This window comes from Treponema bryantii (assembly GCF_900111035.1).
Taxonomy (GTDB): Bacteria; Spirochaetota; Spirochaetia; order Treponematales; family Treponemataceae; genus Treponema_D; species Treponema_D bryantii_C.
The window spans coordinates 594,278-651,948 of record NZ_FOFU01000001.1; the positions used below are offsets into that span (position 1 = coordinate 594,278).

Consider the following 57,671-nt stretch of genomic DNA (forward strand, 5'->3'; position numbering starts at 1 on the left):
GCTTCAGCAATGATTCTTTTTCCATTATCTAATCGATAATCAATCTTAAACCCCTGAGAAGTTACATTCTTTAACAAAACATCAGGTACAGGGTGTTTGAATTCTTTTTCCAAGAAAATCTTTGCTTTTTGAAGAATCAAAAAGTTTACCCCTGCATTAAGATTACCTAATAAATCTTTTATTGTTACGTAATCCTTCAACAAGTCTTCAATATCAGAAGATTGATAAGAAGTATTACACTCGTTTAGATATTGTTTAACATTGTTAATTCGAAGAGTAATTTGATTAAAGTCTTCAATTTCTCTCTGGTTCATACAGCACCTTCTACTTAGTCAAATTATTTTGCTTTAAGAATTCAATAAATGAATCGATAATTGTTTCTTGTCTTGAATCAATATCTGCTTCGGTATAATCAGATTTATTATTTGCAATACCTTGTAATTCAATGATTTTGGTTCCTTCTTTGTACTGACCTTTATCATTTGTAAAACCTTTATAGTATTTAATCTTGTCAGTAAATCGATAATCAGAAGCACGGATGTTTATTTTCTTTTCAAGAAGAACTTTATTTCCAAGAGATTCAAGTTTGCCGGAATTAGAAAGAGAGCTTTCATTTTCCTGTCTTTTTCTTGCAAAAATATGTTCAATCTCATATACAGATTCCAAAGAAAGTAATGGTTGATTTTCATCATGGAAAGCCCACCAGGTTAACATAGATTTTGTAATTGGTCGGCTATTACTAAAGTAGTAATTATTTAACATTGATTTTACTGTAGCTGGTTCAAACTTAAAGTCTGTAAACTCAACGCTCTTTCCTTCAATCAGATTAACCATTTCGGCATAAACTGGCGTACGCAGAGCATTTACACCAGGATTTACAATGGCGTAAGTCCAAATAAAAGCAGTAATCTTTGTTAAGAAAGCACAGAATTTTGCATCATCAAGTTTTCCATTAGCATCTTTGTTCTGCATAAAATAAACAGATGTAAAATAATTCCACATACCGTTTGGTGCGTAATTCAATACATAAAGTCTTCTAAGTACAGCTTCATTAAATCGTTCTTTATCCTGATTTGAAATGTCATTCCAGAAATCACAAAGAGATTCCAAGTCATCAAGCGTTTTATCTTTTTTAAGAAGTGCATAACTGTCTTTTTCATAGAACTTACGTAAAGCTTCTGTTGTAGAAGATTTTATTTTCTGACATGCACGTTCATAGTACATATAGCGAGTAAATAACTCATCCATAGGTGTACCAGTAATTGGATGGAAGATCTTTGAAGTCTGTTCTTCAAGAGCTTTCCAGCGTTTTATGAAATTATCTTTTCCACCTTTCTTTGTATAATACTTATAGAACTGAGCCTTAAAAATATCAGCATCAGAGAGTGGTAAACCACGGTCATTCAATGTAGAGAAGATTCTTAGAGCAGTATCCTGGCTTTCTGCTTCAATAGGAAGTAAAATACAATTGTTTAAGATACGTGTTGGTAAATAAGAAAAGTAACTTGGAAACTTCTGTAAGAAATCATTAATCTGTTTCTGGAAGAATCTATAGTTATTTGCATAATTGCTCTTCATATCATCAGATGCAATTCCAGATTTTAAAATATTTACGAATTGCTCTTTATCGTTATCTGTAGCAACTTCAGAATCAATCTTTAATCGTGTTTTATCAGGTGTACCAAACTCATCAGTTTTCCAAATACACTTTTCAAGATTTTCTCTGGTCTTCTTAGAATTATCATCCTGCATCATTCCAAATTTTTCATAGAATGCACGAAGTAAAAGCATAAGAGTTGTAAGACGCTGCTGACCGTCAATGACTTCCATTTTTTTATCATCGTTTACAAATGTAACGATTGGTCCAAGGAAGTATTCATCACTGTCACTATCAAAGCGAGAATAGTCATTATCAGGGAATGCAAAGTTAAAAATATCTTCCCATAATGTCTGACATTCTGCATATTCCCATGCATATGGTCGCTGATAGTCTGGAATAAGAAAATCTGCTTTTTTATCTGAACATCGATCAAAAATTGTTTTTTGATCGATGTTTAGTTTTGACATTATTAGTTATTCTCCTTTAATTTATTTTTGGTCCAGTAATTAACATAAAATATGAACATATAAGTAAAATTACAAAAATAAATCTCTCAATTATTTTTATTCCTTTACTATCCTTTGGTATGCCTAAATAAGAATATCCATACAAAATTGAATCAAATACCAAAATAATTATTTCAGTTATTATCATAATGATTTTTACAGTTGTATTCGGTAGATTTGTTGGTATATATGTTAATCCCCAAACAATATTACTAAAAAAAACTGCAGGTACAGAGTTCAAAAAAGAAAATTCTTCATATTCTCTAATTGTTTTTACAATTACCTCTTCTCCTGAAATAATTTTATCATCTACATAAAAATTTACATCATTTTTCTTATTTATTGAAAAAGCCATCGTTTTTCCTAAATATTCTATGACAAGAACAATTATAGGCAAAAATATAGCTGAAAAAACTTGAAGCCAAAATGAAAAATTCATAATCTGAGATGATTGAGGTAATAAAAGTTCTATAATTGTTTTCATTTATTTATCCCCTCATATTTTTCTTCTCTCTGTTTCATAATAAGCTTAATTGTATTGCCACAAATTAAAGATAACATTTTTGGTATATGTTTTGGCTTAAATGGAATAAAATAAAAAGTATCTGTTATTATATCTGATTCTATTTCTAGCTTTCCTAAAAATCCAACTGAATATAATTTACCAAGATCTTCGTTTTTATCTTTAATAATATTCCTTGAAATATAATATATCGAAGGTTGTGTACCAAGAAATCCAGTCCAATCAACATAAAAATGATTATCAAATACATGAAATTGTTCATCCTGTATTCTTTTACATATAGTGTTTTCAATATTTTCATATTCGTAAAAATGTAATAAAAAGAAACTACATGCAAATATTCTTACATATTCTATAAATATTGGATCTTTGATAGTTGTACAAATTTTTTTTAATAACTTTCTATCTTCATATTTTACATTCGATGCATAACTATTTTTCTTATAATCATTTAACAGTTCAAAAAAATCATTTGTATTAATCGTAGAAATTGTTTTTGAATCAAAGTTAAGTTTTGTTTCATTATTATTTAATTCAATACATAAAAAATGTTCTTTATCATCAAATTTTGAAAATTGAAATTTCATTTATGTCTTTACTCCTAAAATTCTATATCTTCTTCAGCTTTTACAAAAACTTTTTCATCATAATTAAATTCATCATATTGATCAAAATAATTCGAATCTAAAGAAAAACGTTCAAAAACGGCTCTAACAATTTTGGTATTGTCAGATTTACTTCTACCTCTTCTATAAATTTGATCATTTTCATTTATAGCATTCATTAATTTATCTAATTGGGGTTTTGTGATTTTATCTAATATAGGTTCTATATATTTCGAAAAACGAGAGTCTGCAGAATTAAAATCAAAACTTTTAGAAAAATGAAGTATAGAATAATCTTGCCATTCAATAACCATTCCATTGTCAGAAAAGAATTTTTTTAATGCTTCAAAAGTATTGTAATCAAATCCTTTATCTGCATTAACTTCTTCATCATTTATTAACCATGTATAATATTCATAACTATCATTATGGACAAACCAAGAAAGTATTCCTTTTCTATGAGGTAAATTAAATAAAGTCGTTTCAAAAGTTTGCTTCCAGAAAGGTTTTATAAATTTATATAAATCTTTTTCTTGTGAAAAAATATTGATTAATAATATACATTTTTCATTATCTAATGAAAAATCATAATAAGTTTCGTCTTGTGATAATTCTTTAATTACCAATTCCTTTTTTAGAGAAATTATTGCTGAAATACATTTTGCATTTATTTCTCTATTCTCAACACAGCGTTCATCATCATCTTTCATAAATACAAATTTCCAAAGTTTTTTGAAAATATTGATTATCATTTGAGATGGCATTCTTGCAAAATATCTTTTATCTAAATAATGCTCTAAAGCTGATTGATCGTTTGAGAGAATAGTTTTTTGATTTTCTAAGTCTTCTGTTAATCTATCAAAAACACTTGAAATATAATAAGGAGGTTTTATAAGAACTCCTTCAAAAATAGCTTTTATGTATGCTATTGTTGTTTCTTTTGATGGATAATATAATTCAAAATCTGAATTTAATGCAGGATGTGCGCAAAGATTTCTTACATCATGAAGATGATCAATTTCCATTTTTATATCAGTATCAAGTAAGTTCGTTTCTTTTGCAATTTTATTAACAATATCTCTTTCCCAACTTGGATCAAATTGTGTTCCATTTTCTGATTTAGCAATCCTTTTGCTTTCAATTTGTGACAGTATCGTTGTAGCTTTTTTATCTTCACTTGTATCTCTTAAATCTTGTAATTTTAAAAATAAGTCTGAAACGACAGTAGAGTACAACATTACTATTGCTGAACGGTAGTTTCCATTATGATATGAACTCAATACTTCATTGAAGTATTGTTTTGTTTTAGGGGAATAAATATCATTTTCATTTATTAAAAAATCATTCATTTTTTTTACTTCCTATTTTCCACTCGTCAATCTAGATAAAATAAAAATCTTATTTCTTAGTAAGATTAAAATTTGCCTCATTCAATATCTTTTATAAATTCATCTAATAAGACCATAAAATGTTTCTCATCAATTTTAAGATTAAACAATTTTGAGATTTTATTTTTTAGTTCAATCATATTTGCTTTACAATGTTCATCGTTTCTTAAAACGGCTCCCATTTTACGTGTATCAACAGCACACTGGTGATACTTTGGATTTCCAAACGTAAAATTCGGATTATAAATATTTGTATAGTCTGATTGAGTAACCCAAGCAGCTCCCATCTCATTTAAGCAAGCAGGGCTTTCGAGATATGTATCTGACCAAAGAATTATCATGAAAACTTTATTATTAAAGTTTTCTCGTAAATATTCGTAAATATTTTTATCTAAAGGTATTTTATTAAGTGGATGTGAAGTATAAATTAATTGTTCGTCTTTTACTCCCAAACCAATTATAAATTTTCGAAGAGCATCTCCATATTTTTTATCAGCTGAACTATGACTTATGAAAATTATTGATTTGTTAGATGTTTTAGCTTTTAGGGTATCTTCATTTTGTATAATACAATTATCAGGAATTAATGAGACTTTATCTAAAAACTGTTTTATTTTAGCAGCATTATTTTTGTGTTCATTTTTGTGTGAACAATATCTTGCATTAATTATTCTTTCCAATGTTTGGTTATACCAGTCATCAATAAGTTGTAAGCAAACTTTGATTGCTTTTATATTGTTATCATTTAAAGATTGTTCCAGTTGTTCAAAATAATTACAAATATTTCCATGTTTTTCCCATGTTAAAGCAGTATCTTTAAAACTAGCAGTTTCTATCCTTAATTGATTTAAAATATCTATGTTTTCTGAATAATCAGTATTTGTTTGTTCTGGTATAGAATTTTCTATTAGTTCTTTGTTTAATAAACCAAGAACAATTCTAGCATCACGCATAGCAGTTCCATTATTAAATGATAAATCCTTTTGTAAATCAGGAAAATCTTTAGAAAATACACCGACTATTTCAGTAATAAGATCAAACAAAGTTGCTTCATCCGAAGAACCTTTGTTAAATAAATATATTTCTCGTTTTAATTGCTTTATGTATTCTTGTATAAAATTCTTTTTTTCTATATTCATTCTTATTTTACTTCCAGTTTTCCACTCATCAATCTAGGCAAAAGTAAATCTCGCTGCTTAGCAAGATTTTCATTTGCTTTTGCAAGATTTTCTATTTGTTTATGAATTGTTCTGACTTTTGAATCAAACTCCCACATCAGTTCTGACGGAGGTAATAATACATCACCTTTACGTAAGAAATATTCAAATTTAAAGTTAATTATTCCTGTAGACTGTAATTGATAGCGATCAATAATCCTTGTGTCATATACAAACTGCATCCAATAATAATAGAAGAATGGGGCTATAATTTGCTTGTTTAATCTAATTAGCTTACAGAAACTTGCACAAATAAGCTTGTTATCAAAGCGTTCTAGTCTTTCTTTTGTAACAATTACTGTGCGACCTACAGGTTGCTCTTGAGTTCCACCAGAAACTTCCAAAACAATATCGTCTTCTGAAATAATTCTAGATTCATAATTTGATTTTTTGTGAAATCTAACAGGGCAAGTAGAAACATTACCTTTTGTAAACTCTGGAAAATCTGCACCTCTTACAACAGCAGCTTGAATTGGATAATTAGCCGATTCATCGTCGTTTCCCCAGCCACCACCAATATAATCAGAAATGACCTCACTCTGTTTTAAAACACTAAATGTCTTTGGGATTTTTCCAATGCAAGAATCTTTATATTGTTCATTTTTCCAACCAGGAAAACGGAAACGCACAAACCATTCTTTATAAAGATTTTGTGCCATCTCTTCCAAAAGCTTTATGCGTTTATTATTATTTTCTATTGCTTCATCGTAACGTGAAAGAATAGTTGAAACTTTATCCTGAAAATCTTTTTCGGGCATTTCCATTAATAATCTTGAAAGACGCTGTACAGATAAACCTGGTTGAGCAGCTTGCCCAGAAAATCTTCCAAGCTGTAATATTCCGAGTTTATAAGCCAAATATTTTGAATTATTATATTTGTTTGCTTGCGCAACAACAGCATGCTCACTCATGTATACTTGACCTGAAACATATTTTACATTTCCACAATATGCACCTTGACGACCAATTACGGCACATGAACCATCAAAGTTATATGAATCAGTATAACCTCTAAGACCATTTGCACCGTAAACAGGATATTTGCCTTCTTCTTTAATGTTTTCTGCAGTAATCGATTTGCCACTACTTAGTCGTTGGCAAAGCTCACCTAATCTATAAGATTTAAATTCCATTCTTAAAACAATCCCTTCAAATTACTTTCAATCTCACTTTCCAACTTCTTGGCTTCTTCATTCAATTTAGAAAGTTCATCATTCATTCCAAGCATTGTTTCTTTGAACTCAGATTCTGTCATTCCATCATCTTCAATTACAACACCAACATAGCGTCCAGGGTTTAGAGAATAATCCTGATCTATAATTCCGTCTTCGCCTTCAAGCTTTGTAACTTTACAAAGTCCAATTACATCTTGGTATTTACCTTCTGGGAATCTTTCTTTAAGCCAGTTAATTTGAGCTGTAAAATATTCCGTAGTGTCTTTATATTCTGCTTCAATTAAATCTAAAATTTGCTTATGCTGTTCTTTACTTGCTGCTAAATCTTTTTCAGCATTCTTCTTATTCTTTAACTGTTTTTCATAATCAGGATAGAATGCATTAAAACTCTTGTTTTCATCTTCAACAGCTGCATCATGTTTTACTTTAGCATTATCAATATTTTTTTGATACTCTGCTAATAAGTCATTAAATGCTTGTGTGTCCCCTTCATAAAGTCTTGTAATTATTCCAAGGTTTTTAATCTGCTCATCACTAAACTTTCGGTGTGCGCGGTCTACTTGAGTAAACACATTGCGGGCATCAATAAATAAGATTTCATCTTTTTTAGGGCTATTGCATTTTGGCTTATCAAAGAACCAAAGCGTTGCAGGCAAGGTAACTGTACTGAACATATTACTTGGCAGCGTTACCATCTGCTTTATTATTCCTTTTTCAATCATTGCTTTTCGAATTTCATATTCGCTGTTTCCGGCATCGCTGGCAGAGTTTGCCATAACTAAAGCTGCACGTCCTTTTTCATTTAAGGCTGTTGCAAAATAACTAATCCAGAGATAGTTTGCATTTGGAACAGTTTCTTTTTTATCATCTTTCTTTCCAGCTTTAGATTTATTCTTTGGAAGTCCGTATTCATTAAAACGTTTGTCATCCTTAATTCTTTCATAAACTACTTCATTAACATTGAACGGCGGATTAGCCATTACATAATCATAATTACCATAGGCGTTGTATGGGTCAGAATAGAAAGAGTTTGCTTCTTTTATTTCTCCACGAACATTGTTCAAAAGAAGATTCATTTTAGCAAGCTTTACAGTATCAGGTTCTTTTTCTACACCGTTGCAGACAAACTGCATAATGTCATCGGTTGCAGCATTCTGATTATGGTTATGCATGTAGCGGGCTGCCTGAACAAACATACCACCAGAACCACAGGCCGGGTCTAAGAATTTTTTATTTCCATATTCAGGTTTTAATACTTCAACCATATAACGAACTACAGTTGCAGGCGTATAGAATGCACCTCCACCTTTTCCTTCTTCAAGAGCAAAGTTTCCAAGGAAGTATTCGTAAATCTGTCCAAACAAATCAATGCTTATGTCTTCCGGAATATCCATAAAAATACGCATAATTCGGCTTAATAAATCTGGCTCTTCTTCCGGAACAAGCTGTCCAAATACTTCTTTCGGCAAAACGCCATTCATCTGCTTATTGTATTTTTCAATGGCTTCCATTGCTTTTTTTACAAGCGTTGCTTTTTCAGCAGTATCAGGAGCATCATTAATTATTGTATAACTTGCTTCTTCAGGAAGATAAAAACCACATTTTTCTATAGCAATATCCTGGAAATTCTTTTCTCGTCGAGTTCCTTTTAATGAATTAAATTCATTTTCAATTTCTTCTTTATGCTGTTTATAACGAATGTCTGCGTATCGTAAAAAGATTAAACCTAAAATTGGTTGTCCAAATTTATTTGCTGCAAGATGAGCTCCGCTGCGTAAAATATCAGCTGCTCCCCAAAGTTTGTCCTGTAATTCTTTTAATTCTTTGTCTGTCATTTGTAATTCCTATGCTGCAATCCAGCCGTAACCTTGTACGGCCATATCTACAAAGTGGTTTAATATTAATTGTGTTTTTGCTTCAAAAGAAGGTTTGTCATAAGATTCTGGTAAATCTTTATCCAGAGATTCTTCTATAACATCCTGTACCTTCTTAATAGGCTGTTCGTTTTTATACCAGTCTACAATCAAAAGTTTTTCTTTGTTTTCTTTTAATGTAGTAAATAGATGTTTTGCAGCAAGCTTAACTTTCTGCTCTTCATCTTTTGTGAGCTTTTTACCTTTGTCTAATAAATCATAAAGTTCAAGCTCTTCTTCTGTAAGTCCTTCTGTTTCAGCTCGTGTAGATTCTTTTTTAAGCTGCTCCATAAGTTCCAGAAGCTGTTCATAGTAATCTTCGTTTTCACTTCCACCAGCATTGTAACGATCGATTATTGCCTTAAATCTCTCGCTGAACTTAATGCGTTCCTTGTTCTGGTCAAGAAGCTTTTTAAGAGCCATTTCTATAAACATTTTAATGTCGTCAATTTCAATTGCTTTATACTGGGCTGTCTGTAATTCTTTTCTAAGTTCTTCTACGTCAATTTTAGAAAGATCAATTACCTTATATTCATGAATTAAATACTCAGCTTTATTCTTTGAATTAGGATCATTTGGATTCTGACTTGAAATACTCTTATCAAGAATACTGCTTAATCTTTCTTTTGCTTTATCAAGCTTTTCCTGGTCTATATCATTTGTATATAAATCATGCAGATATTTTAATGGAGCAAATTTTTTGTTTCCCCATTTTGGAGTTCGTTCAAAGATTTCTGGTTTACTTGCTTCATAAATATTAAGCATTGTATTAGTAAGAACTCTAAACTTATTCTTTTTGTCATCTGTATCTACAATCTTGTCATAGGCATCAAGTATCAGCTGAGATTTTGAGAAAGTTTCTTTCTCTGCAATAATCTGCTCTAGGTCAACATTTATAGAAGACATGAATTTATCAGCTTCGTTTATACAAGCATCAAGAGTAATAATGAGAGCTTCTATATCTTTTGCTGGGAAGTCTTCTCCGTCATCACCTGTTGCATATTCAGCTAAGGCATCATTCATGTATTTAAATACATTTACATAATCAACAATAATTCCGGCAGTCTTGTCTGGATAAACTCTGTTTGCTCTGGCAATAGCCTGCATAAGAGTATGACTCTTCATTGGTTTATCAAGATACAATGTAGAAAGACTTGGAACATCAAAACCTGTGAGCCACATTGCGCAAACAAAAACTAAACGAAGAGGATCATGTGCATTCTTAAATCTGTCTTCAATATCATTTCCATCTTTGTCGATAGCGTTCATTAAGTCACGATGTGGTTTTATATTTAGTCCTTTCTTTTTGAACTTTTCTTCTTCATCAGCTTCTTCTGAAATGATGACTACCATTTCAGTTTTTTCCATGTAGTCAATCATTGCATTAATCTGATTCAGTTTTTCTTTATCATTTGGATCAATTGAGTTTCGTTCGTTATAAAGATTCTGTATTTCATTTTTCCAGTATTTCTGAACTTTGTCATACATTTTTACAGCAGTGTATTTTGTTACAGAAACAACCATTGCTTTACCAAGAAAACCTCGGCGAGGAAAATGATGAGCAATATCTTGAGCAACTTTTTCCAGTCGTTCATCACGGTCAAGTACTTCAATAATCTTTGATTTAGAATTTTCAAGTGCTTCTTCTTCTCTGTCATTAAGCTTTTCTTCTTCGACAATTTTTACAACATCATCGTCAAGGAAGTTATTCTGTAATCCAACTTCAGGAACACGTCTGCTATAAAAAAGAGGAACAGTAGAGCCATCTTCAATAGCTTGTGCAAAGTTATATTCAGAAACATAATCACCAAACCACTGATTTGTAAGTTTCTGACTTCCAAGTAATGGGGTTCCTGTAAATGCAACAAAGTTAGCATTTGGTAAACCTCGTCTCATATTTTCTGCTAAGTCTGCATACTGAGTTCTATGAGCTTCATCTACCATTACAATAATGTCATTGCGAGTTGAAAGAAGAGGATATTCTTTCTTTTTGTCATAACGGAATTTATGAATAAGAGTAAATACAAATTGCTGGTTAGTACCCAGGTAATCACGAAGCTTTTCGCTGTTTGCTGGCTGCACAACTTCGCTTGCCTTTATAACTTCTGTTCTTACAAATGTCTTATGAATCTGTGTATCCAAATCATCTCGGTCAGTAACTACCAGGAAAGAAAAATTACCAGGAATCTTTCGCATAACTTTACGAGCAAACATGACCATTGAATATGATTTTCCAGAACCTTGAGTATGCCAGAAAACACCAAGTTTTCCTTTTAATACTTCTCGCTTGTACATCTGGCGGAAAAGATTATTTACACCAAGGAACTGATGGTTTTTAGCAATAATCTTTGTTTTTTGATTATCGAAGAGAATAAAGTTTTCTACGTAATCAAGCAGAGTTTCTTTCTTTAATAAACCGTCAGCAAAGATTTCAATAGAAATACCGTCTTCAAAAATCTGCTTTCGGTTAATCTTTTCTTTCTCGTCTGTAGCTTTAAGCCACTGGAAAAAGAATTCATAATCAGCATTAAATGCACCAATTCGAGTTTCACGTCCATTCGAAAGAACACAAATCTGGTTAAATGCAAAGATATTCGGTATTTTATCTTTATAGTCTGTAAGATTCTTATTATATGCTTCCTGAACTTTTACAGTTTCATTTTTCAGTTCTATAAAAACAAGAGGAAGTCCATTCACAAAAATAAGAACATCAGGTCTACGATAACCAAAAGTTCCTTTTATCCAGAGTTGAGAAACAGCAGTAAAAGTATTGTTTTCAGGATTTTCAAAATCAATAAGCTTTATAAAATCAAACTCATCTATACCGTTTCGTTTTTCTGTAACTTGAATGCTCTCTCTAATTTTCTGATAAAGCTTATAGTTAGTTTCAATTATATCTTTATCTGCAAAATTCTTAGAAAGAGCTTTTACAGTTTCATTTATATTAGTTTCACTGATATGAGGATTAATTCTAGTTAGAGATTCTTTAAGAATAACAGGAAGAATACATTGTTCAACCGAATCACGATGAGGGCCATTATCCGGATTATCTTTAGCATCTAAGCTTGAATCACAGATAATAAGATCATAATTAAATGGAGCTGCACTAAGTTTTTTTAATAAAGCCTGTTCAATGTCATCTTCGGAAATAAAACTCTTCATATCCAATTACTCTTCAATTATTTATTACTGGCTGTAGCATTTTCTACACAAACATCACCAATATCACAATCTAAAGCCATACAAATCTTTGAAAGACTTTCCATAGAGACATATTCACCTTTATTCAGTTTTGCCACTATATTAGTTGAGATACCTGCGAGTTCTATGAGATCCGTTTTATTTTTATATCCTTTTTCTTTATAACGTTCCCAAAGTTTTGTGTAATCAACTTGCATAGTTTAATATTATAACACAGTATATAGAAAAGAGGTTATAAAAATCACGTTTTCTCAAGAAAAGTTAGTTTATCAAAAATATAAATATATAAATTATAAAACATACCATGTAGCAAGAAAGGCTTAATAATTTGTAAAAATTATAATGCATCATGAGTTTAATAAAAATCATTGACATTTCCGATGTTATAATTATAATTATTATTGGGCTGGTTGAAAGACCTCGGTCCACCGAAACGGCGTGGGGATCCCGCGCCTTTCTTTTTTAACCTTTAATTATCGGAGTATACCCCATATTGGCAGAAAAGATTTTAAGTTGCTTCATTGATGAAGCTGGAGATTTTGGTGATTTTGAATCTCATTCTCCATTTTATATCGTTTCCGTCATAGCTCACGAACAGTCCGATTCCATACAAGCTGACATCGACGGTCTAGAAAAATACCTTACATCATTAGGTTATCCGCATCATGCAATTCATACAGCACCTCTTATTCGTCGAGAAGGTGCTTATGAACTTGTGCAGGTGGAAGAGCGTCAAAAGCTTTTCAACTTGCTTTTCCGTTTTGCAAGAAAGATTCCTATTCGATTCTTTACAGCCCTGGTAAGAAAATCAGAATGCGCAGATTCAGATGTTCTTGAAGCAAAAATTACAAAGGAAATTAAAAACAAGCTCGAAGCCTGCATGGATTACTGGCATACATTTGATAAAATCATAATCTACTATGACAATGGGCAAAAGCCACTTAAGAGAATCTTAAATGTACTTTTTAATACAATGTTTGCCAATGTTGAAGTTAGAAAAGTAAGTCCTGTAGATTATAAATTATTCCAGGTAGCTGATTTAATATGTACACTTGACCATATCAATGCAAAAATCGAAATTGGTCAGTTCTCAAATTCAGAAGCAGAATTCTTTTCTAACCGACAGAACTTCAAGAAGAACTTCTGGCGTAAACTTAATTCACAGCGTATTCAATAATAAACTGTACATTCGTTTTACACTTTTTGTCTTTCCCACTCGTTTATACTTTTGCTATTGACCTTTCCATTATTTGTGCTATATTTATTCATAGAATCGTCCAATAAAACTGCGTTATTTCCTTAATTGGTTGGCGCACTAGAGTTGAGGACGGTTTGATTTTTTAACTCACTTAAGTAGTGATGATAGAAATTCCTTCTGTTCCCAACATTTTCAATAATAACCTTAAAATACTTTCTACAGCATTAAATATTTAAAAAAAATCTTGACACCTATATCACACCACGATATATTATATCTAGCTTCGTTATAACGAGGTGCGATATATCGAAATACAATACTCGGAGAGGTGGCCATGGATGCAAGAATTAAACGTGTTTATGTTCCGATGACTGAAACCGGCTTTTATATTTTGTTTTGCCTTCAGGAAGAAATGCATGGATACAATATAACTCAAAAGGTAAAACAGATGACTGATGGCCAGGTAGACATTGGACCGGGCACGATGTACGGATCATTAGGAAAAATGGAAAAAGATGGATTGATTGAATTTGTTCGTGAAGAAGAAAAACGAAAGCTGTACAAAATCACTTCAGTTGGCCAGGAAGTTCTGCAGCTGGAAATAGAACGAATCAAAAGACTTTATAGAAATATTGGAGGAAAATAAAATGAAAAACACAAAGACACTTTTTAGATTTTATACACTTTTTGAATATGAAGAAGAACAGGCTTTTCTTGAAAAACAGCACAAGAACGGCTGGAAGGTTGTAAGCTTTAAGCTCCCTGGTTTATACAAGTTTGAAAAATGTGAACCGGAAGATATGACATACAGAATTGATTTTACAAATGAGAACGGCTCAAAGAATCCTGAGTATCGTCAGATGTTTGCTGATAACGGCTGGGAATTCTTGTGGTCGGTAAACGGCTTTTCAATTTTTAGAAAACCACTTGCTGCAAATAATACTGATAATAGCAACGAGATTTTTTCTGATAATTCTTCAAAGTTACAGATGCTTCAGAAGATCCAGCAGCGCAGACTCCTGCCCTTCATTACAATTTTCCTTTGTGCTGTAATTCCAAACTTTATAAAAGGAATTCATGGAGACTTTGGTTCATCAATTTTTGATAATATAATAACAATTATCTTTGGTGTAATGTTTGTTCTTTATACCTATGTTTTCATAAAGAGCTTAGTCAAAATAAGAAAGCTTAAGGAAAGACTTGAATAAACATATTTATTAAGCTTCAAAGCACCTTACTCTGTGTCCCTCAGAAATCTTCGTAAACTCAGGAAGTTCTTTTTTACAGCGCTCAGTTGCTTTTGGACAGCGGTATGCAAACGGACAGCAGTTTTCCTGCTGCAATGTTGTCTTTACTTCCTGATTTGAATTGTTGAGAACTCCCTGTGCACCTTCGAAAAGAAGCTGTGTATAAGGATGTAAGGCTGTTTTATAAAGGTCAGCAGCCGGGGCTTCTTCTACCATGTAGCCGCGATACATTACTCCGATAGTGTCGCAGAAGTAGCAGGCTACTTTGAGGTCGTGGGTAATGAAAAGATAGCTGAGATTTCTGGTCTGGCGGAGATCCTGCAGTAAGTTTAAAACCTGGCCCTGAATTGAAACGTCCAGAGCAGAAACAACTTCATCGCATACAAGAAGTGTCGGATTCATAATAAGGCCGCGGGCAATTGAAATGCGCTGTCTCTGGCCGCCGCTGAACTCTGCGGGACGGCGTTCGAGATCTTCTGGTGAGAGGCCTACCTCTGTGATTATTTTTTCTGCAAGCTCACGGGCGGCGGCTTTTCCCTGCCAGAGCGAAGAATACTTGAGGCCTGTTGTAAGTACATTGTAAATGCTGAGTCTTGGATTAAGTGAGCGGGCCGGGTCCTGGAAAATGTATTTTACTTTTTCGCGGTAAAGGCGGAGCTGATTTTTTTTGTAGGCTTTAACTTCCTGTGGGAGTTTTTCTTCGGCGTCAAAATATTTTATTGAGCCGCTTGTCTGTTTATAAAGCTGGATTAAAAGTCTTGCGGTTGTGGTTTTTCCGCAGCCTGACTCACCGGCGAGGCCGTAAGTTGTTCCGCGTTTAATTGCAAAGCTGACGTCGTTTACGGCGTAAACATTCTGTTTGTTTTTTGCAAAAAAGCCTGCTTCCAGATTGAAGGTTTTTGAAAGGTTATTTACTTCGATGATATTTTCGTTTGCCATTAGTTCTGCCCTCCTTTCTTGTCTGTGTAATGAGTTCCAAATTCAATGAGTGATGAAACAATCTTTTGTGTGTATTCGTGCTGAGGATTTTTTATAACCTCATCTGGACTTCCTGTCTCAATAATCTGGCCCTGATACATTACGGCAATTCTGTCTGAAATCTGGGCAACAAGATTGATGTTGTGGCTGATGAAGATGATTGATAGATTTCGTTCTTTCTGCAGCTTCAAAAGGAGCGAAATAATTTGTGCCTGAATTGTTACGTCGAGTGCGGTTGTAGGCTCATCGGCAATTAAGAGTTCACAGTTCTGGGCAAGAGCAAGTGCAATTCCGATACGTTGAAGCTGGCCGCCAGAAAACTGATGAGGATATGATTTGAGTCGCTTATCCGGTTCTGGGATTCCAACCTGTGTGAGAAGTTCGATTGTCTTTTTGTCTGCAGCCTCGCGGGTAATCTCTGGTTCGAGGATTCTGAATGTTTCAAAGAAGATGCTTCCTACATTCTGAAGAGGATCATAAGAACGGCCCGGCTCCTGGAAAATAAGGGCTATCTTTTTGCCGCGGTATTCACGGAGTTCTTTTTGTGAGAGCGAAAGAAGGTCAACTCCATTGTAATAAATGTGGCCGGTGCATTCTGCATTCTGTGGAAGGAGTCCCGGTATGGCTGTTGTTGAAACAGACTTACCGCTTCCTGATTCGCCGACGAGTCCGAGGATTTCGCCTTTTTTTACATCAAAGGAAACGCCGCGGGCAGCTTCGAATGGTGTCCACTCTGTTCCGCGGAGTACGTGGAAGGTAACGTGAAGGTCCTGGACAGAGAGGATGTTGTCTGACGGTGATGCCGGGTTCTTAAGGGCGGAGCCCTTAGGAGAAGGGGTACATCCGGGCATAGCCCGGATGTGCGCAATTTGGTGGAAAATCCTAAACCGACCCGCTGCCGCAGCTCGGTTTTTAACGGATTCTCGATTAGAGCGGGGGAAGCCATTCCCTTTCACTTTCTTAAATCTCTTAAATACTGCACTGTACGGATCGTAGAAATCACGGAGCGCATCACCGACAAAATTGAAGGCAAGAGTCACAAGCAGCAGCATGAGAACCGGATACAAAAGCCATGGGAAGTTTCTGAGATTTGAGAGAGTTGAAATATCACGGTTGATAAGAGAACCCCAGCTCACGGCAGGATCACTGATACCAAGGCCAAGATATGAAAGTGTTGTTTCGCTCATGATAAAGCCCGGAACACTCAGCGTTATGCTTACAATCAAAAGACTTGTAATCTGCGGAATGATGTGGCCGAAAATTACGACGAGGGATGGAAGGCCTTCGAGTTTGGTGTTGAGAATAAACTCTTCGCGTTTTACGGAGTGTACAATTCCGCGGATGGTTCTTGCACTACCCGGCCAGCCGACCAGCGAAAGAATCAGCGTGATTATCATGTATGAGGTTCCTGAATCCATGCGGCTGTTTAAGAGCGAGCGCAGGAAAAGGATAAAGTATAGGCTTGGGATGAGCATAAAGAACTCGGCGAAGCGCATTATGAACCAGTCGGTTTTTCCGCCGAAGTAACCGGAGATGCCGCCGAAGATTATTGCAAGCACCATGGCGATTGCGGTGGCGACAAAACCGATTGTAAGGGAGATGCGGCTTCCGTAAATTATGCGGCTGAAAAGGTCGCGGCCAAGGTGGTCGGCGCCAAGAAGATATGCCGGGTAAGCCAGGTCCTTTGTTCCAAAGAGATGGCGGTCGCATGGGATAAAGCCGAGAAGTTTATATTCGTAGCCCTTAGCAAAAAGTTTGAAGTCGTGGGTGTAGCCTTCGTCTTTTACGCGGGCGTACTTCCAGTTGATTTTACTGATGGTGCGGCACTCGCGAACTTTGATGCCGTGACTTGTCAGCTGAAGATTTGCCGGATGGTATGTGTTAATTTCAAAGGTCTGTGTCGGCTGGTAAGGTGCAAAGAACTCTGCAAAAATCATTACAAGATAAACGAGGGCGAGGAAAATAAGAGAGGTCAATGCGAGAGGTCTTGTCTTGATATACTGTGCTAACTTTTTCATTTCCGCCCCCTACTCGTTTCCATATCTGATTCTAGGATCTACAATGGCAAGCAGAATATCACTGATTACCATACCAACAAGAACGAGCGCCGAAATAAACATGCTGTTTGCAAGAACAAGATTTATGTCTTCCTGAAGAACTGCGTCGTACATAAGGCGGCCGATTCCAGGATAAGCAAAGATAATTTCAAGAACGAGCGAGCCTGAGAAAAGTCCTGCAAGAAGGTTTGCACTTCCTGTGATGTACGGGTTCAGGGTATTACGGAAGGCGTGATTAAGGTAAACTCTTTTTTCGCTGATGCCGCGGGAACGCAGAGCAAAGATATAAGGCATTCCCATCTGATCCAGCATTGTTGCGCGGATCATTCGCATTGTGCCTCCAAGTCCGCCGAGGAAAGACGCAAGCAGAGGTAGGAAAACATGATGAGCGTAACTGAATGTAAATTTCATTGGCGCATCTTTAAAAGGAAAATCAGGATATGCGGTCACCGGGAAAAGATTTGTAATAGAAGCAAAAAGCTGAAGTAAAATCAAAAGCAGGATTCCCGGGAAGGCATGGAAGAAAAGCGCAAAGAAGGTTGCGCCTACATCCAGCCGTGTTCCGGCCTTGCTGGAGAAAAAGACTCCGAGCAGGAACGAGAACGTTGTTATAAAAACAAGGGAAATAAGATTCAGTAATACCGAGTTCCACAAGCGGCTCCGTATTAAAAAGCTGACCGGAGCCTTAGATATGAGGCTTGTTCCCAGGTCGTGGTTCACAATAACTCGTTTGAGCCACTTGAAGTACTGAACGTAAAAAGGTTTATCGAGTCCGAGCTCGGCACGCAAAGCGTCCATTTGTTCGGTGGTAAAGTTTTTATCTTGTGAGCCACCAAGTGAGTTCACTGCATTTTTTCCACCCTGACTTTCTGTGCTCGTAAGAAGCTGCTGCGTCATCATCTGGTCAACAATATCTCCAGGAGCAAGTTCCATTAAACCAAAGAGCGCAAAGCCTAATAGAAAAAGAAGAAAAATCATTGTAATAATTCTTCCGGTTATAAAGGAAGCAAGAGGTGCTTTTGCCTTAAAAGCTTTTTGCGGTGCAGTAACTGTCGCTTTTAATTTTAAATAAAAGAGTTTTATTTTATTCATTATCTTCCTTCCTTCAGATAAACGTTGTCTATAAGAGCACTGTTTCTATTATCATAATAGACATTTGTCAGATCCCATTTATTACGGATTGCAAAGAAAGATTTTGAGCGCATAAGATAGATTACAGGACATTGTTCAAGAAGGATTTCCTGATACTCATCCCAGATTGCTTTTGCCTTGTCATGGTCAATTGTAAAACTGCCTTCGTTATAAAGGTAATCAACACGGGCTTCCCAATCTGTTGCCGGTGTTTCCTGCAGGGGATACCATAAGTGTAAGTTTCCATAACTCGGCCATACATTAGCTCCCTGCGAAGGAAAGAGATTTTTGCCAAGGCCGATAAAAATAGACTGCCAGTCATAAGTTGAAGTAAGCATTTCAACCTGCTTCTGAAAATCTACCTGGCGGACATTGATAGTTATTCCAACCTTACTGCATTCATCTGTAATAATCTGAGCCATATCATTTGCGGTAGTTCCACCGCTTGAAATTAAAAGGTCAAACTCAATCTTATTTCCTTTGTCGTCATAATAGTGGCCATCTTTTTTCACAAAGCCGATTGATTGAAGTAGTTCTTCTGCCTGCTTTGGATTGTACTTATATTTTAATGTGATATCAGGATTAAAGTATGGATTTACTTCCGGGAAAAAATCATACTTGGCTTCTGCAAGACCACGGTAAGTCTGCAGGGCAACCCTATCGCGATTGAAAAGACAGCTCATTGCCTGTCGGAATTCCTTTTTGGTAAACCAGTTATAATATGGCTTGTCTTTGTTCTGAGGATTCTGATTAAAGCTCCACATTGAAGACCCCATAGAACCATCTGCATTGAAAACCGTATAGTCCTCTTTCTGATTTGCAACAAGGTCTTCTACCTGTTCTGGTGTCGGACTGTAAACTTCTGTTTGTCCTTGTTTGAAAAGAAGATAATCTGTATTTGTATCCCCTACAATCTGATAAATTCTCTGTTCAGGATATGGGATTGAATTCCCATTAGAATCTTTATCCCAGTAATTTGGATTTCGGGTAAATACAAGTCTCTGGGCTGGAATGTATTCTGTGATATACCACATTCCGCAGGAAGGTATTTCTTTTGGATCCTTATCAATACTGAACAAAGCCTTTATTCCCTCAGCCCCATTTTTCTCTTTTGCAGGCTTAAATATAAATGAAGGACAAAGTTTCATATTAGTTGAGAGCATAGGATCTGCAACTATTCTAGGATAGATAAATTCAAAAGTCTTGTCATCGATTTTTTTACAGTCGATATGGGCTTCTGTACCATCTTCCATCAAAATCCATTGTGAGCCGTAGCCATTAGACCCCATATCTGGATCTCCATCGATTTCGTTATACCAGAAAACAAAATCATCTGAAGTTACAGGGATCTTTTTATCTGAGCCATACCAGGTCCAATAAAAATCATCTCGGATTGTAAAACGAACTGTAAGGGTATTTGCTTCTTCGTCGGTTATTATTTGATAATAAGCAGCTCTAGGCTTCCATTCGCGGGTTGTCATGTCGTAATCGCTAAGATATTCCAGTGTCATACTTACAATAGAAGCACTTGTACCGTCGCGTTCAGCAATTACCTGATTAAAAGTTTTTGGATCAGATAAGATTGTGTCATACCAGATGCCACCGACATTTCCGGCTTTAAATTCCTGTCCAGTCCAGGGTTTGCTAAGTGTTTTTTGTATTAGTTCAGCATTTAGATTCTGGGAATGTAATTCTATTTCTTCCAGTGTCATTTCTGGAATTTTAGAGCAGGATGCCATCAAAAAGCATAATATGCCCATTGATATACATATAGTTTTTTTATTCATAAAAATCCACCCATATATAGTTTACAATACACAGGTAGATTTTTAAAGTTGAAATTTAAATATAAGAAAAATTTATTAGCCTAACCTTTAAGACCACCGCTGCTTACGCCGTTTACAATATACTTTCTTGTAAGAATGAAAAGTATAATCATTGGGAGAACAACGATTGTTGAGGCAGCCATAAGATATTCAGAATAGCTGGCAGCTTCTGTAGTGAAAACCTGAAGACCATATGGCAATGTTCGGCTTTTTGCGTCTGAAGTTACATAGAGCGGCCACATAAAGCTGTTCCATGAAGACAATGCGTTAAGCAATATAATAGTAAAAAGAGATGGTTTTGCAATCGGAACCATGATACGCCATAGGTAAAGCCAGTTTGAAGCACCGTCTATTCTTGCAGAATAATAAAGATTGTCTGAAATAGTATCAAAAAAGTTTTTGAGAATGTATGTATAAAAGATGCTTGCGATAAAAGGCATTACCAGAGCAGGTATTGTATTGTACAATTTGATTTTTACGATTGTAGTATAATTTGTGATGATTAACATTTCAAAAGGAATCATCATAAGGCTTAGCAGAATTGAAAAGATAAGGCTGCGGCCCGGGAATTTCAGTTTTGAAAAAGCAAATGATGCGAGAATTGTTGTGGTGGTTGTTGTGAGAACTGAAAGCACCATTACAATTACTGAGTTTATAAAATATTTTCCAAACGGAGCCATTGAGAAGGCTTCGCGATAATTTACAAAAGAAAAATTTGCCGGAAAGAATTTCGGCGGAAACATGATTGCTTCTGCATGTGTTTTGAACGATGTGAGTATCATCCAGATGAACGGGAACACCATTATGATGGAGCCGAGGATTAAAAAGAAGTAAACAGGGATTTTTGCGAAAGATATTCGGGTCAAGCCCGACAATGACAGCTTTTTTTTCATTTCAGTCCCTTCCTTCCCATTCGTTTTTTGAGATGGAGCTCAAGCATTGTTACTACGAAAATACAGAGGAAAAGAATTACGGCTGCGGCGGCGGCATAACCATACTTTCTCTTTTCCATCATTGCATATCTGATATAATAAACAACTGTGTAGAGATTGTAATAAGGTCCCGGTTTTCCATAGAACAGCGGATACAGCTCACTAAAAACCTTAAAGCAGGTGATTGTATTAACAATGCACACAAGGAAGATTGTCGGAGACAAAAGTGGAACTGTAATTTTAAAGAAAATCCGCATAGGCTTTGCACCGTCTACACGCGCAACTGTATAATACATTTCATTGATGTTCTGCATTCCCGAAAGCAGAATGATAATTGTGAACGGGAGAATATTCCAGACTCCAAATATGATAAGGGCAAGCAGCGACCACTTTGATTCAGTTACCCACCCGATTTTTTCAATTCCGAATTTTGAAAGCACCCAGTTGATAATTCCGTACTGCTGGTTATACATCAGTCGCCAGATAAGGCCGACCGCAGTTACAGAAGTTACCATAGGCAGAAAGAAGGCTGTTTGAAAAACTGCACTTCCCTTTACTTTTTTATTTAAGAGATTTGCAAAAAAAAGTGATATAGCAGTACTGATTGGAACGACAAATAAAACATAAAGCGCAGTGTTCTTTAAGCCTGAAATAAATTTGTCATCAGTTAGAACATATTTATAATTTTCAAAATTAAAAGCTTTAAAAGTTCCTTTCAGATAGCTGTAGTTTTCTTTAAAGGAAATAGTAAAAACGTTGATTACCGGATAAAGAGTAAAGATGATTATGAAAATCAGAAACGGAGAAAGATAAAGCCAGGGTTCAATTTTACTGAAACGCTTATGGCGTTCTGGTGAATATTTCACTACAGTCTCCTTCCCTGATTGTCAAAATAAAAGACTCCTTTTTCTTTAAGGCTTATTTTTATTTTTGAACCTGTTGTAATGCTTTCATCTTCAAGATTCAAAATGGCACGAACTGTATTGCCACGGTATGAAAGAGTTACAATCTGATCCTTTCCCATTTCACTGATGGCAAGGATTTCAGCTTCTGTACCATTGTCGTCAAGGTAGAAGCTTTCCGGACGGATTGCTGTAATTTTCTGATCTTCAACAAGTTTATTTGCCGGAGGATTTCCTAAGAACTCTGCAACAAACAAACAGTTTGGATTTTTATAAAGTTCCTGACACAGCCCGCTTTGAATTAAAAGGCCGTCTTTCATTAAAAGAATGCTGTCTGAAATAGACATGGCTTCTTCCTGATCGTGAGTTACAAAAACTGTTGTAACTCCAGTTTCCTTCTGAATGCGGCGGATTTCTTCGCGCATTTCAAGGCGGAGTCTTGCGTCAAGATTTGAAAGCGGTTCGTCCATCAGAAGCAGCGCCGGATTTTTTACCATTGCACGTGCAATAGCAACGCGCTGCTGCTGACCACCACTGAGTTCTGAAGGATAACGTCGCAAAAGAGTATCAACATGAACAAGCTTTGCAATTGCATCTACCCTTGCCTTACGTTCTTCTTTATTTACCTTAAGGACTTCAAGCGGGAACGAAATGTTTTCGCTTACAGTCATATGAGGATAAAGCGCATAGTTCTGGAAAACCATGCCGATGTTTCTCTGGTCTGGAGGAAGCGCTGTAACATCTTTATCATCAAAAAAGATTTTACCTTCTGTTACAGGAATAATTCCACAGAGCATATTTAGCAAAGTAGATTTACCGCAGCCCGAAGGACCGAGCAGACAAATCAGATGCCCGTCTTCAAGCTCTGCGGAAAAATTACTTACAGCAGTTGTGTGACCAAATTTCTTTGTTACGTTATCTATTCGAACTTGCATTTTTTATCGGCCGTTTAAAGCGTCGTTACACTGCTTTTCAATTGCAGCTACGGCTTCTTTTGCAGTCATCTTTCCATCAACAACGTAGTTGAGGTACTCTTCAAGAATCTTACGAACTGCAGCAGAACCTGTTACGTTAGGGAATGAACCGGAAACAGCCATGTTAGCCTGAACGTATGGAAGAGCTGAAGTTGCTGGAAGATTTTTCAAATATGCAACGTATTCTGGAACATCAGCTGAAGTTCCATAAGGACAAAGTGCTGAGTTTGCAATTGCCCACTTAGCAGCGTTTTCACGGTTAAGGAAGAACTTAACGAATTCGTAAGCACCTTCATCAACTGCATCATTTCTGTGAAGGAAGATAGGACCACGGTTCCAAGCTGTGTAGAAATTACCAGAAATCCACTTAGCCATTCCAAGTTCACCCTTTCCTTCTACCATCTGAATGTACTGATCGTTTACACAAGAACCAGAGAAAGAAGCGATATCACCGTTAGCAAGGTCTTCTGAAGAATAACGTCCGATTGTGTTGAAAGAGAAATATCCCTTCTTACAGTTATCAGCATACCACTGATAGATTTCTTCAAGTTTAGGACCACAGAAAGTTACGTGTTTGTTAGCAACGTCAATATAGCCAAGACCATTGTGCATAATCAATTCCTGGATATTGTCTACAAGACCATCTGAGTGGAAACCTGGAATACCTTTCTTTTCTTTGATTGTCTTAGAAACTTCAACAAGTTCATCCCAGTTTGTTGGAGGATTCAAGCCAAGCTCTTCAAAAATTGTTTTGTTATAGAAAAGAACAGGACCTGTTGTACAGCCAGGAAGATAGTAGATACCACCGTCTTCAAAACCGAGTACGTCAGTCTTCATTGCCTCTGGAAGAGAATCAATGATGTTCTGCATTGTCTTGTCGCCTTTCTTGTTATCTTTCTTGATATATTTGCGGATATCAATTGCAAGACCTTCGTTAGCATAATCTACTGCAGTTGTACCATAGTTGAAAATAATGCTAGGTCCGATTCCGTTTGCTACAGCATTGTAAACAGTGTCTGTAAAGCCTGCATAATCCTGATTCTTTACTTCTACTACATATTTTGACTGTGTAGCATTGAATCTGTCTGCTGCATCATTAAGGGCAGCTGCCTGCTTACCATTGTAAGTGTGCCAGATTTCAACAGTAACTTTCTTGTCTTTTGACTTTTTACCAGCAGCGAAAATCATGCTGGAAACAAGTACCATTGAAACTAAGATTGTGATGATTTTTTTCATGAGATACTCCTGAATGTTTTTAATCGCGTTGCCGTCGTGAGGCAAGGAAAGTGATGTGGAGTTCATCACTGCGGGATTTTTTTTGATGATAGCATTATTCAACGCTTTATTCAATTAAATAGAAATGATATACTATAAATATGAGCAAAAGTTTAATCAAATCTGTTGTATCATCTTTTTTTCTTATAATTTTACTCTTTTCATGTGCTTCAACAATCAAGCAGACAAATCCAACTGGGCAAAAAGTTCAGTTAAGAACTGATGTTGTAAATGTAACTGGCGGAGAATTAAGAGGAATTTATACTCAGGATGGAAATATAGAAATTTATGCTGGTGTTCCATTTGCAGCCCCTCCTGTTGGAGAACTGCGCTGGAAAGAACCTCAGGATATTATTCCATGGGGTGGTATTTTAGAAGCAGATCACTTTGCTCCTATGGCAATGCAGAAAAAGAAATCTGCTTTATATAACTTTTTATTTCAGCTTTATACTCATTCTCAAAAAGATAGAACATTTAATGGTCCTCAAAGTGAGGATTGCCTTTATCTGAATGTATGGAAGCCTTCTGAAAAAGCTCCTGAAGGTGGCTGGCCTGTTCTTGTTTATATTCATGGCGGTTCTTTAATGTCCGGTCAGAGCTGGTATGAAAAATATGATGGTGAGAATCTTGCACGAAATGGAATTATTTTTGTCAGCATAGCATATAGAACTGGTGTTTTCGGATACTTAGCTGATAAAGAACTGGCAGCAGAATCTGAACACGGAACAACAGGTAACTATGGACTTTTAGATCAGATAAAAGCATTGGAATGGGTTCATAATAATATAGCAGCTTTTGGCGGTAATGCAGATAATGTTACAATTGCCGGAGAATCTGCCGGTTCATCATCTGTAAATGCTTTATGTGCTAGTCCTCTTACAAAAGGTTATTTCCGTCGTGCTATTGGAGAAAGCTCTTCTGTAATTCAGAAGACTCCACCCCACACTTTCCGAAAAATGGAAGCAGCATTAAAAATGGGAGACGACATAAAAGCAGAATTCAACTGTAAAAACATTGAAGAATTACGTGCTGTTCCAGCTGAGAAATTGATTAAAACTAAGTATGCAAATAATTCAATGTGTGTTGATGGCTATGCTCTTCCACAGACTCCTTTTGAAATCTATCAAAAAGGTGAAAATCATGAAGAAGCTCTTTTGAACGGATTTAATAAACAGGAGGCCTTTGGTTTTACCTATTTTACAAAAGTTAATAAAGATAATCTTGCTTCGCTTCTTGAACCAAGCTTAAAAGACAATACAGATGATTTCCTTTCTCAATATGGAGAAATTAAAACTAAAAAACAGGCAAGAGAAATATATAATGAAGTTTTCTCTGCTGTTTGTTTTACTTATCCTCATGAATGCTGGTCTAATACTGTAAAAGCACAGGGAAAGCCTGTTTATGAATATTATTTCTCTCGTGAAAACAAAGAGTTTGGAACCTATCATTCTGGAGAAATAATTTATGCCTATAAAAATATTCCTCACACAAAAAATTACGAAGCATACGATTATGAGCTTGAAGAAATAATGAGTTCATACTGGTTGAACTTTGTAAAGACTGGAAATCCTAATGGTCTTGATACAAATGGTAATCCACTTCCTGTATGGGAAACAAAGGCAGAAAGCAATGGGCTTCTGATGGAATTAGGTGATACCTGCACTATGGTAGAAGATCCGTTTGCTTATGTTTATAAGTATATAAAAAAATAATTCCTCACAAAGTTTAAGAGGACACAGAGAAACATTGTAAGAAATGTAACTCTGTGTCCTCTTTTATTCTGTGAGGAATATGTCGGCAATAATAGTAAGCCTTATTTGATATCTTTACGTTTGATTTTACCAGAGATTGTCTTAGGCAGCTCTTTTACAAAGTCTACGATTCGTGGATATTTGTAAGGAGCTGTTGTCTTTTTAACAAAGTTCTGAATATCCTTTACAAGCTCGTCGCTTGGCTCATACCCCTTTGCAAGAATGATTGTTGCTTTAACAACCTGACCGCGTACAGGATCTGGAGCTGCAGTAACTGCACATTCAACAACAGCTGGGTGCTGCATAAGAACTGATTCAACTTCGAATGTACCGATGCGGTAACCAGAACATTTGATAACGTCGTCGTTACGGCCTGTGAACCAGAAGTAGCCGTCCTCATCACGCCATGCATTATCAGATGTATGATAATAGCCGTCGTGCATTACAGACTTAGTCTTTGCTTCATCACCAAAGTATTCCATGAACAAGCCTGGGAAGTTTCCGTTAGACATATCAACTACGATTTCTCCAACTTCACCGTCCTCTACTTTATTCCCCTCTTCATCAATTAAAGTTACGTTGTAGTACGGTGCAGGTTTACCAAGGCTGCCAGGCTTAATGCGTTCATTGCCGTAATTAAATAGCGACAGTGTTGTTTCAGTCTGACCAAATCCTTCACGGATTTCCTTACCAGTGATTTCCTTCCATTTGTTGAATACTTCTTCTGAAAGAGGTTCACCTGCTGTTGACCAGTGCAGACAGCTTGAGAAATCATACTGACTCAAATCTTCCTGAATAAGGAAGCGGTAGATTGTAGGTGGCGCACAGAAAGAAGTAATGTGATGCTTTTCAATCTGCTTGATAAGATCGATTGGCTTGAACTTATCATGATAGTCATAAATGAATACAGAACATTCTGCTATCCACTGACCATAGAGTTTACCCCATACTGCCTTACCCCAGCCTGTATCAGCAACTGTAAGGTGGAGACCGCCCTTCTGTACCTGCTGCCAGTAGCTTGCAGTTACTATGTGTCCGAGCGGATAAAGAAAGTTATGAGAAACCAGTTTAGGATGGCTTGTTGTTCCGGATGTAAAATATGCAAGAAGAATGTCGTCGTTCTTACTGATATCTTCGCGCTTGAGTGCATGGAAATCTGCCAATGCTGCTTCACTTACGTTGAGATAGCCTTCTGTAAAGTCGAGCCAGGTTGGATGCTTTGCTTTAAATTCATCGCTCATTCCTTTATCAAGTCCGAATGGAGGAACTGCAACTAAAGTCTTGAGAGATGGACATTCCTTCTGAGCATCTTCTATGTATGTGAAAAGCTCACGGTGGTCTACAGCAACAACTGCTTTAATGTAAGCGGCATTACAGCGGAAAACGATATCTTCTTTAGTGAGCATGTGAGTTGCAGGAATTACTGATGCACCAATTTTGTGAAGTGCTACAATAGAAATCCAGAACTCGTAGCGGCGCTGAAGGATCAGCATAACAAAGTCACCGCGTTTTATTCCAATACTGCGGAAATAAGCAGCTGCTTTGTCTGTGCGTTCCTTGAGCTCGCCGAAAGTCATGCGGAGCTCTTCGTCGTTATCGTTGCACCAGATAAATGCTGTTGCATCCGGTGTGCGCTGTGCAAGAACATCAACAACGTCATAACCGAAGTTGAAGTTCTCTGGTACCTTTATTTTGTAGTTTGCAAAAAAGTCGTTGTAATCTTTAAACTCTGTCTTCTCAAGAAAATCTTCTAACATGTATAATCCCTTCGTCATTGCGAGAAGCGAAGCGACGAAGCAATCTTTTTAATGGATTGCTTCGCCTTCGGCTTGCAATGACGTAAATATTCTAAATTATGATAGCCAGAAACTTAGCCTTTTTATCATTTAGTGCCTGCATACCGTGCTGTTTAGTTGCATCAAAGTACACACTGTCTCCCTCTTCCAGAGTCATTTCTTTTCCATCTATCACGAGCTTCATTGAGCCTTCAATCATATATTCAAACTCATGTCCCGGATGTGAATTGAAATGAATCTCACGGGTTTCTTCAGGTGTAATTGTTACAATAAATGGATCAGCTTTTCTGTTCTGGAAACCAGCAGCAAGTGCCTGATATTTATAGTCACTGCGGCGATCTACAGAAAGTCCCTTGTCTTTCTTAGTCAGGCAGTAAGAATGCATATGAGGTTCCTTACCGGAGATAAGAGTGCCAAGGTCAATACCGTACTTCTTAGACATAGACTGAAGAATACCAACTGGAATATCAACAGTGCCTGTTTCGTACTTCTTGTACTGGTCAATTGAAATACCGCAAACACCTGCAGCTTCTTCAACTGATACATCCATAATTTCACGCAGACCGATCAAACGGTCTGCTACAGCCTTTATCTCCTCATTCATATTTACCCCTTGAGACATAAATATGCCTCGTTATATTTTGAATATTACAGGATATGATTGAAAAATTCAATAGAAAAATTAAAAAATAATAAAAATATTTAGTATAATTAAAGTTTGTTGTATAAAAATAGATTGCTTCGCCTGCGGCTCGCAATGACGTATTTCGTCATTGCGAGGAGCGTCAGCGACGAAGCAATCTATCAGGAATTAGCGACCGAACTGGCAGTCGTTGTTACCAGATGTAGAAATCCACATTTCAAGCATGTTGATTGGGTCGTTGAAGTCAGCAATCCAGCCTTCACGAGCAATGTCGAAGTTTCCGTTCTTACGCTCTTCGAGGAATACGTTCCAGTCCTGAACCTGAATTGTCATCTTGATACCAACAGCAGAAAGATCCTGCTGGATAGATTCAGCAATTGCAATGTGATTTGTGTTCTGGTTCAAGAGATATTCAATAGAAATTGGAGTTTCTGAAGAAAGTTTTCCTTCTGAATCAAACTTAAAGCCTGCAGCAATAAGAAGCTGACGAGCCTTATTTACTGTTTCAGCCTGATTATTATTGATTGCACTTGGATCATAGTAACCCTGCTTCAAAGCTTCAGATTTGAAGATACCGCCGTTACCGTCTGCCATTCCAAGAGGAATAAATGCGTTAGCAGCTACCTGACCTGTCTGTGCAATGTTTTCACAGATGTATTCGCGGTCGATAAGAAGTGAGAATGCCTGTCTCATACAAGCAGCCTGCTCTGCAGTTTTTCCTTCGAAAAGCTTACTCTTAGCATTGAAAGCTACATAGTAAGTACCAAGCTCGTCTACGATATAGAATTCAGGGTTCTTTGTTTCAAGAAGTTTTGCGATTTCGTCGTTTGCAACTTCATCAGCAAAATCAAGATTTCCAGCGTTGTATGCTGCAAAGATTGCAGTGTCATCAGCAGAAAGCATGAACTCAAGCTTTTCAACAGAAACTTTGTCTGCATCAAACCAGTATGGGTTCTTTGTGTAAGTCATTGAAACATCGTGTTTCCATTCTGTACAAACGAATGCACCGTTGCTTACAAAGCCTGCTTCTGTACACCATGCTCCAGGAGTTGATGGAGTTGAGTGTGCTTCAACATACTTCTTGCAAACTGGATAGAATGTTGGGAATGCCATAAGATCTTCAATGTATGCACAAGGTGCAATAAGCTTGAATTCAAGAGTTGTATCATTTACAGCTTTTACATTGAGATTGCCTTCTGCATAACCTTCAAATCCAGAGAACATATATTCATAGTCAGCTGCTGTATCTGGAGAAACTGCGCGTTTCCATGAGTATTCAAAGTCTGCAGCTGTAAGGTCAGAACCATCAGACCATTTAAGGCCTTTCTTAAGAGTTACAGTATATGTAAGACCATCTTTTGAAACTTTGTAGCTTTCTGCACAAGCCGGAACTGTTACACCCTTGTCGTTATATGTATAAAGACCAGAGAATGAGTTAGCAGCAAGACAAGCACCGTCTACAGAAGAGTTCAATGCAGGGTCAAGATAATCTGGTTCAGATGCAAGATTGATATGGAGTGTTTTTGCTCCATTGTTCATTTTTGCATACATAAAGAATTTTGTAGCGAAAGCGTTTGCATAGATTCCGCTTACATAAGATTTCTGAAGATAAATGTCGTTGTAGTAATACAAAGGAATTACACAGTAGTTAGACATAAGAATGTCTTCTGCTTCGTGCATTTTCTTTGTACGAATTTCGTAATTTGTTTCAGCCTTAATTTCTTTAATAAGGTTGTCGTACTTAGACCAGTCCTTAAGAGGATCAATAAAATTTTTGTTTACAAGTTTAGATGCATCTGGGGCAGTTGTAGGTACAGTTGAAGATGAAGCATTGTTTCCAGAAGATTTAGCATCTTTTTTTGCACAACCGAGCAATACAATGCTCACAAGTGCAGCAGCAAATACTATCGCTGTTTTTTTCATAAATGTTTTCCTCCTGTAAAAAAAACATTTGAATTATTTTTTATATAAAGTCTGCAACGCAAACTTATTATCTATTTGTTGTGACAGGCAGCAAAGTGTCCGTTGCCTCTGTCTGTAAGTGCAGGCATTTCTGTCTTACACTTCTCTGTTGCATATTTACATCTTGTTCTGAATGGACAGCCTTCAGGCATAGCAAGAGGACTTGGTACATCACCTTCAAGAACAATTCTCTGTCTGCTGCGTTCCAGTTTAGGATCTGGAATAGGAACAGCAGAAAGAAGACTGATTGAATATGGATGAATCGGACTGTTACAAACCTCATCAGCATCACCAATCTCTACAAGCTTACCAAGATACATTACGGCAATTCGTTTAGAAATATGCTGAACAACAAGAAGGTCATGAGCAATGAAAAGATAAGAAAGTCCAAGCTTTTCCTGGAGCTCTTCAAACATATTGATGATCTGGGCCTGAATAGAAACGTCGAGAGCTGATACTGGTTCGTCGCAGACAATAAAGTCAGGCTTTACAGAAAGAGCTCGGGCAATACCGATACGCTGTCTCTGACCGCCAGAGAACTCGTGTGCATAACGGGTTGCGTGTTCAGAGTTCAAGCCGACAAGTTCCATAAGATGAAGAATCTTTTCACGGCGTTCAGCCTTGCTTGAATAAAGATGATGAACATCCAGTGGCTCACCAATGATATCTTCTACAGTCATACGTGGATTCAAAGAAGAATAAGGATCCTGGAAAACCATCTGCATTTTCTTACGGATATCATTTATGTTTTTATCAGTTACTTCCTGTCCATCAAAAATAACTTTTCCATCTGTTGGTTTATAAAGCTGAAGAAGTGTGCGTCCTACAGTAGTTTTTCCACATCCAGACTCACCTACCAGACCAAGTGTTTCTCCACGGTTGATTGTGAAAGAAACTCCGTCTACAGCTTTAAGAGTAAGTTTCTTAAAACCAGAACGAACAGGGAAATATTTTTTGAGGTTCTGAACTTCAAGAATTGGAGTATTATTCGGTTTAATAATATCAGCGCTCATTATTGAACCTCCCCTTAGCTGTTAATTTTTCTGCTGCTTCTTTTACATTCATCCAGCATGAAGCAATATGATTATCATTGATAAAGAGTTCCTCAGGAGGCTCTTCAAGACAAATCTTCATTGCATTCTTACAGCGTGTACAGAATGAACAGCCTTTTGGAAGATTCAAAAGATTGATTGGAGTACCGGAAATCGGCTCCAGCTTTTGATTCATATTAGTTGTATTTGGAATTGATTTTAAAAGACCTTTTGTATATTCGTGCTTAGAGTTGTAGAAGATTTCATCGGCAGTTCCGCGTTCACAAACCTTACCGCCGTACATTACGATAATATCATCACAAAGATTTGCAATAACACCAAGGTCGTGTGTTACTAGAATTACAGCCATTCCCATCTTTTTCTGAAGTTTCTGAATCTCTTCAAGAATCTGTGCCTGAATTGTTACGTCGAGGGCGGTAGTCGGTTCGTCGGCAATAAGAATGTCCGGCTCACAAGCTAAGGCCATAGCAATCATTACGCGCTGTCTCATACCGCCCGAAAGCTCAAACGGATACTGCTTGAGACGGCGCTCAGGCTCGTTAATTCCAACAAGCTCCAGCATCTCAATGGCACGGCTATTAAGTTCCGCACCGCGCTTGTCTGTATGAAGCTTAATAGCCTCTTTCAACTGATTACCGATAGTAAATACCGGGTTCAGGCTTGTCATAGGATCCTGGAAAATAATCGAACAGCATTTACCTCTGAAGATCTTCATTTCATCAGAAGAAAATTTCAGAATATCCTTACCTTTATAAAAAACATTTCCGCTTTTTACATAACCGTTACCGGCAAGAATCTGCATAATAGAATAAGCCGTAACACTTTTTCCAGATCCAGACTCACCTACAATACCCAGAATCTCACCGGGATTCAAATCAAAAGAAATTCCGTTTACAGCCTGCACTTCACCCTTGTCGGTTGTAAAAGCTGTGTGTAAATCTTCTACTCTTAATAAAACATCGCTCATACAATACCGCCTACTTTTTCAATTTAGGGTCAAAGGCATCACGCAGGCCATCACCTAAAAGATTCAGACTTAAAACAATAAGACAAATCATAATTGCAGGGAATACAAGCTTGTACGGATAGCTCTGAAGACCACCACGTGCCGAGTTAGCAAGTGAACCAAGAGAAGGCATTGGAGCCTGTACACCAAGTCCTACGAAACTAAGATAGCTTTCTGTAAAGATTGCAGAAGGAATCTGAAGTGCTGTAGAAATGATAATAACTGAAAGACAGTTAGGAATAATATGCTTACGGATTATGTGACCAGGCTTAGCTCCGATTGAACGAGCTGCCAGAATATATTCATTTTCTTTGATTGAAAGAATTTGAGCGCGGATAAGGCGTGCCATACCTACCCAGTAAAGAAGTCCGAATACAATGAAAAGTGAAACCATATTAGAACCCATTCCTGCAAGGAATGAATCCGGCTTAAACTGAAGAACGTTAGAAAGAACAACTGAAAGAAGAATGATTACCAGCATATCCGGCAGCGAATAGATTATGTCGACGATTCGCATCATTATGAGGTCGACCTTTCCTCCTGCATAACCGGAAATACTTCCGTAAATAATTCCAATTAAAAGAACGATAATGCTGGCAAAAAAGCCTACTACAAGAGAAACTCTTGTTCCGTAAATTACACGGATAAAGTAGTCGCGGCACTGCTCATCTGTTCCAAAAATATGTGGAAAGCGGAAATTGCCCTTTTCAATATAAGCCTGTTCAGCTTTACTGTATTCAAATGGTCTTAGATTTTTTGCTCCCTTATCGCGTTTTCCTTCAACAGAAAGAATTTCTTCATAGCTGTAAGGTACGATATGTGGTGCAACTGTAATTGTTACAAAAATAAAAGCAAGAATAATTATACTTGCAACAGCAAGCGGATTCTTAAAGAGCTTTCTCATACCATCCTTAAAAAATGTTGTACTTTCGCTCATTACATCCTGCTGCTTTTTTTCTTCATCAGTAGCCTTCTCAAATTTCTTTAAATCAAGCTGAAGGCTCATAGCCATTTTTTCCGGTGTTTTATTTACATCAAAAGTAGTCATATTACCTTCCTGCCTTATTCGTATTTAATTCTTGGATCTACTACCTTGTACAGCAGATCACAGATAACATTTGCGACAACCATGAGAGTGGCAAGGAAGATAGTTGTAGCCATAATCATTGTATAGTCACGGTTAGTGATTGCACTTACAAACTTTGAACCGATTCCACCAACTGTAAATACAGTTTCAACAACCATAGAGCCGGTAATGATGTATGCAATTTCCGGTCCTGCATAAGTGATGATTGGAAGTAGCGAGTTTCTGAGGGCGTGCTTAAAAATCACCTTATACTTAGAAACACCCTTTGCCTTTGCTGTACGGATATAATCCTGACTGAGTGCATCGAGCATACTTGTTTTAGCAAGTCGCGTTGTGTAAGCCATCGGATACGCTGCAAGAGCAATTACAGGCAGTAAATAGTTTGTATGTTCTGCTGACCATACCGGAATCCAACCGAGTTTAATACTGAAAACTAAAAGAAGTAAGGTTGCAAGAACGAAGCTTGGAACGGCTGTAAACAGAGTTGAAAAAAAGATGATTAAACGGTCAGGCCACTTATTGCGCATAAGGGCAGCAAGACTTCCAAAAATAGTTCCAAGAATAAGGGCAACTATTACAGCAGAAAGACCAAGTCTGCATGATACAGGGAAAGATTCACTGATGATTTCTTTAATTTCCCTTCCATTTTTAAGACTTACACCAAAATCTCCGTGAAGAAGATTTTTCATGTACATAATAAACTGAACATAAAGTGGTTTATCAAGATTGTAGCGTGCATTCAAAGATGCAATTGTAGCCTCGCTTAAGGCCTTCTCTTTGTTGAAAGGTCCGCCAGGAATGGCATTCATCAAAGCAAAAGTAATAACACAGATAAAGAGAACGGTAAATAAAGCGAGGAGTATTCGTTTAAGAATATATTTCCACATAACTTTTATCCTATCGTATTTTGAGCATCCTTGTGATAGTACTACTATTACGAAAAAAATAAAAGTATTTGTGAGAAAAAAATAATATTTTTTATGATGATAGGGAAACTACTCTAGTCTTCTACTTTTAATACTTCCCTTCGATACTTTGTACCAATCTCTGTGAGCTTGAATTTCTGGATTTTTCCTGAACCAGTCATTGGGAACTCGTCCATGAACATAACCAGCTGTGGCCACTTGAACTTTGAAAGCTTGTCACGGCAGAACTCAATAACATCCTGTTCAGTAAGAGTTTTTCCTTCATGGAGGATGATGAAGGCGCCGGTGATTTCACCATAGCGTTCACTCTTAACTGCAGCTACCTGAATGTCTTTAATTTCAGGCATCTGAATAAGGAACTCTTCAATTTCGCGAGGATAAATATTTTCACCACCGCGGATAATCATATCTTTAATACGGCCGGTAATCCGGTAATTTCCGTTTTCATCCTTTACACCAAGGTCTCCGGAATGAAGATAGCCGTTAGCATCAATAGTTTCTGCTGTAGCTTCCGGCATTTTGTAATAACCTTTCATTACATTCCAGCCCTTACAGCACATTTCACCCTGCACTCCAACAGGACATTCCTTGCCGGTTTCTGGATCAAGAACCTTTACATCAATACCTTCAAAAGCGTCACCTACAGTAGTAGCGCGAACTTCAAGGCTGTCATTCCAGTGGCTCTGTGTCATTCCAGGGCTTGTTTCTGTAAGACCATAAACCGAAGTAATTTCCGGCATATGCATTTCGTCATTTACGCGCTTCATCAGCTCTACAGGAACTCCAGAACCTGCCATAATACCTGTACGAAGCGAAGACAGATCAAACATGCTGAACATAGGATGGTTCAGTTCTGCAATGAACATGGTTGGAACGCCGTAAAGCGAAGTACACTTCTCTTTCTGAATAGAAGCAAGAGCTACAAGAGGGTCAAAGCTTTCGAGCAATACGTGGGTACCACCGTGAGTCAGACAAGCCATAACTCCAAGTACAATTCCAAAACAATGGAAAAGTGGTACTACAAGACAGAGTCGTTCATTTTCTGTATAGCGCATGCGTTCACCAATGATAAATCCGTCATTGATGATGTTGCGGCTTGTAAGCATAACTCCCTTAGGGAAGCCTGTAGTGCCGGATGTATACTGCATGTTTACAACATCTTCCGGAGTAACTTCTGCTTCAATTTTATGAATGATTTCGATATCAACATGTTGACCAAGAAGCAGGAGTTCAGGAGTTGAATAAAGTCCGCGGTATTTTTCAGGTCCCATGAATACAACATTTTTGAGGCATGGGAAACGGGCAGATTTAAGACAGCCGCGTTCATACTGGTCGAGTTCAGGAACAAGCTCCTTAATCATCTGAACATAGTTAGAATCTTTTACACCGTCTGTAAGACAAAGTGTAGTAAGATCAGACTGCTTAACAAGATATTCAAGTTCGTGAAGTTTATAAGAAGTATTTACAGTAACGCCAACTGCTCCAAGGCGGGCACAGGCAAACATATAGGTAAGCCAGTCCGGAACATTTGTTGCCCAGATACCAACATTATCACCCTTGCGTACACCGATGGCATATAGTCCGCAGGCAAGGTCGTCTACACGCTTATCAAACTGCGCATAAGTAAAGCGAAGATCACGGTCTGCATAAACCATGAATTCATGTTCTGGATTTGCCTGAGTTTTCTGTCTTAAAAGCTGTGATAAAGTTAATTCAATCATGCAACACTCCTTAATAAGGTCACATAATTTTATAAAAAAAAAGACAAAAATTCAATAGAAAAGTTTATAAATAATAAATATATTTAGTATAATTAAACTTATAGTTTGTCTATTTAAAAGTTACACAAGAGCCGGCAATCTTTTTACTTTCATATACACCACTATCTATAAGCTTATAGTTGTCTCCAAAATCGGCTGGTTCTCCTGACTTTATAATTGTAGCACCAATACTTGCAGTAATTGCAGTTTCACCAATTTCTGGTATGACAATAGTTTTAAGATTATCTATAAAGCGATTAATAATTGCTTCTGCTATCTTCTTGTCATGAACTTCAGCTGCATAGGCAGAAAATTCATCTCCTCCTAAACGGAAAACAATATCATGTTCACGGAAGGCAGTTTTAAGACAATTTGCAACATTTATAATTACTTTGTCTCCTGCTCCGTGGCCGTAAGTGTCGTTAAAGCTCTTAAAATGGTCAATATCAAGAAGAATGAACAAACCACCATTTCCTTTTTTCAGATTATCTTCAACTTTTAATTCTCCACTTACACGATTCAAAAGACCTGTCATTCGGTCTGTTTCAGAAAGTACAATAAGTTTTTGCTTTTCTTTAGCATCATTTACGATTTTGTCAATATTCATAATACCAACAATTATTGTATCTGAATTCAGTTTCATATATTTGAATTCATAAAAATGAAGTTCACCTTTATCATCAATACGATAGCTGGAAGAATATTCATCTGACTCATTAAGTTTTTGAATTATGGTATCAAGGGCAATTGCTTCATTCATAAAAGCTCTGTCTTCAGAATAAACCCTGTGTTCAATGTATTCACTAAAGAAGGTATCGTATGAAGAATCTGCAGAATAATTTTCCATAAAGGATTCAGGAACATAGCCGCCAAGCTTTACAGGTTTTACTGTTCTTGTTGTAAGATTTATTGTTAAAATATTTGCATAATCCCGGCTAAGTGCATTTACAATATTGAACTGTTCCATGAGATTGATTTCATTTCTTTTGTTTTCATCAATATCAGTAAAGAGTCCTACATAGGTTTGTGGTTTACCATCAGGACTGCGGATAATATTCCCCGCAGCATGATACCATTTCCATCCATTATTTTTTGTTAGAAGCCTGTATTCAACATCATAAACTGTATTACCGGTTGTATCATTAACAGTATCCCAAAAGGCTTTTAATACAAAGTTTTTATCACTTTTATGTAGTCTGTCTGACCAGGCTTCAAGTGTATTTGGAAATTCTTTTTCAGAATCAAAACCTAGCAGTTTACGGAAGGTTTCAGACCAGTTACATTTTGTTATCTGTCCGTTTTCATCAAACTCAATTGTCCATGGCCCAGAAGACAAAACTGAGTGAATAATCTGCATGGCATTAGTTTCTTTATTTAATTTTTCGTATGCAAGCTGAGTTCTTTGACTGACTATTTTTTCCTGCTGAATTTTAAAATGTGAAGCATTTCGAATAATCAAAATAAATTCTATAAATAACAAGAAAAACAGAGCAAATATAAAGAATACATGAGATCTCGTTTGCTGCATTAGCGATTCAATATTTGAACCAACCTGATCATTGATTGCAGTTTCATAAACAAGAATTGTGAGAATCCAGCCGGTGCTTTTTACAGGAATATAAAAAAGATGTGCTTCTTCATCTCCATAATTAATATTAACAAGACCTGAACCGCCGGCTTCAAAATCATTTATAATCTTTTTTATCTTTTTTGATTCATTTTCGCTTGAAGAAATTGTTGAAAGAAGATTAACTCCTGCCGGTAGTTTTCCGAAATCTGAATTAGTAAGACTTTCTCCATTTTTATAATAAAGATTAACATAGGTTTCCATATCATCATAACGATAGGCCATAGAACGCATCAGCTGATTAATATTAATCTCTACAAAGCAGGCTGTAATTTTGGAATTATTAAAATAAAGGCCTGAAACAGGAACTGCAAGAAAAAGCTGTTTCTCTCCTCCATAATTTAATACAGTAGAATAAATTGGTTTTGTAATTTTTTCTGCAAGGAAAGGATATCTTGTTTTTCCAGAACAGGTACTATGCGAAGTATATACAAGACCATTTTCATCTACGAGTGCAAATGTGTCCATGTTATAAAGCCTTCTTATATTACCAAGATAATTTCTAAGGGCTTTTGGAGATTCAAGGTCCTTTTGTGAAATTATATCGAGTGCGTTATTAACATAATTATATTTTTTGTCTAGCTCATTAGAAATAAAAGAGGCTCTGTTTTTTGCAATTTCTTCTATATAAAAATAACTAATCTTATCAATTGCCTTATCAGTAACTTCTTTAGTAGTATCTGCTGTTCTTACTGACATAATTAAAAAAAGAATAATCAGAAGTCCCATTAATGAAGTTATAATTATTTGAAAAACGCGTTTTGCCTGCTTTGTCATTGCTGCACCACCTATTCCATTATACCATAAAGCGAACGAAGCAATCCTGCTGCATCTTTCTGATAAAATACAGTTGTTGTTTCTTCTGTTTTTTCAGGATATAAACTTCCAGGACTTACACCATCGGCAATTTTTATTGCAGTTGTAATTGTATCAAAACCAATTGAATAACAGTCCTGAATGGCCAGCGCATAAATAACTCCATCGCGGAGATATTTTATAGCACGCTCATCATGATCCATTCCGACGATAATTACCTTACCTGCTTTTCCAGCTTCTTCAACTGCACGTCCGGCTCCAACCGGATTACTCATATTACAGCAGATGATTCCATCAAGATCAGGATAATTTACAAGAAATTCCTTTGTAAAATTATAAGCATTAATATCACTGTCTTCGTCGTATTTTACATCAACGAGCTCTATCCCTTCATATTTTGAAAAAATCTTTTTTGCACCTCTTGCACGGTCTTCGTGGCAAGGGGCTCCTTCATTTCCTACAAGCATTGCAACTTTGCCTTTGAAATTGAGTGTATAACAAAGAGCTTCTGCAAGATCTTCTCCATCTTCAAAATTATGAGTATTACCTACGTATGCAATTCTATTACAGCCGTTTTCTTTTCCAGAATCCGAACTGGAAAAAGTCATAACCTTGTTACCTTGTGCAATAATCTGATTGATTACAGGAGTGACAATATCTATATCTGCAACATCAACACCAATAACATCATATTCTTTTAAGGCTGCAGCCTTTCTGATTCTATTTACCTGGTCATTTGCAGACATTGCTTCTGGAGCTCGGTAATCATAAGTGATATGAATCCCCTTTTCTTCAAACTGACGTACGGCGTCTTCCATTCCAAGCGCAACTGCATCCCACCAGGAATGAACTATTTTATACGTAAAATAAAAGTTATAGTCGGTTTTTTGCGGCTTATAAGAATCAAGAATTTCTTTATGAATGACGTTAGATTCAGAAGCCGAAGAAAGCGTCTGCGGGTAGTTTTGAGGCATTGAATTGTTTATATTATTTTTTTGATTACGATTTTTTAATCCTTTTGATGAACAGCCTGACATTACAAGCACAAAGGCAAGGATGGTCAAGCTGAGAAAATAGAACTTAAGTCTTCTCATATCTTGAACTCCAGTTATCAATTATAACAAATATTTTAAATCTAAAAACACCAAAAAACAAGTTAAATTACAGCAAAAAAAAATATCGCAAACTGGCCTGAATCGATATATAATATTTAATATGAGAGATTTATTTGAAAGAACTATTCTCATTGTTGATGATGAAGCGATCAACCGCGATATTCTCGGTAATATCATTAAATCAGAATACAAGGTTATTTATGCGGAAAATGGAAAGGAAGCCTTAGAAATAATTCATTCAAATGGCACTACAATTTCTCTGGTTTTACTGGATTTGCTTATGCCTGTAATGGATGGAAATGAAGTTCTAAAAACTATGAACGAAGAAGGCATAATTACTGATATTCCTGTTATTGTTTTAACCTCTGAAAAATCCAGTGAAATAGAAAGTCTTAAACTTGGTGCAGCAGATTTTCTTACAAAGCCTTATGATTTACCTGAGGTTATTCTCGCTCGAGTCCGCCATTCAATTCAGTTATTTGAAAATTCAAAAATAATTCACGCTACAGAATTTGATAAACTTACACTTCTCTACAGTCCTGAGTTTTTTTTTGAATATGCTTCACAGTTTGATCAGCGTTTCCCTGATACTGTAATGGATGCAATTGTTATAAACTTTACACGCTTCCATCTCTTGAATCAGTTGAAAGGTCGCAATTTTGGTGATGAAGTTTTGAATGCAATGGCAGATGGTATACGTAAAGTTCTTCTGAAAACTGGTGGTATTGCCGGCCGCAATGAAGCAGATTATTTTTACCTTTATGTTCCACACCAGAATGATTATGGTATTTTTCTTGATAAGATAAATGAAGCTCTGTCATCTCTTCTAAAACCTTCTGAAACCCGTTTAAGACTTGGTGTTTATTCTGATGAAAAACACAGCTTTACAATGCTTCAGCGTTTTGATCATGCTGTACAGGCCTGTAATTCCCTGCGCAGTAAAACTTCCGGCAACAGCGATATCTGTATTTATGATGATATGATGTCTGAGAAAGAAGTTTTTGATGCTCACCTTTTGCAGGATTTTGAAGCTGCTATCGAGCAGAAACAGTTCAAGGTAAACTATCAGCCAAAGTTTAATATAAAAGGAGATAAGCCTGTTTTATGCAGCGCAGAAGCTCTTGTAAGATGGGTGCATCCTGAACTTGGTTTTGTTCGTCCTGACTTATTTATTCCGCTTTTTGAAGAGAACGGACTTGTTACAAAACTTGACCGTTATGTCTGGGAAGAAGCAGCCCGTCAGATAGCTGCATGGAAAAAAGAGCTTGGCGTTACAATTCCGGTTTCAGTAAATGTTTCTCGTGTAGATATTGCAGCACCTGACATGATAGATTTTATAACTAAAATTGTAAAAGAAAACGGACTGTCTGCTTCTGAATACATGTTAGAAATTACCGAGTCTGCTTATACCGCTGATTCAAAGCATATCATCGAAGTTGTAAAAAATCTTCGTTCACTTGGACATAAAGTTGAAATGGATGATTTTGGTTCAGGCTACTCTTCCCTGAATATGCTTACCTCTATGCCAATTGATGTTCTTAAAATGGATAAGGCATTTATCAGAAATATTCAGCCAGGCAATAAAGAGATGAAACTTGTTGAACTTGTTCTTGATATTGCAAAAAATCTCGGAGTACTTGTTGTCGCAGAAGGTGTTGAAACTGAAGATGAACTCAAGCTTCTTAAAGAAGCTGGTTGTGATATTATCCAGGGATATTATTTTTCAAAACCGATTCCACCTGAGGAAATGTTGAGGTTTGTATGATTACACTGGAAAACTTAAAAGCCAATGGTACAGATACAGAAACCGGTCTTGCTCGTTGTCTTGGAAAAGAAGATTTATATCTGAAGCTTGTGAATATGGGCTTGGGAGACACAAAGTTTGAAGAGCTTGGAACTGCACTGGAGGCTGAGGATTTACAGAAGTCCTTTGAACTTTGTCACGCATTGAAAGGTGTAATCGGAAATCTTGCTATCACGCCATTGTATGATGCTCTTTCTCAGATGACTGAAAAACTTCGAAATAAGGAATCTGCTGATTATTCGTCTTTATATACAGAAATAATAAAGCTTCGTTCTAAGCTCTGGAAATCTTAAATCATGAAAAAAACACTTATTATAATTGCTAACTTTTTGATTGTTCTTTTCACAATTTTCTTTGTTGTACTCTATGCCCGAAAGCAGAGTTCATCAATGGAAATTTACAATACCGAAAATTTTATGACAATGTCCATCGGTATGGAACAGGTAACCACAAATTATCTTGAAGGTGAACAGCGTCTTTGTGATTCCTGGGCAGCCTGCATCAACAGTCGTAAAATGAATATGAATGAAGCAATGTCTTATCTCAAGGTTGCTCAGCGTATTCCAAATATTTCTGCTCATATCATAAATCTGAATACATTTAAGGGATATTCAAATAAACCAAAAATTGATAATCCTGATGAATATAATGTTTCCTATAAAGAAATAGATATTTTTTCTTCTTTGAATGAGCTTCTTGGCCAGCAGGATCAGGTTAGAGTTACCCGATCATTTACAAATCCTATGAATGGTATTCAGTCCATTGCATTCTGTGATCTTCTGGAGCTTAGAGTTGATGATTCAGAAAATGGCAGCAATATAAACACTTCTGCAAGTGAAATCAGCACAAGTAAAAGTAAATCTTCTAGATTTGAAAAAGCAGTTTTAATGAGGGTAATTCCAGTTGAAACACTTTCGAGCAAATGGGTATTCCCGTCAGAAAAATATAGCGACGCTCAGATTTCAATTATCGACAAGCAGGGAAATTATATAATAAAAGGAAAGTCTTTTAAAAATTCTAACTTCTTTGAATTTTATAAATCTTATAATCAGATAAATAATGATGATTTAGAAAATCTCCAGAACGAGATTCACGAAACCGGAATGCTTACAATGCAAAACTCAAAAGCAGAAAGTTGTCTTATTGTTCATGTTCCGGTAAATACTTCATTTGACTGGACTCTCATTACTTATATTCCAATGAAGGATATTACAAGAAATGATATCGACTGGCCTCTTGTTATTGTCGTTTCCATCTGTCTTATAATTCTTCTTTTCTTTGATATTTTGATAATCATGAGATTCAACAGAAAACTTGCCTCTGCTGCAGAGGAAGCGGATTATGCAAACAAGGCAAAAACAGAATTCCTTTCTACTATGTCGCATGATATACGAACACCGATGAATGCAATTATAGGTCTTACAACAATTGCAGAAAATAACGTAAAAGATTCTCAGTATGTTTCTGATAATCTCAGGAAAATTAAACTTGCAAGTAATCATCTTTTGACACTGATTAACGATATTCTGGATATCTCAAAGGTTGAACGTGGAAATATTAGTCTTTCTCCTGTCACCTTCTCTATTGTTGATTCTGCCGAAAATCTTGTAAATATTTCTCAGCCAATGGTTCGTCAGAAAAATATTGATTTCAGATTCAGAAGTAAAAATATTAAACACGAATTTCTTTTTGCAGATCAGCTTCGTATCAATCAGATATTTATAAATATTCTTTCTAATGCATTGAAATATACTCCGAAGAATAAACATGTTTATGTTGATTTAACTGAATATCCGAGTGAAAAGGATGGCTGCATAAAACTTGAATATAAAGTTTCTGATACCGGAATTGGTATGCCTGAAAGTTTTATGGAGATAATGTATGAACCTTTTATACGCCAGACAGACAGCCGTATCAATTCAATTCAGGGAACAGGTCTTGGTTTAGCAATCACAAAAAAGATGGTTGATATTATGGGCGGCCAGATTGACTGCCAGAGTATCGAAGGTCAGGGAACCACCTTTACTGTCACATTAGATATAGAAGTTTCTTCAAAAGCCGAAAATGAACAGAAGCTTCCACCAATTGAAGTTCTTGTTATAGATGATGATGAAGTACTTCTTGAAACTGCCTGCGAAACACTTACAGCTCTTGGAACAAATCCTGAAATTGCAGAATCAGGTGATACTGCCCTTACAAAACTCCTTGCAAAAAAACAGGCTGGAAAATCTTACAATGTAATTATTCTTGACTGGAAGATGCCAGATACAAATGGAGTTGAGCTGACAAAAAAGATTCGTGAAATTGCAGGAAAAGATATTTCTATTCTTCTGGTATCCGCTTATGACTGGACACAGATTGAAGAGGATGCAAAACAGGCCGGAGTAAACGGCTTTATTTCAAAACCTCTTTTCCGTTCTTCATTGTTTAAGAAGATCTGCGAAGTATTAAGACTCGAAGAAAACATCACTGCTCAGGAAGAAAATAATTCTGACATAGCAGATATGAATATTCTTGTTGTTGAAGATATGGATGTAAACTGGGAAGTTATCTCTACACTTCTTGATATGTACGGAATTAAAAGCCAGAGAGCAGAAAACGGAAAGGTCGCAGTGGATATGCTTAAGTCTATTCAGCCTGCAGATTATGATGTTGTCTTTATGGATATTCAGATGCCGGTAATGAATGGTCTGGAAGCAACCCGTGAAATCAGAAAACTTGATAATCCGTATGCTGCGGGAATCCCGATTATTGCGATGACTGCAGATGCCTTTTCTGAAAATGTAGCAGAATGCTTTGCAGCTGGGATGAATGGACATATTGCAAAACCAATTGATATTCATAATGTGATTAAGGAACTTAGAAAAATCCGTCAGGCCAAACCTGATTTTACAAAGAGAGATGATTATGAAAAATAAACTAACGAAGATTAGTCTGATATTTTTACTGATTTTTTTTGTTTGCAGTTTATCCTGTTGTAAAAAGAAACTTAATGATGATGCCTTTATCCCTTATCTGGATACACTTACAAAATGCAAAATACAAATTGCAGGACGCTATCAGAACTTTGAAGCTCTTGAAGCGGAATTCGATCGCTTTAATGAGTTTTATCCTGATGTAGAGCTATCTTATACTTATCTTGATAATTATAAAGTAACAATTTCCACTGCCCTTGCTGGAGCCGATGCCCCCGATATTTTTATGACATTCCCATGGATGCTGGATAAAACAAATTATAATCCGCTTCTGGATAATGCAGAAAATCTTGCTGATGTGGACAAGACTGGAATTGAGCTTTCTGCAATAAATCAGAAACTTTTGTTTTTCATGGCTGACGGTTCTCTTCCAATGGTTCCGGTTTTATGTGCTGCAAATGGAATGCTTGTAAATGAAGATCTTTTCAAGAAAGAAGGAATTGAGATTCCAACTAACTATCGTCAGTTACTTGATGTGTGTCAAAAGTTTATTGAGGCTGGTTATAAGAGCCCGATTCTTTCAGATAATTCTGAAGGTTCTATCATTTCTTCTTTGATTTTCCCATATTTCACAAAAGAAGTTTTGAATGATACTGAAGCAATTGCAAAATTGAATAAGCTTGAACCAGAAGCCGGTGAATATATGAGATCAACTTTGGAATGGGTTGAAAGCTTTAAGGAAAATGGCTTTATAGATTTAGAAGAATGCAGCAAGATTAAAGATAATTATTCTGCTGTAATCATGCGCTTTTTTGAAGGTGATGTTCCAATGATGCTCGCTTCGGCTGATGTTGTTTCCGGGACAAAAAAACGTGAATCACTATCAAAAGAATTTACTGCCAGCCCATTCAAATATAGTTTTTATTCAGTTCCTGTTATGGAAAAAGGTGGTGCTGTTCTTGAAGTTCCTTCTGTTGAATTCTCTGTGAACAAAAACAGTAAGAATCTTGAAATGACAAATGAGTTTATGCGTTTTCTATTACATACAGCAGAACTGAACAATCTTGCTATGATTAAGCGTTTAATCACCTGCTCTACCGTATATTCTTTTGATGATGTATATGCGCCGCTGGAAAAAGCCGAGCATTTATATCAGCTTGAAATTGGAATTATGGATAATACTTACAGTCAGTTACGAGTGGCTGCTTATAAGGTATTTACAGGTAAAATGTCAGTTGATGAGGCTGTTAAGAATTACGGAAAATTTTAATCTGATGAGTTCTGTTTTTCTAAAAGCATTTCTGCGTCTGCACGACCCTGGCGGGCTTCAAGGGTAGAATATGAATTAACTCCGTCTACAGCGTTCTGCTGTGGCGGATTTTTTTTTGTGTCTTTTGTTTTTTTCTTTAGAGCCTGCTGAAGCGCCCAGGAAGAGGAACGGTTCATCAGGCTGTAGTATTCTTTGTCGTCCATTGAGTTCTTATACAAATGGATTGCCACGTCGCTGCGCTCCTCGCAATGACATTATGCATCGTCATTGCGAGCGTAGCGAAGCAATCCATTATGCAGGAGTGTATACAACGGCCAGGATCTTAGCCTTCTCGTTTCCATGGCTGTGAACATGGTGAGCAACGATTGATTCATAATAAATTGAATCGCCCTGTTTGAGCTCGTACTTGTCCTTGCCATAGATGATTTCTACTTCGCCTTCGAGAACGTAAATGAACTCTTCGCCTTCGTGTGTTGAAAGTTTAATTTCTTCTTCTGATGAAGGGAAAATGTCTATGATAAACGGATCCATGTGGCGGCCCGCTTTGTTCTGTGCGAGTGTGTAGAAGTCGAGGTCAGAATTAACTGCGTTTCCGCGGTCAGAAAAGCGTGTTACTTCTTTCTTGTCCTGAGCCTTAGTAACAACTGGTCCGAGGTTTTCATCATCGTCCATAAAGGTACCAAGACGAACACCAAGTACACGTGCAATCTTAATAAGCGGTGTAAGGTTTGGAACAAGAGAACCATCTTCAATACTCTTAATCTGTTCAGCAGGCAGGTTTGTGCGCTCTGAAACATCTTCGATAGAGAGCTTGCGGTTTTCGCGAACAAGTTTTACCTTTGCACCAATTTTATTTTTCTCACTCATAATATTTCCTTAAGGGTAAACCTAAAAATTGCTTTCGCAATTTTTTTAACGGTTTGCTATTTATCACCGGGCGCCAGCGCCCTTACTCACCTTTAATGTCGTAGTCTTTATTATAGGCTGCTTCAATTGTAGCAATGTTAATCGGATTGAACTTCTTGTTGCGTGCAGAGATTGCCTCATCCAATGCGAACTCGAAAGGCTTAACTCCGCTGATCATACCTGGGCAAACCTTTGCAAGACAACCAAGAACAACCATGTTTGCACCGCGGGCATTGTTTGTTTCAGCAGCCATGTCGTTTGCTGGCAATGCGAGAGTTCTGATGTCTTTACGAGTAGGTTCTGTATCAATCAAAGAAGAATTGTAAATCAAAAGTCCTCCCGGCTTGAGCCACTTTTCAAACTTAGTCATAGAAGGCTTGTTGAGGGCAACTACTACATCCGGCTTTTCGATAACCGGTGAAGCAACTTCTTCATCACTAACGATTACAGAACAGTTAGCAGTACCACCGCGCATTTCTGCACCGTATGAAGGAATGTGTGAAACGTATTTGTCTTCGCTCATTCCGGCAAGTGTAAGGATTTTTCCGGCGAGGATAACACCCTGTCCACCGAATCCTGCAAAAATAATTTCTGTTGTCATACGAATCCTCCCTTACCTACTTTGTTACTACGCCGGCAACTGGAGTTGCTGCTTCAGGTGCATTACCAGCAGGAATGTCTCGGAATACACCAAGAGGATAATATGGCTCCATCTGATCCTTTACCCAGTCAGCAGCAACAGTTGGAGCTACACCCCAGTTTGTAGGACACATAGAAAGAACTTCAACAAAGCTGTAGCCCTTTCCTTCTTTCTGATATGTAAGAGCCTTTTTGATGGCTGCCTTTGTTTTGTTGATGTGTGGAACATCATAAACAGCACAGCGCTCGATATACTTTGGTTCAACAAGAGTGTTCAAAAGTTCGCAGGCACGGATAGGATAACCAACTTCATCAGCATTACGTCCGAAAGGAGTTGTCTTTGTAACCTGACCAACAAGAGAAGTTGGAGCCATCTGACCACCAGTCATACCGTAGATAGCATTGTTGATAAAGATTACTGTGATGTTCTCACCGCGGTTTGCAGCGTGAACAGTCTCCCCTGTACCAATAGCAAGAAGGTCACCATCACCCTGGTAGCTGATTACAAGCTTATCAGGATGAACACGCTTCATACCTGTAGCAACTGCAGGAGCACGTCCGTGAGCAGCTTCACAAGAGTCAACGTTGATATAATTGTAAGCGTAAACTGCACAACCTACAGGAGCAACAAGAAGTACATCCTGCTGGATATTCATTTCATCAATAACCTGTGCAATCAGCTTGTGTACGATTCCATGACCACAACCACCACAGTAGTGTGTTGGTACGTCATTCATTGATTTTGGAAATTCATATTTCTTAGTCATAGCTCTTTACCTTCTCAATAATTGCATCAACCGAAGGAATGATTCCACCCGGCTCTCCGTAGAAATCAACGTCACTTACTTTGTGACCTGAATAAAGCTTAACATCCTGAACCATCTGTCCCATAGACATTTCTACAGTAAGGATTTTCTTTGCTTTAGCACATGCTGCTTCAAGTTCCTTCTGTGGGAATGGCCAGAGTGTGATTGGACGGAAAAGACCAGCCTTGATTCCCTGTTCGCGAAGCATCTTTACGGCCTTCTTACAAACACGTGCACAAGTTCCGTATCCTGTAAGAACAACGTCTGCGTCATCACACATAAATGTTTCTGACATTGTTTCGTTGTCCTGAATATTCTGATAGTTAGCAAAGAGTGCCTTTGTGTGTGCGTTGAGCTCACCGTCAATTCCAGAAAGCTTAAGAGACATAATCTTGTTCTGTTTGCGGTCTGGAGTTTTACCTGTAAGAGCCCAAGGCTTTGGAGGGAACTTTTCTACAAAGTCTGGAAGTACACAAGGTTCAGACATCTGTCCAAGGTATCCGTCTCCAAGAATCATACACATAACGCGGTACTTGTCTGCGATCTCAAAAGCCTTGAGTGTGCAGTCTGCCATTTCCTGAACAGTACCTGGAGCGATAACTACAACATGATAGTCACCGTTTCCACCACCGCGTGTTGCCTGGAAGTAGTCTCCCTGAGCACCGGAAATGTTTCCAAGTCCAGGGCCTCCGCGCATCATGTTTACAACAACTGCTGGAAGCTGAGCTCCGGAAATATATGAGATTCCTTCCTGCTTCAATGAGATTCCAGGAGAAGAAGATGATGTCATACAGCGTGCACCTGCAGCAGAAGCACCCATTACCATGTTGATTGCGGCAAGTTCTGATTCTGCCTGAAGGAAAGTTCCTCCAACTTCTGGAAGACGCTTTGCCATGTAAGCCGGAATTTCGTTCTGAGGAGTGATAGGATATGCAAAGTAATAGCGGCAGCCGGCTCTAACTGCAGCCTCACCTATCGCCTCGTTTCCTTTCATCAATACTTTATCTGCCATTATTCTGCCTCGATTTCAATTACGCAGTCCGGGCACATTGTTGCACACATACTGCAGGCAATACAGCTTGCCTCGTCGTTACATACAGGGTAATTAACGCCCTGTCCGTTTGTTTCTTTTGACATTTCAAGAATCTTTTTTGGGCAGACGCGGATACATAGTCCACAGCCCTTACAGCGTTCCTTGTTGATTAAAGGTCGTCCTTTAGCCATATACCTCACCTATTTTTTATAGCTGTTCAAACATTATTGACCGACTATACTCTTATAATGATATATGATGATATAATATAGAAAACGAGAGGTTTATACAATACAGTTTTACTAAAAAAATGTAATATTATTAAAGTTTTAAAGTGGTAGTAAAATTAGAAGATTATTATTCAATAACATCACAAAGTCAAACTTAAATGTTTAGTCCTTGTAACTCATCAAACCTGACTCCAGACAAGATTAATGGTTCAATTCGTTTAATCTCATATGGAATATTGATTTTCTCAAACTCATTCAACAAAAAATTAAAAAGAGTCTTATCTTCAAAAGATTGTATATATGAAAGGAAAAAGGTGTTATTAAGGCATTTAAGCTCACATACTACGTCTTCGTAACAAGGTTCCGCAATGCCATATAACTCCTGAACATAAGGATCAAGCGGACCGAAAGTTTTTGTTTTTACATAGGAAACTACGACAGATACAGTCTGAGCACGTTGAATAAATGCTTTTTGTGTCAAATCTATTTTTGTTTGCAATGGGAATTGACTAAGCATCTCCCAGCCAAGTTTAACACCTTTAACCAAACGCAGTATTTTTTCTACAGAAGCTTCTGCTTTTAATTGGTCACGTTTTGTTTTTAGAGTTTCTTCAAGATCTATATTTTCTTGTTCTTTATAGTAATCAAGATGGGCAAATTCAGGAAAAGCCCTGTAATTATTCATGTTTCCCACAATTGATTTACCGTCAATGGCAACTCCCACTCTGATTACTTTTTTTGATTCAGGATCAAAACGACGCATTGCTCTGACAAGAAGTGTTGAAATCAGAACATTTGGAGTCGTGCACTTCTGCTTGCAATAGTTCATTACCGTTGATTCAGGCATTTGCATAAAAACTACATTATTGTGATTTCTTTCGCCTATTTTTTTCTCGGAGAAATGATAAATCTGATCCGGACTAAGAGTATCTGGGACAGAAAGCTCTACGGAATCAAGGTCAAAACCAGCAAACGGATTTCCAGTCTCAGACTCAGGAATTTCTTCTCCGGGGAGATGGAAACCTGTCGGATCAAATTTTTTACCGGTTTTTCGTGTCAAATAGCAGAACAAGAGGCTTTTCAGATATGCAAGAAATCCAGTTCCGTCAGACAAAGCATGAGAAAACTCAATAACAAATCTGTTCCCGTCAACTTTAACCGACATAAAATGATAGTTAGATTCATTACTGAAAAGCTTTATAGGCTCCCAAGAATCTCTAACAACTATCGGCAACGGGTTCGGAACAATAACAAGATCATCATCTTCAATATTTACTTTTCCGTAAAAATATGGAAAGCGAGTTCTTAATTCCTCGATTACTTCAGAAAGTAAAGCAACATCTATTGGCTCTTTCAATGCAACATAAGGTCCGGCTATATATGGGTTATAGGACGTACTTTTCTGAACTATTGGATCGTAATATTCTTTTCTACTCATACTTTTTTTTCTCTCCTTAACTAACTTTTATAAGTTTTATTACATATTCTACATTCCAAACCACTGCGCAGCAGTCTGATCTGCCAGCTGCAAGAGAATAACCAGCGGGTTCTGCAGGAAGTTTGAGTAATTGAACATTTCTGTATCTGTTAAATCAGAAAAGCCCATGTGGCGGCTTACAGCTTCAATTACCATTCTGTTATTTATGATAGAAGGTAAAATCTCAATCATCATCAAAACGGATTCGTTTCCGTGACCAAGATTACGGTTATCGTTCAGTGTTTTATAGAAAGGCTGTTTTATCCAGTTGCCGGTGATGTCTTTTGTGTTACGGTACTCTACCCCATAAAAACCGGTCTTACAGAAATCATGACAAAGTGCTGCAATAAAAATATCATAAGCACGAACTGTATAATTTGTAGCTTCAGGAGAAGTATAAAAGTTTTCAAGCACAGTATGAGCAAACTCAAGAGACTGCTTGATTACCATCAAAGTATGAAGGCTAAGACCGCCTTTAAAGTTTCCGTGGAATCTTGTTGATGCAGGTGCTGTCCAGAAGTCTGTACGGTCAAGCCAGTCTTTCATACTTGCAGCTTCAGTTGCATCTTTCATTATGTAATCTATCATTTCTGTGATACATGGTTTTACTGCTTCAATCACACTTTTACCATCAGGCTGGCAAGGTGAAAATTCATTGTAGATGTCCAGGAGTTCATTTACTTCTGTATAAAGTTCTTGTTTTTCGTTATCTGTCATAATACTTTTATTATATCAATCTAATATAGTAATTTCTACGCGTCGGTTTAATGCTTTTCCCTCTGCAGTATCGTTTGACGCAATCGGTTTTTTACTTCCACTTCCCTTGCAGATAAATCTTTCTTTACTGATTCCCCGTTTAGAAAGTGCATCAGTAATTGAATAAGCACGTTCCTTTGAGAGCATCAATTCACCAGCTTCATAACCAGTATCAGCTGTATGTCCTTCAATCATAAACTGAGCACCTTCTGCGAGTTTCAGGATTTCAGCAATCTGATCAAGTCGTTTTTCTTCACCGGGAAGAAGCTGTGCACTGTCTGCTTTAAACTGAAGATTTTGAATTGTAAGGCGGATTCCAGCTTCAGTGTTGTCTACTGTAATTGGAGCTGTTTTATTTGTTTGATTTTCTTCAAGCTTTTTTTTCAGTTCTTCATAAATCGGTCGTTGCAGTAAATTTTCCGCCTCATCATCATCCAGAAGTTCCATACGCTTAAGAGCCGCAATCAGCTTGCTTCTGTCTATTGCCGGCGGATATTCAGTGAACAGAGAAATAGTTCCTTTAAACTGATATTTATTTCCATCAGTATAAACAAAAGTTTCATCCACGTTATCACGGATAACAAAAGCAGCTCCTGTCTGTTTGCTTACGATAATTGTTGCTTTATGACTGCCCTGAGCATAGGAAAGTTCTTTATCTCCTCCCCAGTCAACATACATTGTCGTTCCACCCATATTGTAACGGGTCGCCCACTGAGCGGAAATAAGATATACCGGTTCTCCATTATAAACGTCATCGCCGGTATAAGTATATTGAACGTAAATCGGCATTTTTGTGATTATGCCTTTAGAAAGAGGATCAACAGCTCTGATTGCTTTTGCTTCCCAAACATCACCCTTTTTGAGTTTATGGGCAGAATAAGCCGGAAAACTTCTGAAACTTGGATATCCGTTATCAACAAGCATTGTCAAATTGCCATCATCATTTATAAGAAAAGAAGAAGGAATTGCTTCATGAATACCAAGCGCAACCTGTGTTTTGTTTCGGTTTGTATCCTGATCAACAAAAAAGTCTCCTTCATAGACGAGACCTTTATCTGTCCAGCCTGGAATAATAAACGCAGAAACGATTTTACTTTGCAGCCCCACATATTTTCCATTCTGATAAACACGTAAATCACTGCGTTCTGTAAATTTATAATTTCGGCTTCCCTTATATAAAATCACTTCATCTGAATCTGGTGAAAGTTCTCCCAGCGGATGAGTGATTGCAGATTGCCCCGTAAGTAAAAAAGTAAGATTAAGATTTATGATGATAAGAACAAACCCGACTTTTTTAATTCGGGACAATCCAGGAAGTTTCATTTAGATACCAAGATCCTCGCCAACAAGAATAATCTTAATACGTCCTTCTGGTCGACACATGCGGGTTTCTACAAACTGACAGCAAATAGAATCCGGGCTCAGACAGTTTGCACATTCTCCAGTAAGTGAACAAGGAGCTTTTGAGTCTGGGAATCGCTGATTATTTACAGGAGCAGCATAATTGCGAACGCGTGAATAAGCTGCATCCATATCCTTTACGATTTTATTCATTCCGGCAATAATCAGAATATTTTTAGGTCCATAACAGAGAGCCGCAACACGATTTCCCTTTCCGTCAATATTAAAGAGTTCACCAGTTTCTGTAATAGCATTAGAACTCATAAGGAAGGTTCCACAGTTCAAAGCCTGATGCATAAGCTCTTCACTTTCTTCAGGACTTTTTGCAGTTGCACGGTCAATAATTTTATAGCCTTTATCTGCCAGCATTTTTTTGATTCCAAGGGCATCAACAGTCATAGTTCCACCCCAGCTTACCGAGTGATCAGCAGGAATCAGCTCCAGCACCTTAGCCGCAACATCTTTACTGTCAGAAATATAATAAGCCTCAAAATGTCGTTTTTTAAGTGCCTCAACAACCTTAGGCCCAGCCAAATCATTTCGTTTTTTCAAAGGTTCTAACATACACACCTTCCTTTTTTAAGATAGAAATATTTTAACATAAGTAAGTATGATTGTCAGTTAATAATTAGTTATAAAAATTGTAAAAATTTACATTGCATAAAATATTTTTTTAGTGTACAGTGACTTACTTACATTAAATATTTACAGCGAATTCGCTGTCGTAGTGGAGAACGTTTATGTCGGAAAAAGGCACAAATCAGTATTACATTACCAGACAGGATTCCACAGAATCTAATGCCCGTAGCTACCCGCGAAAATTCCCATTCGCAATTGCTAAAGCCAAAGGCTCATGGGTTGAGGACGTAGAAGGAAACAAATATCTGGATTTTTTGTGTGGAGCGGGAACTTTAGCACTCGGCCACAATGATGACGAAGTAAACAAGGCGATGGTAGACCTGATTCAATCAGATGCACCACTTCATACCCTTGATTTAACCACCCCTGTAAAAGATGAATTCGTGGAAACGATACTTCGCCATCTTCCTTCTGAATTAGGAAATAATGCGAAAATTCAATTCTGCTCACCATCAGGAACTGATGCAACAGACGCTGCCATTAAGCTCTGTAAAACTGCAACAGGCCGTTCATCTGTAATCTCCTTTGCCGGCGGTTACCATGGAATGGGCCAGGGGCCACTTGCCTGCATGGGAAATCTCCATGCAAAAACTGCAGTTACTGGTCTTATGCCTGATGTACACAGCTTCCCTTACCCTTATGCTTACCGCGATCCATTTGGACTTGGCGGAGATGCCGGTGTAAAGGCAGCTTGTAATTTCTTTGAGCGCACTCTTAAAGACCCTGAAAGCGGAATCACAAAACCAGCCTGCGTAATCCTTGAACCAATTCAGGGTGAAGGCGGTGTAATTCCAGCTCCTGTTGAGTTCCTTCAGACAGTACGTCGCGTAACAAAAGAACTCGACATCCCTCTTATTGTAGATGAAATTCAGTGCGGTATGGGACGCAGCGGAAAGCTTTTTGCTTTTGAATATGCTGATATCGTTCCTGATGTACTTTTACTTTCTAAGGCAATCGGCGGTTCACAGCCAATGGCAGTTGTTGTTTATAATAAAGAACTCGACAAGTGGACAGCCGGAGCACACGCAGGTACCTTCCGTGGTAACCAGCTTGCTATGAAGGCCGGAACAATTACTTTGAACCGTGTTTCTCAGCCTGATTTCCTCGCTAATGTAATTCGCAAGGGGGACAATATCCGCTCACACCTTCGCGAACTTCAGAAGAAGGTTTCGATTATCGGAGATATCCGTGGTAAAGGACTTATGGTTGGAACTGAGTTTGTTGATCCGAAAGGTACTCCAGACTGCATCGGTTCTCTTCCTGCAAGCGGTGAAATTGCTGCTGCTGTACAGAAGATGTGCTTTGAAAACGGCCTTATCGTAGAAAAAGGCGGTCGCAACGGTGCAGTTATGCGCTGTCTGTGTGCACTGAACATTACTGACGAAGATCTCGGCAAAGCCTGGAAGATTTTCGAGAAGTGTGTACTTGAGATTGATAAGAAATATAAATAATTTAATGAAACATAATTATCAATATAAATAACGTCATTGCGAGCGAAGCGTGGCAATCCATTAATATAGATTGCCACGTCACTTCGTTCCTCGCAATGACGTATTTATTTTAGGGAGCGATATAAAATGCAAAACCTTTTTCTTACTTCAGATAAAAAAGCCAGGAAAGAATACAACAAACTCCTCAAGCAGACAGCAAAGGCTGTATCAGATGCTTTTGTAAACGAATCTGCCTATTCTGGACCTACTCCGGATGAGCTTAAGGAAATTGTCCGCCAGGACAGCATTCTCCCGGAGCACGGACTTGGCTGGGATAAAGTATTTGAACTCACAAAAGAAAAGGTTCTTCCTAACCTTCTGCGTACTCCTTCTACTGAGTACATGCCTCACCTTCACGGTCCTTCACTTTTAGAAACAATTGCCGCAGAAACAATCATTTCTACTTTTAATCAGTCAATGGACAGCTGGGATCAGTCTCCGGTTGCAACAGAGATTGAGGTTGAGACAATCCGCCATCTGTGCAAACTTTACGGCTATGACACTTCAAAAGCTGACGGCGTATTTACCAGCGGCGGCAGCCAGTCTAATCAGACAGCACTTTTGCTTGCCCGCGACTGGTTCTGCAATAAACAATTAAATTATGATGTCAAAAAATATGGACTTGATGAGAAATGTTCTAAACTCCGCATGTATACAAGCGAGATTTCACACTTCTCTATGGAAAAGTCATGCCATATTATGGGACTTGGTTATAAATCAGTCGAAAAAGTTCCTGTAGACAACCGTAAAAAAATGGACGTTTCTGCCCTACGTTCCCTCATCGAAGCAGATATAAAAGCCGGAAATATTCCTTTCCTTATTGTTGGAACAGTAGGAACAACAGATTTCGGAAGTATTGACCCACTCGAGGAACTCAGCCAGCTTGCCCGTGAACACAACATGTGGCTTCATGCTGATGCTGCTTACGGCTCAGGCGTGATTATGAGTCAGAAATACAGCGACCGCGTAAAAGGACTTTCTCTCTGCGACTCAATCACAGTGGACTTTCACAAGATGTTCCTTATGCCGATTTCCTGCTCTGCAGTACTCCTAAAGGATGGAAGCACATTCGATGCACTCACAATTCACGCAGATTACCTCAACCGCGAGGAAGATGAAGAAGACGGCTACACTAACCTCGTAGATAAATCCATGCAGACAACCCGCCGCTTTGATGCACTCAAAGTATGGATGAGTTTCCAGACACGAGGACGTGACGGCTGGAGTAAAATCATAACAACAAGCATGGAGAATGCTGCATACCTTTACAGCATTCTCCGCAACGATTCAGACTTTGCAGTAATTACAGAACCGGAAATCAGTTCAGTTGTATTCAGATATAAGGGAAATGACAGTCTTTCTGGTGAAGAACTCGACGAAATCAATAAAAAGGTTCGCCGTACTTTAATTCACGAGCACGGAACAATTATTGGTCAGACAGTAAGCGATGGCCGTGTATGCCTTAAGTTTACACTCTTGAATCCGCGCGTGACTCACGAGAAACTGGATGAATTGAAGGAATTGATTAAAAAGCTCGCTATTTCTTAATCTTCTTAACCGGGATAATCGTAAAGTTAATGCTCTTTTCGGTTTCCCGGCCTGGTTCAATGTTAATGTCCCAGTATAAAGACGAAGCATAAGTCAGATTTACAGGTTCAATCTTTTCACGATCAAAGCCTGGTCTGTTGTATTTTATTGGAGTAAAACAGTAGTGGCATTTTTCATTAGGTTCAAATACAAAGGAAATGCCGTTTGGTTTATCAGAAAGTCTTACTAACTGAACATTATTAAGCTTATCCTTTTTATTTAATTCCAGTGAAGATTTTTCACTATCAAGAACAACAACTTCCCCATTATCAACAGTTTCAATACTAAAACCGCATTTCTTTTCAGTAAGATATGCTATATCACAGAGATTAGATTCTACAGCAAATTTAGCAACAAGAGGTTTATCGCTTTCATTTTTAATAATGTACTGAACATACATTCCTGTAGAGTTAATCACGTATTTCTTTCTAAGATAAACAGTCTGTCCAGTTGGTTTCCATACAGCTCTTGCACAAAGCTGAACTTCATGGTGCTGTCCAGAATATTTCAATTGAGAATACTGGATACG

49 protein-coding genes (2 of these 49 running past the window's edge) are annotated in these 57,671 nt (G+C 37.3%); 10 read left to right on the forward strand and 39 right to left on the reverse strand.

Features of this window, described 5'->3' with window-relative positions:
- The 10 genes from BMY21_RS02960 to BMY21_RS03005 form a co-directional block, all read right to left on the reverse strand.
- A protein-coding gene (locus BMY21_RS02960; protein ID WP_074640737.1) for a hypothetical protein crosses the window boundary here: on the reverse strand, positions 1 to 314 show its 5' portion. It extends 190 nt beyond the left edge of the window; only the first 314 of its 504 coding nucleotides appear in the window; its start codon is at positions 312 to 314; its stop codon lies off the left edge, out of view.
- A gap of 10 nt (positions 315 to 324) precedes the next feature.
- The gene (locus BMY21_RS02965; protein ID WP_074640739.1) at positions 325 to 2,067 is read right to left on the reverse strand and encodes a DUF262 domain-containing protein; all 1,743 of its coding nucleotides are present in this window, start codon (positions 2,065 to 2,067) and stop codon (positions 325 to 327) included.
- A 16-nt stretch (positions 2,068 to 2,083) separates the two neighbouring features.
- The gene (locus BMY21_RS02970) at positions 2,084 to 2,590 is read right to left on the reverse strand and encodes a hypothetical protein (RefSeq protein WP_074640741.1); all 507 of its coding nucleotides are present in this window, start codon (positions 2,588 to 2,590) and stop codon (positions 2,084 to 2,086) included.
- Entirely contained in the window at positions 2,587 to 3,216 is a 630-nt protein-coding gene (locus tag BMY21_RS02975) for a hypothetical protein (protein ID WP_074640742.1), read from the reverse strand. The genes BMY21_RS02970 and BMY21_RS02975 overlap by 4 nt, the downstream gene beginning before the upstream one ends.
- 14 nt (positions 3,217 to 3,230) lie before the next feature.
- On the reverse strand, positions 3,231 to 4,583 hold the full coding sequence (locus tag BMY21_RS02980; RefSeq protein WP_074640744.1) for a hypothetical protein: 1,353 nt from the start codon (positions 4,581 to 4,583) through the stop codon (positions 3,231 to 3,233).
- A gap of 77 nt (positions 4,584 to 4,660) precedes the next feature.
- Positions 4,661 to 5,761, reverse strand: coding sequence for a toll/interleukin-1 receptor domain-containing protein (locus BMY21_RS02985; RefSeq protein ID WP_074640746.1), 1,101 nt, complete (start codon positions 5,759 to 5,761; stop codon positions 4,661 to 4,663).
- 2 nt (positions 5,762 to 5,763) lie between these two features.
- On the reverse strand, positions 5,764 to 6,972 hold the full coding sequence (locus tag BMY21_RS02990; RefSeq protein ID WP_074640748.1) for a restriction endonuclease subunit S: 1,209 nt from the start codon (positions 6,970 to 6,972) through the stop codon (positions 5,764 to 5,766).
- Between the two features lie 2 nt (positions 6,973 to 6,974).
- Positions 6,975 to 8,849 carry a type I restriction-modification system subunit M gene (locus BMY21_RS02995; protein ID WP_074640749.1) on the reverse strand — a complete coding sequence of 625 codons (1,875 nt, stop codon included), beginning with the start codon at positions 8,847 to 8,849 and terminating at the stop codon, positions 6,975 to 6,977.
- A 9-nt stretch (positions 8,850 to 8,858) separates the two neighbouring features.
- Positions 8,859 to 12,089 carry a type I restriction endonuclease subunit R gene (locus tag BMY21_RS03000; protein ID WP_074640751.1) on the reverse strand — a complete coding sequence of 1,077 codons (3,231 nt, stop codon included), beginning with the start codon at positions 12,087 to 12,089 and terminating at the stop codon, positions 8,859 to 8,861.
- 17 nt (positions 12,090 to 12,106) lie between these two features.
- Positions 12,107 to 12,325, reverse strand: a complete 219-nt coding sequence (locus BMY21_RS03005) for a helix-turn-helix domain-containing protein (RefSeq protein ID WP_074640753.1) — start codon at positions 12,323 to 12,325, stop codon at positions 12,107 to 12,109.
- 296 nt (positions 12,326 to 12,621) lie between these two features.
- Between BMY21_RS03005 and BMY21_RS03010 the strand changes: the two genes are divergently transcribed.
- From BMY21_RS03010 to BMY21_RS03020, 3 genes are all read left to right on the forward strand, one after another.
- Positions 12,622 to 13,305 (forward strand): DUF3800 domain-containing protein, encoded by a 684-nt coding sequence (locus BMY21_RS03010; protein ID WP_074640755.1) that lies wholly within the window; start codon positions 12,622 to 12,624, stop codon positions 13,303 to 13,305.
- Between the two features lie 355 nt (positions 13,306 to 13,660).
- A complete protein-coding gene (locus BMY21_RS03015; RefSeq protein ID WP_074640757.1) occupies positions 13,661 to 13,972 on the forward strand; it encodes a PadR family transcriptional regulator in 312 nt (103 codons plus the stop codon).
- A 1-nt stretch (position 13,973) separates the two neighbouring features.
- The gene (locus BMY21_RS03020; RefSeq protein WP_074640759.1) at positions 13,974 to 14,534 is read left to right on the forward strand and encodes a DUF2812 domain-containing protein; all 561 of its coding nucleotides are present in this window, start codon (positions 13,974 to 13,976) and stop codon (positions 14,532 to 14,534) included.
- Positions 14,535 to 14,543: 9 nt separating this feature from the next.
- Here the strand turns inward: BMY21_RS03020 and BMY21_RS03025 are convergent, their stop codons facing one another.
- From BMY21_RS03025 to BMY21_RS03065, 8 genes are all read right to left on the reverse strand, one after another.
- Positions 14,544 to 15,512: an oligopeptide/dipeptide ABC transporter ATP-binding protein gene (locus tag BMY21_RS03025; RefSeq protein WP_074640761.1), complete on the reverse strand. Its 969-nt coding sequence runs from the start codon at positions 15,510 to 15,512 to the stop codon at positions 14,544 to 14,546.
- Positions 15,512 to 17,569 (reverse strand): dipeptide/oligopeptide/nickel ABC transporter permease/ATP-binding protein, encoded by a 2,058-nt coding sequence (locus tag BMY21_RS15555; RefSeq protein ID WP_083379646.1) that lies wholly within the window; start codon positions 17,567 to 17,569, stop codon positions 15,512 to 15,514. Before BMY21_RS15555 ends, BMY21_RS03025 begins: the two co-directional genes overlap by 1 nt.
- A gap of 9 nt (positions 17,570 to 17,578) precedes the next feature.
- Complete coding sequence (locus BMY21_RS03040; protein WP_074640763.1) at positions 17,579 to 18,700, reverse strand: ABC transporter permease; 1,122 nt, start codon at positions 18,698 to 18,700, stop codon at positions 17,579 to 17,581.
- Positions 18,700 to 20,451 (reverse strand): ABC transporter substrate-binding protein, encoded by a 1,752-nt coding sequence (locus BMY21_RS03045; RefSeq protein WP_256210229.1) that lies wholly within the window; start codon positions 20,449 to 20,451, stop codon positions 18,700 to 18,702. The genes BMY21_RS03040 and BMY21_RS03045 overlap by 1 nt, the downstream gene beginning before the upstream one ends.
- A gap of 155 nt (positions 20,452 to 20,606) precedes the next feature.
- Positions 20,607 to 21,458, reverse strand: a complete 852-nt coding sequence (locus tag BMY21_RS03050) for a carbohydrate ABC transporter permease (protein ID WP_074640767.1) — start codon at positions 21,456 to 21,458, stop codon at positions 20,607 to 20,609.
- Positions 21,455 to 22,363 carry a carbohydrate ABC transporter permease gene (locus BMY21_RS03055; protein WP_074640769.1) on the reverse strand — a complete coding sequence of 303 codons (909 nt, stop codon included), beginning with the start codon at positions 22,361 to 22,363 and terminating at the stop codon, positions 21,455 to 21,457. The genes BMY21_RS03050 and BMY21_RS03055 overlap by 4 nt, the downstream gene beginning before the upstream one ends.
- On the reverse strand, positions 22,363 to 23,334 hold the full coding sequence (locus BMY21_RS03060; protein WP_074640771.1) for an ABC transporter ATP-binding protein: 972 nt from the start codon (positions 23,332 to 23,334) through the stop codon (positions 22,363 to 22,365). The genes BMY21_RS03055 and BMY21_RS03060 overlap by 1 nt, the downstream gene beginning before the upstream one ends.
- Before the next feature lie 3 nt (positions 23,335 to 23,337).
- On the reverse strand, positions 23,338 to 24,609 hold the full coding sequence (locus BMY21_RS03065) for an extracellular solute-binding protein (protein ID WP_074640773.1): 1,272 nt from the start codon (positions 24,607 to 24,609) through the stop codon (positions 23,338 to 23,340).
- 140 nt (positions 24,610 to 24,749) lie between these two features.
- Between BMY21_RS03065 and BMY21_RS03070 the strand changes: the two genes are divergently transcribed.
- Positions 24,750 to 26,360, forward strand: coding sequence for a carboxylesterase/lipase family protein (locus tag BMY21_RS03070; RefSeq protein WP_074640775.1), 1,611 nt, complete (start codon positions 24,750 to 24,752; stop codon positions 26,358 to 26,360).
- Between the two features lie 101 nt (positions 26,361 to 26,461).
- On the opposite strand, the gene BMY21_RS03075 is transcribed toward BMY21_RS03070, so the two are convergent.
- From BMY21_RS03075 to BMY21_RS03120, 10 genes are all read right to left on the reverse strand, one after another.
- Entirely contained in the window at positions 26,462 to 28,156 is a 1,695-nt protein-coding gene (locus BMY21_RS03075; RefSeq protein ID WP_074640777.1) for an AMP-binding protein, read from the reverse strand.
- A 91-nt stretch (positions 28,157 to 28,247) separates the two neighbouring features.
- Positions 28,248 to 28,799: a helix-turn-helix domain-containing protein gene (locus tag BMY21_RS03080; RefSeq protein WP_074640905.1), complete on the reverse strand. Its 552-nt coding sequence runs from the start codon at positions 28,797 to 28,799 to the stop codon at positions 28,248 to 28,250.
- A gap of 207 nt (positions 28,800 to 29,006) precedes the next feature.
- Positions 29,007 to 30,761: a peptide ABC transporter substrate-binding protein gene (locus tag BMY21_RS03085; RefSeq protein WP_074640779.1), complete on the reverse strand. Its 1,755-nt coding sequence runs from the start codon at positions 30,759 to 30,761 to the stop codon at positions 29,007 to 29,009.
- Between the two features lie 71 nt (positions 30,762 to 30,832).
- On the reverse strand, positions 30,833 to 31,813 hold the full coding sequence (locus tag BMY21_RS03090) for an ABC transporter ATP-binding protein (RefSeq protein WP_074640780.1): 981 nt from the start codon (positions 31,811 to 31,813) through the stop codon (positions 30,833 to 30,835).
- Positions 31,803 to 32,819, reverse strand: a complete 1,017-nt coding sequence (locus BMY21_RS03095) for an ABC transporter ATP-binding protein (protein WP_074640782.1) — start codon at positions 32,817 to 32,819, stop codon at positions 31,803 to 31,805. Before BMY21_RS03095 ends, BMY21_RS03090 begins: the two co-directional genes overlap by 11 nt.
- A 10-nt stretch (positions 32,820 to 32,829) precedes the next feature.
- Positions 32,830 to 33,906 carry an ABC transporter permease gene (locus BMY21_RS03100; protein WP_074640784.1) on the reverse strand — a complete coding sequence of 359 codons (1,077 nt, stop codon included), beginning with the start codon at positions 33,904 to 33,906 and terminating at the stop codon, positions 32,830 to 32,832.
- A gap of 14 nt (positions 33,907 to 33,920) precedes the next feature.
- The gene (locus BMY21_RS03105) at positions 33,921 to 34,832 is read right to left on the reverse strand and encodes an ABC transporter permease (RefSeq protein ID WP_074640786.1); all 912 of its coding nucleotides are present in this window, start codon (positions 34,830 to 34,832) and stop codon (positions 33,921 to 33,923) included.
- Between the two features lie 113 nt (positions 34,833 to 34,945).
- Complete coding sequence (locus BMY21_RS03110; protein WP_074640788.1) at positions 34,946 to 36,592, reverse strand: AMP-binding protein; 1,647 nt, start codon at positions 36,590 to 36,592, stop codon at positions 34,946 to 34,948.
- A gap of 109 nt (positions 36,593 to 36,701) precedes the next feature.
- Entirely contained in the window at positions 36,702 to 39,035 is a 2,334-nt protein-coding gene (locus BMY21_RS03115) for a diguanylate cyclase domain-containing protein (RefSeq protein ID WP_074640790.1), read from the reverse strand.
- An 11-nt stretch (positions 39,036 to 39,046) separates the two neighbouring features.
- Complete coding sequence (locus tag BMY21_RS03120) at positions 39,047 to 40,168, reverse strand: substrate-binding domain-containing protein (RefSeq protein ID WP_074640792.1); 1,122 nt, start codon at positions 40,166 to 40,168, stop codon at positions 39,047 to 39,049.
- 121 nt (positions 40,169 to 40,289) lie between these two features.
- Between BMY21_RS03120 and BMY21_RS03125 the strand changes: the two genes are divergently transcribed.
- Genes BMY21_RS03125 through BMY21_RS03140 form a run of 4 tightly spaced genes read left to right on the forward strand, consistent with a single transcriptional unit; the run spans position 40,290 to position 46,178 of the window.
- Positions 40,290 to 41,954 (forward strand): two-component system response regulator, encoded by a 1,665-nt coding sequence (locus tag BMY21_RS03125; protein WP_074640794.1) that lies wholly within the window; start codon positions 40,290 to 40,292, stop codon positions 41,952 to 41,954.
- On the forward strand, positions 41,951 to 42,286 hold the full coding sequence (locus BMY21_RS03130) for an Hpt domain-containing protein (protein ID WP_074640796.1): 336 nt from the start codon (positions 41,951 to 41,953) through the stop codon (positions 42,284 to 42,286). Before BMY21_RS03125 ends, BMY21_RS03130 begins: the two co-directional genes overlap by 4 nt.
- 3 nt (positions 42,287 to 42,289) lie before the next feature.
- Positions 42,290 to 44,911: a response regulator gene (locus BMY21_RS03135; protein ID WP_074640798.1), complete on the forward strand. Its 2,622-nt coding sequence runs from the start codon at positions 42,290 to 42,292 to the stop codon at positions 44,909 to 44,911.
- The gene (locus BMY21_RS03140; protein WP_074640799.1) at positions 44,901 to 46,178 is read left to right on the forward strand and encodes an ABC transporter substrate-binding protein; all 1,278 of its coding nucleotides are present in this window, start codon (positions 44,901 to 44,903) and stop codon (positions 46,176 to 46,178) included. The genes BMY21_RS03135 and BMY21_RS03140 overlap by 11 nt, the downstream gene beginning before the upstream one ends.
- Here BMY21_RS03140 and BMY21_RS03145 read toward each other — a convergent pair.
- The 10 genes from BMY21_RS03145 to BMY21_RS03190 all read right to left on the reverse strand — a co-directional run bounded on the left by BMY21_RS03145 (position 46,175) and on the right by BMY21_RS03190 (position 53,990).
- Positions 46,175 to 46,381, reverse strand: a complete 207-nt coding sequence (locus tag BMY21_RS03145; RefSeq protein WP_143064152.1) for a hypothetical protein — start codon at positions 46,379 to 46,381, stop codon at positions 46,175 to 46,177. The two genes, BMY21_RS03140 and BMY21_RS03145, sit on opposite strands and share 4 nt — an antisense overlap.
- An 88-nt stretch (positions 46,382 to 46,469) precedes the next feature.
- The gene (locus BMY21_RS03150) at positions 46,470 to 47,045 is read right to left on the reverse strand and encodes a helix-turn-helix domain-containing protein (RefSeq protein ID WP_074640803.1); all 576 of its coding nucleotides are present in this window, start codon (positions 47,043 to 47,045) and stop codon (positions 46,470 to 46,472) included.
- Between the two features lie 82 nt (positions 47,046 to 47,127).
- Positions 47,128 to 47,685 (reverse strand): 2-oxoacid:ferredoxin oxidoreductase subunit gamma family protein, encoded by a 558-nt coding sequence (locus BMY21_RS03155; protein WP_074640805.1) that lies wholly within the window; start codon positions 47,683 to 47,685, stop codon positions 47,128 to 47,130.
- Positions 47,686 to 47,701: 16 nt separating this feature from the next.
- Complete coding sequence (locus BMY21_RS03160; protein WP_074640807.1) at positions 47,702 to 48,490, reverse strand: thiamine pyrophosphate-dependent enzyme; 789 nt, start codon at positions 48,488 to 48,490, stop codon at positions 47,702 to 47,704.
- Positions 48,483 to 49,541: a 3-methyl-2-oxobutanoate dehydrogenase subunit VorB gene (locus BMY21_RS03165; RefSeq protein WP_074640809.1), complete on the reverse strand. Its 1,059-nt coding sequence runs from the start codon at positions 49,539 to 49,541 to the stop codon at positions 48,483 to 48,485. Before BMY21_RS03165 ends, BMY21_RS03160 begins: the two co-directional genes overlap by 8 nt.
- A complete protein-coding gene (locus BMY21_RS03170; protein WP_074640811.1) occupies positions 49,541 to 49,753 on the reverse strand; it encodes a 4Fe-4S dicluster domain-containing protein in 213 nt (70 codons plus the stop codon). The genes BMY21_RS03165 and BMY21_RS03170 overlap by 1 nt, the downstream gene beginning before the upstream one ends.
- 193 nt (positions 49,754 to 49,946) lie before the next feature.
- On the reverse strand, positions 49,947 to 51,230 hold the full coding sequence (locus BMY21_RS03175; RefSeq protein ID WP_074640813.1) for a PH domain-containing protein: 1,284 nt from the start codon (positions 51,228 to 51,230) through the stop codon (positions 49,947 to 49,949).
- 48 nt (positions 51,231 to 51,278) lie between these two features.
- Positions 51,279 to 51,986 carry an HD domain-containing protein gene (locus tag BMY21_RS03180; protein ID WP_074640814.1) on the reverse strand — a complete coding sequence of 236 codons (708 nt, stop codon included), beginning with the start codon at positions 51,984 to 51,986 and terminating at the stop codon, positions 51,279 to 51,281.
- 15 nt (positions 51,987 to 52,001) lie between these two features.
- On the reverse strand, positions 52,002 to 53,348 hold the full coding sequence (locus BMY21_RS03185; protein WP_074640816.1) for an OmpA family protein: 1,347 nt from the start codon (positions 53,346 to 53,348) through the stop codon (positions 52,002 to 52,004).
- Positions 53,349 to 53,990 (reverse strand): lactate utilization protein, encoded by a 642-nt coding sequence (locus BMY21_RS03190; RefSeq protein WP_074640818.1) that lies wholly within the window; start codon positions 53,988 to 53,990, stop codon positions 53,349 to 53,351.
- Positions 53,991 to 54,166: 176 nt separating this feature from the next.
- Between BMY21_RS03190 and BMY21_RS03195 the strand changes: the two genes are divergently transcribed.
- Both BMY21_RS03195 and BMY21_RS03200 read left to right on the forward strand, forming a co-directional pair.
- Positions 54,167 to 55,516, forward strand: coding sequence for a diaminobutyrate--2-oxoglutarate transaminase family protein (locus BMY21_RS03195; RefSeq protein ID WP_074640820.1), 1,350 nt, complete (start codon positions 54,167 to 54,169; stop codon positions 55,514 to 55,516).
- A gap of 126 nt (positions 55,517 to 55,642) precedes the next feature.
- Entirely contained in the window at positions 55,643 to 57,103 is a 1,461-nt protein-coding gene (locus BMY21_RS03200; RefSeq protein WP_074640822.1) for a pyridoxal phosphate-dependent decarboxylase family protein, read from the forward strand.
- Here BMY21_RS03200 and BMY21_RS03205 read toward each other — a convergent pair.
- On the reverse strand, positions 57,093 to 57,671 hold the 3' portion of the coding sequence (locus tag BMY21_RS03205) for an alpha-amylase/4-alpha-glucanotransferase domain-containing protein (RefSeq protein ID WP_074640823.1). Its footprint extends 1,422 nt past the window's final position; 579 of the gene's 2,001 nt are visible here — the last part of the coding sequence; the start codon falls outside the window, past its right edge — the gene reads right to left on this strand; the stop codon is at positions 57,093 to 57,095. The genes BMY21_RS03200 and BMY21_RS03205 overlap by 11 nt on opposite strands.

Excerpts from the sequence above, each read along its gene's own strand:
- BMY21_RS03170 (WP_074640811.1), bottom strand. The coding sequence starts at position 49,753 with ATGGCTAAAGGACGACCTTTAATCAACAAGGAACGCTGTAAGGGCTGT.
- BMY21_RS03015 (WP_074640757.1), top strand. The coding sequence starts at position 13,661 with ATGGATGCAAGAATTAAACGTGTTTATGTTCCGATGACTGAAACCGGC.
- BMY21_RS03005 (WP_074640753.1), bottom strand. The coding sequence starts at position 12,325 with ATGCAAGTTGATTACACAAAACTTTGGGAACGTTATAAAGAAAAAGGA.
- BMY21_RS02980 (WP_074640744.1), bottom strand. The coding sequence starts at position 4,583 with ATGAATGATTTTTTAATAAATGAAAATGATATTTATTCCCCTAAAACA.
- BMY21_RS02970 (WP_074640741.1), bottom strand. The coding sequence starts at position 2,590 with ATGAAAACAATTATAGAACTTTTATTACCTCAATCATCTCAGATTATG.
- BMY21_RS03180 (WP_074640814.1), bottom strand. The coding sequence starts at position 51,986 with ATGACAGATAACGAAAAACAAGAACTTTATACAGAAGTAAATGAACTC.
- BMY21_RS03000 (WP_074640751.1), bottom strand. The coding sequence starts at position 12,089 with ATGAAGAGTTTTATTTCCGAAGATGACATTGAACAGGCTTTATTAAAA.
- BMY21_RS03065 (WP_074640773.1), bottom strand. The coding sequence starts at position 24,609 with ATGAAAAAAATCATCACAATCTTAGTTTCAATGGTACTTGTTTCCAGC.
- BMY21_RS02975 (WP_074640742.1), bottom strand. The coding sequence starts at position 3,216 with ATGAAATTTCAATTTTCAAAATTTGATGATAAAGAACATTTTTTATGT.
- BMY21_RS03085 (WP_074640779.1), bottom strand. The coding sequence starts at position 30,761 with ATGAAAAAAACAGCGATAGTATTTGCTGCTGCACTTGTGAGCATTGTA.
- BMY21_RS03145 (WP_143064152.1), bottom strand. The coding sequence starts at position 46,381 with ATGGACGACAAAGAATACTACAGCCTGATGAACCGTTCCTCTTCCTGG.
- BMY21_RS02990 (WP_074640748.1), bottom strand. The coding sequence starts at position 6,972 with ATGGAATTTAAATCTTATAGATTAGGTGAGCTTTGCCAACGACTAAGT.
- BMY21_RS03120 (WP_074640792.1), bottom strand. The coding sequence starts at position 40,168 with ATGAGAAGACTTAAGTTCTATTTTCTCAGCTTGACCATCCTTGCCTTT.
- BMY21_RS03100 (WP_074640784.1), bottom strand. The coding sequence starts at position 33,906 with ATGACTACTTTTGATGTAAATAAAACACCGGAAAAAATGGCTATGAGC.
- BMY21_RS03105 (WP_074640786.1), bottom strand. The coding sequence starts at position 34,832 with ATGTGGAAATATATTCTTAAACGAATACTCCTCGCTTTATTTACCGTT.
- BMY21_RS15555 (WP_083379646.1), bottom strand. The coding sequence starts at position 17,569 with ATGAAAAAGTTAGCACAGTATATCAAGACAAGACCTCTCGCATTGACC.
- BMY21_RS03095 (WP_074640782.1), bottom strand. The coding sequence starts at position 32,819 with ATGAGCGATGTTTTATTAAGAGTAGAAGATTTACACACAGCTTTTACA.
- BMY21_RS03155 (WP_074640805.1), bottom strand. The coding sequence starts at position 47,685 with ATGACAACAGAAATTATTTTTGCAGGATTCGGTGGACAGGGTGTTATC.
- BMY21_RS03070 (WP_074640775.1), top strand. The coding sequence starts at position 24,750 with ATGAGCAAAAGTTTAATCAAATCTGTTGTATCATCTTTTTTTCTTATA.
- BMY21_RS03075 (WP_074640777.1), bottom strand. The coding sequence starts at position 28,156 with ATGTTAGAAGATTTTCTTGAGAAGACAGAGTTTAAAGATTACAACGAC.
- BMY21_RS03090 (WP_074640780.1), bottom strand. The coding sequence starts at position 31,813 with ATGAGCGCTGATATTATTAAACCGAATAATACTCCAATTCTTGAAGTT.
- BMY21_RS02995 (WP_074640749.1), bottom strand. The coding sequence starts at position 8,849 with ATGACAGACAAAGAATTAAAAGAATTACAGGACAAACTTTGGGGAGCA.
- BMY21_RS03025 (WP_074640761.1), bottom strand. The coding sequence starts at position 15,512 with ATGGCAAACGAAAATATCATCGAAGTAAATAACCTTTCAAAAACCTTC.
- BMY21_RS03130 (WP_074640796.1), top strand. The coding sequence starts at position 41,951 with ATGATTACACTGGAAAACTTAAAAGCCAATGGTACAGATACAGAAACC.
- BMY21_RS03125 (WP_074640794.1), top strand. The coding sequence starts at position 40,290 with ATGAGAGATTTATTTGAAAGAACTATTCTCATTGTTGATGATGAAGCG.
- BMY21_RS03185 (WP_074640816.1), bottom strand. The coding sequence starts at position 53,348 with ATGAAACTTCCTGGATTGTCCCGAATTAAAAAAGTCGGGTTTGTTCTT.
- BMY21_RS03200 (WP_074640822.1), top strand. The coding sequence starts at position 55,643 with ATGCAAAACCTTTTTCTTACTTCAGATAAAAAAGCCAGGAAAGAATAC.
- BMY21_RS03020 (WP_074640759.1), top strand. The coding sequence starts at position 13,974 with ATGAAAAACACAAAGACACTTTTTAGATTTTATACACTTTTTGAATAT.
- BMY21_RS03115 (WP_074640790.1), bottom strand. The coding sequence starts at position 39,035 with ATGACAAAGCAGGCAAAACGCGTTTTTCAAATAATTATAACTTCATTA.
- BMY21_RS02985 (WP_074640746.1), bottom strand. The coding sequence starts at position 5,761 with ATGAATATAGAAAAAAAGAATTTTATACAAGAATACATAAAGCAATTA.
- BMY21_RS03150 (WP_074640803.1), bottom strand. The coding sequence starts at position 47,045 with ATGAGTGAGAAAAATAAAATTGGTGCAAAGGTAAAACTTGTTCGCGAA.
- BMY21_RS02965 (WP_074640739.1), bottom strand. The coding sequence starts at position 2,067 with ATGTCAAAACTAAACATCGATCAAAAAACAATTTTTGATCGATGTTCA.
- BMY21_RS03175 (WP_074640813.1), bottom strand. The coding sequence starts at position 51,230 with ATGAGTAGAAAAGAATATTACGATCCAATAGTTCAGAAAAGTACGTCC.
- BMY21_RS03060 (WP_074640771.1), bottom strand. The coding sequence starts at position 23,334 with ATGCAAGTTCGAATAGATAACGTAACAAAGAAATTTGGTCACACAACT.
- BMY21_RS03160 (WP_074640807.1), bottom strand. The coding sequence starts at position 48,490 with ATGACTAAGAAATATGAATTTCCAAAATCAATGAATGACGTACCAACA.
- BMY21_RS03165 (WP_074640809.1), bottom strand. The coding sequence starts at position 49,541 with ATGGCAGATAAAGTATTGATGAAAGGAAACGAGGCGATAGGTGAGGCT.
- BMY21_RS03110 (WP_074640788.1), bottom strand. The coding sequence starts at position 36,592 with ATGATTGAATTAACTTTATCACAGCTTTTAAGACAGAAAACTCAGGCA.
- BMY21_RS03045 (WP_256210229.1), bottom strand. The coding sequence starts at position 20,451 with ATGACACTGGAAGAAATAGAATTACATTCCCAGAATCTAAATGCTGAA.
- BMY21_RS03080 (WP_074640905.1), bottom strand. The coding sequence starts at position 28,799 with ATGAATGAGGAGATAAAGGCTGTAGCAGACCGTTTGATCGGTCTGCGT.
- BMY21_RS03135 (WP_074640798.1), top strand. The coding sequence starts at position 42,290 with ATGAAAAAAACACTTATTATAATTGCTAACTTTTTGATTGTTCTTTTC.
- BMY21_RS03190 (WP_074640818.1), bottom strand. The coding sequence starts at position 53,990 with ATGTTAGAACCTTTGAAAAAACGAAATGATTTGGCTGGGCCTAAGGTT.
- BMY21_RS03195 (WP_074640820.1), top strand. The coding sequence starts at position 54,167 with ATGTCGGAAAAAGGCACAAATCAGTATTACATTACCAGACAGGATTCC.
- BMY21_RS03140 (WP_074640799.1), top strand. The coding sequence starts at position 44,901 with ATGAAAAATAAACTAACGAAGATTAGTCTGATATTTTTACTGATTTTT.
- BMY21_RS03040 (WP_074640763.1), bottom strand. The coding sequence starts at position 18,700 with ATGAATAAAATAAAACTCTTTTATTTAAAATTAAAAGCGACAGTTACT.
- BMY21_RS03050 (WP_074640767.1), bottom strand. The coding sequence starts at position 21,458 with ATGAAAAAAAAGCTGTCATTGTCGGGCTTGACCCGAATATCTTTCGCA.